The organism is Streptomyces sp. NPDC016309 (assembly GCF_043077235.1).
In the GTDB taxonomy this organism is placed as follows: Bacteria; Actinomycetota; Actinomycetes; order Streptomycetales; family Streptomycetaceae; genus Streptomyces.
Window position 1 is genome coordinate 1 of sequence record NZ_JBIBSG010000016.1, and the last position, 55,989, is coordinate 55,989.

Genomic DNA, 55,989 nt, shown 5'->3' on the forward strand with positions numbered 1-55,989 from the left:
TCGCCAACAAGTCCGCCAAGAACCGCTTCGACGTCGAGAAGGACTTCGCCCAGGACGCCACCTGGAAGATCGTCACCCCCCTCGCGCGCTGACCGAGCGGGAGGCGGCCACCCGCGTACACGCGCGCCGGCCGCCTCCCGCCGGGCCCTCTCCCTTCAGACCTGAGAAGAACGGAAGCACCCCATGTCCCGGATCGTCCGATCCGCCCTGGCCGTAGCGGCCGGTGTCGCCGCGCTCGCCGGCGGCGTGACCGTGGCCGTCGCCGACGAGGCGCGCCCCCAGCCGACCCCCGCCGCCACCACCGTCTCCACGGCCACCGTGAACGCCGGTGATGCCAGGGCCGCCGCCACCGCGGCCTCGACGCCCTCGGCCGTGCAGCTCAGGGCCGTCCACAGCGACAAGTGCCTCACGACGCCCGACGCCAGCCTCCGCAACGGCGTCAACAGCGTCCAGTCGACCTGCGTCGCGGACGCCGAGAACCAGCGCATCGACATGGTTCCCACCGGCGCCGGCACCTTCGAACTGCGCTTCGGGCACAGCGGCAAGTGCCTGGACGTGGAAGCCGCCGGCACCACGACCGGCACGGTCGTCCAGCAGTGGTGGTGCGTGGGCAAGCCGAACCAGCACTGGCGCCTGGTGATGGTCGACATCACCAACGAGCTGTACGAGCTGCGGCCCGCCCACACGCCGGCCGGCACGAACCGCTGCCTGGACATCGCCTCCGCGAGCAAGGACGACGGCGCGGTCGCGCGGCTGTGGGCCTGCAACGGCACGCCCGCCCAGCAGTGGCGCATCCACCCCGTCACGGCCGCCTGAGCCCCCGTACCCGCGAGAGAAACGGATCCCCACATGTCTCGGATCATCCGGGCCGTCCTGACCGCGGGCGCGGCCGTCGCCGTCCTCGCCGGTACGGCCACCGCCGTCCAGGCGGACGGTGACCCCGGCACGCCGACCGCCTCCGGCACCGCCGCCGAGGCGGCGCGCGAGGCCGCGGCCGTCGCCGCCGCCGCGAAGGCGGAGGCCGCCGCCCGCTTCAAGATGGCGCAGCAGGTCGTCACCCTCACCGCCGCCCACAGCGGCAAGTGCCTCGAGATCGAGGGCGGCAAGACCACGGACGGCATCAACGCCCAGCAGTACGCCTGCAACAGCACGGACTCACAGAAGTGGACCGCCGTCGCCGCGCGCGGCGGCACCTTCGAGATGCGCAACGTCAAGAGCGGCAAGTGCCTTGAGGTCCAGGGCAAGAGCGACAAGTCCGGCGCGGCCGTCCAGCAGTTCACCTGCGGCCAGGGGGACCACCAGCGCTGGCAGATCCTGCTCGTCGACCCCGTGCGCAAGCTGTACGAACTCCAGCCCGCGCACGCGGACGGGATGTGCGTCGACGTGCCCGGCCAGAAGCAGGACAACGGCATCGACGCCCAGCTCTACACCTGCAACCGCACCGACGCCCAGCTTTGGCAGGTCGGGCCGGTCGCGTGAACCGGCCGGACGGCGCGCCCGCGTGCGCCCGTCGAACGCCGCGAAGGGGCGGGAACGTACATACGGCCCCGCCCCGGCGGCCGTTGCACCGTACGTCACTTCCGAGGGTGCGGCAGGCGATCTCCGGCACCGCCGATGACCACGGCCGCCCGGGTCCGGACAGCGGACAGCGGGCCGCGGTGGCCGAGGCGGCGGCGTTCCGCGCGTCCATGGACGACCGTGCCCAGGACGGCGAGAGCCGCGCCCAGGACTGACCGTGCGGGTCCGGCCGGCCCGTGACCGGGGCCGGAGCCGGGGAGCAGGCCAGGACACCCCCTGGCCGGCCGGACGGCGCGCGGACCAACGACCACCCGCCCGTGACCGGGGCGGGATTTTCTCGATCATTCGTCTAGGGGGTTTCCCGTGTGGGGAAGAGCCCGGCCCAGGGCCGGAGGGTCACGCGCGCGCGTGGCCGCGCACGTACGGAAGGCCGTGTCCGCGGCGATCGCCGTGGCGGTGCTGGGCACCGTCACCGGCGAGGCCGCGGCAGCGACCTCCGTACGCGAGGAGAACGCGTCGCTGACGCGGACGCTGGAATCGATGGACCGGCTCGCTGCGGCACCGGCACCGAAGCCCGGTGGCACGGCGCCCGCCGCCACGTCCGAGCTGGACCGGATCAGCGACGAGCGGGACCGTCAACTGGTCGAGGACTTCGCGGAGTTCGACGAGGAGGAGGAGGTCCGCGAGGCCGCCAAGGCGGCGCTGGCCAGCACCGACCCGAACGCCATCCGCGAGTTCCTGGAGTACGGCGAGGCCGAGGCTCGCAAGCGCGCCCAGGACAAGCGGGACGCGGCCGACGTCGCCAACCGCGGCCGGATCGAGGCGCTGCGCGGCACCGGCGGCCCGTTCTTCAACGCCGAGGTCGAGCGCGTCCTGAAGGGCACGGCGCGGGACCGCGCCGACTTCCTCGCCTTCGGCGCGGACATCGCCCGCCAGCGGGACAAGGCGACGGAGCAGAACGAGAAGGAACGCGCGGCGGAGAACCGCAAGCGGGTCGAGATGCTCGCCGCGGTCGGCGGCCCCGAGGTGAAGCGGACCGCGCAGGCCGCCCTCGCCACGGGCGACGACAAGGTCATCGCCGAGTACCTGGAGAAGGGCTACCTGGTCGCCTCGCAGAAGGACGCGGACGACCGGGCCGCCCACGAGCAGGCCCAGAAGGAGGCGGCCGAGGCGGCGGAGCGGCTGCGTGAGCTGGCCCGGAAGGCGGCCGTGGCCGCCGAGGCCCGCACCAAGCTGATCGCGGCGCACGGTGACGCGGTCAAGGCTCTGAAGACGGCGTCCAACGCGATGAACGCCGCGGCCACCCAGTCCCGTGAGGCCGACCGGATGCTCGCCGCCGACAAGGCCGGCAAGCGTCTGTCCGACTACGCCCAGGTGAAGGCGGAGGTCGCCCGTCAGGTCGGGATCGCCGAGGGCGCCGCCAAGGCGGCCCAGGTCGCCGCGGCCCAGGCCAAGGTGCAGGCCGACGTCCTGGTGGAGACCGGTCTGGAGCACGGCGTCCAGTGGTCCGAGGTGGCCACGGGCATCGCCGGCGCGGCGGACGCCGCCGCGAAGGCCGCCGCCACCGCGAAGCACGCGGTGGACGCCACCGCCGCCGACGCGGCCGGGCTGAACTCCAAGAACGCAGCCGAGCTGCACGCCCAGCAGGCCGCCAAGTGGCGGGCCAACGCCGAGGAGCACGCCAAGACGGCGGCCCGGCTCGCCGAGGCGGCCGCCAAGCAGGCCAAGATCGCCGCGGACGCGGCGGCCAAGGCCCGCCAGGCCAGGATCGCGGCCGAACAGGCCGAGAAGCAGGCCTGGGAGCACGCCAGGAAGACCCGGGACGCGCGGATCGAGGCCGAGCGTCAGGCCAAGATCGCCGCCGAGCAGCGGGCGATCGCCGAGCGCGAGCGCGACCTCGCCGCCGCCGCGAGGGCGCGGGCCGAGAAGGAGCGGGACATCGCCGCGGCGGCACGCGCGCGTGCCGAGGCCGAAGCCCGTACCGCCTCGGCCAAGCGGGCCGACGCGCAGGCCGCGGCGGCCGTGGCCGCCGAGAAGCGGGCCACCGCACAGGCCCAGGAGGGCATCGCCGCCAAGGCCGACGAGCTGGCGCGGGGCGAGGAGTCCAAGGCCCGTACCGCCCGTAACAAGGCGGTGGAGGCCGAACGCGCCCACAAGGCGGAGGACGCCCGGGCCCGGGCGAGCGAGGCGCTGGCCGCCAAGGCCAAGGGCACCGAGCACGCCGAGACCGCACGCGCGGCGGCGACCGAGGCCCGTTCCGCGGCCGACGCCGCCGGCACGGCGGCCGGCACCGCCCGTGGCGCGGCCGACCAGGCCTCCGCGGCGGCGGTACGGTCCCGCTCGGCGGCCATCGAGGCGGCGGGCGCCGCCGCGCGGGCACGGGCGGCGGCCGCCGAGGCCACCGCGCACGCCGCGCGCGCCAACGCCGCCGCCAACAAGGCCGAAGCGGCCGCCTTCGCGGCGAACGCGGCGGCCGACAAGGCGGAGGCCGAGGCGGCCCTGACCCACGCGGCCGCCCAGCGCGCCAACCAGAAGGCCGCCGAGGCCACCGCGCAGGAGGCCCGCGCCGGTATCGCCGCCCACGAGGCGTCCCGGCTCGCCGGCCTGGCCGCCCTCCACGCCAACAACGCCCTCCAGGCGGCCAACCGCACCAAGGAAGAGGCCGAGGGTGCCACGCGGGAGGCGGCCATGGCCCGCCTCCAGGCCACGATCGCGGTGCAGGCCGCCACGTCGGCCCGCACCACCGCCGCCGGCATCGCCGACCCGGCCGACACCGCCATCACCCTCACCGCGCCGTTCACCGGCACGGACGTGGACGCCGACTTCGCCACCGAGGTGGCCAAGGCCGCCCAGGCCCTGGGCCAGGCGGAAGTCACCAAGGCCGAAGCGAGGGCGGCGGAAGCACTCAAGGCGGCCGAGGCCGCCGAGGCAGCCGCCAAGAAGGCCAACGCCCAGGTCGCACCCGCCTTCAAGGCAGCCGCGGCCGCTGCCCGTTCCTCCGCGGACGCGGCACGTTCCTCGGTCGCGGCGATGAAGTCCGCCGCCCAGGCCGCCGACGACGGCGCCAAGGCACGAGCCGCCGCGGCCCGCGCCAACGAGGCCGACGCCCAGGCCCAGGCGGACGCCAAACTCGCCCGCACGGCCGCCAACCAGGCCTTCGCCGACGCGGCCGCCGCACGCAACGCCGCCACGCAGGCCGAGGCCGAAGCAGCCCGCGCCCGAGGCGCCGCCGCCGAGGCCGAGAACCACGCGGCGGCCGCCAACAGCGCCGCCGACCTCGCCGAGAAGGAGGCCGCCGTCGCCCAGGGCGCGGCCGCCCAGGCGGAGAAGGACGCCGCCGACGCCAACACCTTCGCCGAGTCCGCCGAGAAGCACGCCACCTCCGCCGAGACCGCGGCCAAGAACGCCGGCACCTACGCCAAGGAGGCCGACGAGGCCGCGAAGAGGGCCGAGGAGTACCAGCGCGAACTGGAGCGCAAGGAGCGCGAGGAGGCCGCGAAGGGCAAGGAGAAGGGTGACCCCTACTCCCTGGACGCGGCCGAGCGCAAGGCGCTGGAGGCGGCGGGCATCAGCCCGGCCGAGTACGAGGCGGCCCGGGCCCTGGCCCAGCAGGACCTCCTCGACTACCTGATGGAGAACGGCGCCGAGCTCCTCGTCGAGATCGCCGCCGACAAGATCAAGGAGTGCTGGGACGACCCGGACATCCCGACCTGCCTGTGGGCGATCGTCGAGAACCTGCCGTGGACGAAGGCGGCCTCCATCGTCAGCAAGCTCCCGAAGATCGGCAAGGCGATCTGGGGCATCAAGGAGTTCCTCGACAAGTCGGCCAAGGCCAAGAAGCTGGTCGACAAGGGCGAGGAGATCATCGAGGACGTATGGAAGAAGCTCCCGGCCTGTGTGACCGACCGGAAGAAGAGCGGCTCGGCGGCGAGGAGTGCGTCGGCGAAGACGTTCGGCTCGCAGCGCGCCCTGGCGGCCGCGTCCGGCGGGGGCGGCAAGGAGGCGGGCGACATCGGTTTGGCTCGTGAGGAGTTCATCGCCAAGCTCATCGGCGGGAAGGTGGCCAAGGACGACAAGGGCCAGGACATCAAGATCGTCATGCCCAACGTCGGCTCCAGCGGTCTCGACGTCATCGGCCCCGACGGTGAGTACGTGTACGTCGGTGGTGGCGCCAAGGCGGCCAACCCGTCCAAGTTCGGCAAGGCCCTTAAGATCAACAAGTACGCGGCCGACGAAGCGGGCGTGAAGGCGGTCTACTACCTCGCCGACAACACCCCGGAATCGGCCATCAAGCAGGCCAAGAAGGTCTTCGGAGACGAGAATGTCCACATCTTCACGCTGCCGGACTGCTGACCATGAGTGACGGATACATCCGCTGGTACCGCGAGTCGGCGGCCACGCCGGTCCTCGCCGCACAGGCGGAGCTGTTCGAGGCGTACGGTCTGAGCCTGGTGCACCCCGTGAAAGGCGCGGCCGTGGTGCTCGACGTCGAGGGGGACGACGTCCTCCTGCGTCCGGAGGAACTCGGTCGGCTGCTGGGTATGCGGATCGCGTCCCTGACGACGAACTGGTGGCTGTCCGCCGACGTCGACGTGGTCGACCAGTTCGCCTACGAACCGCTCGGCTGCGAGATCCAGACCCTGTGGCTGGACGGGCTCACGACGGAGCAGTCGGACGCGGTGGAGGCGGCCGTCCTGGCCGCGGCCGCCGCGCTTCCGGTGCCCACCCGGGCCGTGGTCGTCGACCGCGAGGGCGCGGGTGACCCCGGCGACTGGGACTCGCCGGTGCTGTACGACGGGGAGAACCTGCCGCCCCTCCCGGACCGCCTGCTGCTGGGCTCCTCGCTCGCCGACCGCTTCCTGTCGGCGTTCCCGGAGCTCCGGGGCCAGGCGGGCGGAGGAGGGCTCACCTCGATCACTCCCGTCGGCTCCCGCTGACCCGACCCGAAGAAGGCCCCGCCGGACCACGTCCGGCGGGGCCTTCCCCTTGGGAGGACCGGCACACCACCGGGGCACCGCGGGTGAGGCCACCCCTTCGGCGCCGGTGACGCGAAGGCTCGCCGTGATGCCGACCTCGCCACCCGCCATACCACCGTCCACCCTGGCATGCCGGACTTCCGCACTGCCGCCGGCAGGATCACCCCCGAACCGAGCGAGGAATGAGACCCCTGCTGTTCTGTGACGGTGGGCGGCTTCAGTGGCGGGACGCCTCGATCAGGCGTCGAAGGGCGGTCCGGGCGGGTGGGCCCCAGGTGGCTTTGCCGCCGGGGCGGCCGTGGACGCCGGCGTCTCCGATGAGGATGCAGGCGAGGGCTTTGAGCACCGCCCAGCCGCGGGCGCGGCGCAGGGTCGCCGGGTCCGGGGCCGGCTGGTAGGCGTCATGGAAGCGGTCGGCGGCACCGTCCGGCAGCAGCGTCCAAGCGGCGGCGAGGTCGCAGGCCGGATCGCCGGCACAGAGGTCGCCGAAGTCGATCACGCCGCAGAAAGTGCCGTCCTCGGTGAGGACGTTGGCCGGATGCAGGTCGCCGTGGAGCCACAGCGCCGGCCCCGTCCAGTCGGGCGCAGCGGCGGCGTCTTCCCAGATGGCGCGGACGGCGTCCGGGTCGGGAATCAGCCCCGAACCGGTGGCCGAGGCCAGCGCCTGCGCGAACCCCTCGGCATGGTCGCTCAGCGGCCCTCCACGGTCGCGACCTGTCGGCGCCCCCTCGGGGGCAGGCCGGTGAAGAGCGGTCAGGAAGGCGGCCAAGGTCTCTGCCGCCTCAGCGGCGCGCGTGGCGGGGGCGCGGTCGGCGGGCGTTCCCGGCACCCAGGTGGTGACGATCCAAGGCCGCGGATACCGCTCGGAGGGTTCGCTGAGGCGCTGCGGGACGGGGACCGGCAGGGGAAGACACGGGGCGAGAGCGGGAAGCCACTCGTGCTCCTTGCGCAGCAGCGCGTCCGCGGACTGCGTCGCCCAGGGCAGCCGGACAGCGAGGTCGTCGCCGAGCCGCCACAGCTGGTTGTCCCAGCCCCGCGCACCGAGCCTTACAGGGTGATCGGCCAGGTCGGGGTGCTGGTCGCGGAGCAGATCCCGGACCAACTCCGCGGTGATCTCGATCTCGGTGTGGGTCATGCGGAGCAACGGTAGCCGGGCGGCCCCGGCAAACCTCCCACCGTCGCTGAACGCCCCAGATCGGCAGCCGGCTCACTCGGCCCGGTTCTCAACGCAGTGGTGCTCGCGGACCGCCAACGCCCTCAAGAACTCCCGCCCCCCGTGACCGTCGCAGCGATCCGCCACCGGCTTCGGGGAGTAGATCCATTGTCCCCGCGCGGGGACGTGCCTGTCACCGTTCTCCGGAATGATCTTTCCGCCTGATTTACGCCTTTAGGCTTGCCGGTATCGGGCACAACACACCGATCTGAAAAAGGAGTTGAGAGTGGCGCACGACGTTGCCGCGCTGGCCGTGGAACTCGCGGAGATGGCCGCGGCGGATCACCGGTCAGCAGTCCGCGCGAACAGCGACGACCCCGCCGAACAGTTGGCCTGGCGGCGGCTGACCGCACGGCACGGTGACCGGCTCGGCGAGATCATGGACGAGTACGGCTGGCCGACGGAGGAACTGGTCGGCGAGGAGGCCGCGCGCGCAGCGTGGCTGATCGCCCAGCACGCCGACCGGCAGCTCGACATTCAGCGACGCGCCCTGAAGCTGATGCAGCAGGCGGTGTCGGCAGGCTCGGCCGGCCCGCGCGAGCTGGCCTTCTTGCGCGACCGCACGCTGGTGAATGAGGGCCGCAAGCAGATCTACGGCACTCAGATCGCCGGCGTGAAGGACGGGGCACCGGTTCCCTGGCCCTGTGAAGAGCCGCAGCGCATGGACGAACTCCGTGCGGAAGTCGGCATCGAGCCCTTCGACGAATACGTCGCCAAGTTCGCGAAGGCCTGACCACCACCGGAGGTGCCGGGGCGGCCACGCGCAGGAGCTCGGCGAGCCGGGCACCTTGAGTGCCGGCGCCCCGCCGGATTCCTCATGACCTGGGCCCTCTACCAGCGGTGCCGCACGAGAGCGCCGGTTCGGCGTCGGGGCCGAGCTCTCGCGGTGGGTATCCGCGGCGGGGACGCCAGGGGCGGGGAGGCACTTCATGAGCAGCCGGCTCCCCTGCCGGCTCACCGGATGGAACCCCGCCTTCGCCCAGGCTCGGACGGCGTGACTGTTGGACGCTTCCGGGTCGACGGTCACCCGCGTCCAGCCCAGCACTGTCTGAAGGTGCCGGACAAGGGCGCGGGCGGCGTCGGGGCCGAGGCCGCTGCCTTGAGCCTGTGGCAGGAGGACCATGTCGATGCCGCCCTGGTCCGGGCCCGCGGGTACGTACTGCACATAGCCGACCGGGATGGCCTGGGTGAGGATCAGGAAGGACTCCACGCGTGGGCGGCGCCTTCCCGTGTACTTCGCGGCGACTTCCTCGCGGGTGAGAGGCTGCCCGCCCCAGTTCCGTACGAATTCGGGATCGGCGAACCAGCAGGCCAGCAGAGGCAGATGTGCTTCGGTCGCCGGGATGAGACAGGTCAAATTGCCTGCTATGACCCCGCCATCCGGCTTTCCGCGCATTGCCGTGCCTCTCCCGGTGGTGTGCTCTTCCGGGTTCATCGTCCCGGGAAGAGGGTGGCTGGGTGGCCTGGCAGCGGTACGACTCCGCGCCGTACCGGATCAGGGCGCACCGGAAGGGCATCCCGGCCGCCTCCCGCCGGACACGCTCGCAAGGCGCTTCTCGCCCGGGTCGGTGCCCACCCTGCGGATACCTCTGACGTGGACGGTGTGCCCGGCCCGGGGCACACGGCCGACCGACGGCGGCGCGGTCGCGCCCCCGGCCCCACCCCGATGAGGTACGTCACAATGCCTTCCGGCGTGGCGACCCCCCTGGTAGAGGTGGCTGGGACCAGTGACTTCCCGTGTGAAGGTGCTCCGCGCATGAACGACAGCCCCGGCCACGACCCTGTGGCCTTCTCGCTCGACCTCACCCTGGAGGAGTCCCGCCGACGCGCCGCGGTGGTGACCGCCCTCGGTGACGACTGGGACCCCATGGCCGTGCTCCGCTCGGAGGAGCAGGCGCACCGCCTGCTCTACTCGGGTCTGGACGCGGAGCAGGAGCGGACGTACGCCATGCTGGTGGAGGCCGGCGTGCTGCCCGGACGGGACACGGGCGATGCGGCTTCCCATTGACCCGCAGGCGGACCGGGCCCGGCGGGCGTGGGTCCCGTGCCCGGGATGCGACGACGCCCGGGACTGCGTGACCTGTGCGCAACGGCGCAACTGCTCGGACCACTGGCGTTACCTCATAGCGAACGAGGGCGCGCGGGTGCACCTCCAGTGCCCCGGCTGCACCCATACCTGGACGCTGGACACGCGCCCCGGCAGGCGGGGCCTGACCGCCTGAACCCGCGGACGCGCGGGTTCAGGCGAAGGCGGGCACGGGCCGCTGGTCGGCGAGGCACCGATGAGGCCGGGCCCGGCGGGCGAGCACCGGTCAGCAGATCCGCGGGAGCTGCTCCCCGAGCGGCATGTCCACCACCCGCGTCCCGCCCAGGCCCGTCCGGGCCACGACCATCCCCGGGTGCTCGGCCACCGCCTCACCGACGACCGCCGACTCGGCGCCCAGAGGGTGCGCCCGCATCGCGGCGAGGACCGCGTCGGCGTGGTCCCGCGGCACGAACGCCACCAGCTTGCCCTCATTGGCCACGTACATCGGGTCGAGGCCCAGGACCGCGCAGGCGCTGGCCACCGGCGCGGGGACCGGGACGGCACGCTCCTGGACGACGACCCCGGTGCCCGAGGCCGCCGCGATCTCGTTGAGCGACGCGGCCAGACCCCCTCGGGTCGGGTCGCGCAGCACATGGAGATCCGGTGTGACGGCGAGCATCGCCTCGACCAGGCCGCCGAGCGCCGCGCAGTCGCTCTCGATGTCGACCTCGAACCGCAGATTCTCCCGCTCGCTCAGGATGGCCACACCGTGGAGCCCGATCGCCCCGCTGACGATCACCACGTCACCGGGCACGACCCGCTCCGGACGCAGGTCGACCCCGGGCGGGACCAGTCCGATGCCCGAGGTGTTGATGTAGACGCCGTCGCCGTGACCGGCCTCCACCACCTTGGTGTCGCCCGTCACCACCCGCACACCGGCAGTACGGGCGGCGGCGCCCATAGCCTCGGCCACCCGGCCCACGGTGGCGATCTCGACGCCCTCCTCCAGGATGACGCCGCACGACAGGTAGGCGGCCCGGGCCCCGCTCATCGCCAGGTCGTTGACCGTGCCGTTGACGGCGAGGTCACCGATGCTGCCACCGGGGAAGAACAAGGGCCGCACCACGAACGAGTCGGTGGAGAACGCGAGCCGCGCCCCGCCGAGCTCGACGGTGGCCGAGTCGGTCAGCCCGCCGGGCGCCGGGCCCGCCAGGGCGGGGAGGAAGACCTGCTCCACCAGCTCGGCGGACAGCACGCCGCCTCCGCCGTGGCCCATCACCACCCGCGGCCGGTCCCGCAGCGGGGCGGGACAGGTCCAGGACAGGACGTCCGGCCCTGTGTACGTGTCAGACAACGGGGCTGCCCTCCAGGGTCTGGGCGGTGGTCGCCGGGGCCGTGACCGGCACCGGGCGGGCCGGCAGGTCGAGCCGCCGGTACAGGTAGTAGGCGGCGCACGCGCCCTCGCTGGAGACCATGGTGGCCCCGAGCGGGGTGCGCGGCGTGCACGTGGTGCCGAACGCCTCGCACTCGTGCGGCTTCAGCAGTCCTTGCAGCACCTCTCCGCTGCGGCACTCGGCCGGCTCACGGGTGGCGATGTCACCCACCTGGAAGCGGTGCTCGGCGTCGTGGTCCCGGTAGCGCGCGGACAGCCGCCACCCACTGGCGGGGATGACGCCGATGCCGCGCCAGGCCCGGTCGGTCACCTCGAAGACGTCGTCCAGCATCGCGCGCGCGGCAGGGTTGCCCTCCGGTCGGACGGCACGCTCGTAGGCGTTCTCCACCGTGTGCTCGCCCCGCTCGAGCTGGCGCACGGTGCGCCGTACGCCTTCGAGGATGTCGAGCGGCTCGAAACCGGTGACCACGATGGGCACCCCGAACCGTTCCGCGAGCCCGGGGTACTCCTCCGTCCCCATCACGCTGCACACGTGCCCGGCCGCGAGAAAGCCCTGGACACGGCAGTCCGGTGACTGCATGATCGCCTCGATCGCGGGCGGGACCCGGACGTGCGACACCAGCAGGCTGAAGTTGCCGATGCCGCGCTTGCGGGCCTGGTGGACGGCCATCGCGTTGGGCGGCGCGGTCGTCTCGAAGCCGATGCCGAAGAAGACGACCTCCCGGTCCGGGTTCTCCTCCGCGATCCGCAGCGCGTCCAGCGGCGAGTACACCACCCGGACGTCGCCGCCCTCCCCGCGTACCTGGAACAGGTCACGGCCGGTACCGGGCACCCGCAGCATGTCGCCGAAGGAGCAGAAGATCACGTCGGGACGCGAGGCGATCTCCAGGGCCTTGTCGATCACCTCCAGCGGGGTCACGCACACCGGACAGCCGGGCCCGTGGATCAACTCCACCTCGTCGGGCAGGAGTTGGTCGATGCCGTGGCGGATGATGGTGTGCGTCTGGCCGCCGCACACCTCCATCAGCGCCCAGGGCCTGGTCACGGTGGCCCTGATCTCGTCGAGCAGCCGTGCCGCGAGCTCAGGATTCTGGAACTCGTCGATGTACTTCACCGCAGCACCTCCCCGGCCGTGGCGGCGCCGTCCGGCCCGTGTCCGTTCCCGCCCGCCTCCGCGGCGGCCTGCTCCCACGGGTCGCCGAACTCCTCCTGGAGCAAACCGAGGTTCTCGAACAGCTCCAGCGTCCGGCGGGCCGACTCCTCGTCCAGCCGTTGCAGGGCGAAACCGACGTGGACGATCGCGTACTCGCCGACCTGAAGGTCCGGCAGGTACTCCAGGCACACCTCCTTGACCACACCGCCGAAGTCGACGCTGGCCATGCGGGTGCCGTTCCGTTCCTCGACCCCCAGTACCTTCCCTGGTACCGCCAGGCACATATGTGTCTCCTCACTCTCGCGCCACGGAATCCGTGGCCGATTCCGTGGCCGACTCCGTGGCCGTGGCCGTCGATTCCGCTCGGGCCGTGGCGCGGGCGGCCACCACGAGCTGACCGAGGGCCAGCCCCCCGTCGTTGGGCGGGACACGGCGGTGACGCAGTACGGTGAAACCGTCCGCCCGCAGCCCGCGTGCGCAGGCCGACGACAGCAGCGTGTTGGAGAAGACCCCACCGGTCAGCGCGGCCGTCTCCAGTCCGGTCGCCTCGCGGGCCAGCACGCAGACCGTCCGCACCATCCGGGCCACGGCCGCGTGGAACCGTGCCGCGACGACCGGGGCGGGAACACCCCGCCGTACGTCCTCGACGACCGCGGCCAGCAACGGCGCCGGATCGGCGGTCACCGGAGACGCACCGGCCGGGCCCCGCCCGGTCAGACGGAAGACGTAGCGCGGATCCTCGTCGCAGGCCCCGGCGGCGACCGCGGCAGCCTCCAGCTCGATCGCGGCCCGGGCCTCGTACTCGGCGTGATGGCAGACGCCCGCAAGGGACGAGACGGCGTCGAAGAGCCGCCCCATGCTGGACGTGGGCACGCAGTTCAGCCCCCGCTCCAACTGCCGGCCCAGCACCGCCCGTTCCTCCGGCGGGCAGGCGGCGACGCACGGCAGGTCCGCGTCCGGCGCGATGCCCGCCGCCCACAGGTGCGCCAGCGCCATGCGGTAGGGCCGCCGGACGGCCGCGTCACCCCCGGGCAGCGGTACGTAGGCCAAGTGCGCGAACCGTAGGTAACCCTCGTAGCCCGCGAGCAGGAGCTCCCCGCCCCACACCGCCCCGTCGTCCCCATGGCCCGTGCCGTCGAACGCGACCCCGATCACCCGGTCGCCCTCGGCCACGCCGTGCTCGGCCATGACGGCGGCGACATGCGCGTGATGGTGCTGGACCCGCGCCACCGGGCGCCCCGCGGCGTGCCGCCGTGCCCACGCGCCCGAGCGGTACCCGGGGTGCGTGTCGGTGACGAGCAGCTCGGGGCGTACGCCCGTGATGGACTCCAGTTGCCGTTCGGCGCGGCCGAACGCGCGCTGGGTGGCGAGGTCGTCCATGTCCCCGACGTGGGCGGACAGCCATGCCCTGTCGCCCTCGGCGAGGCAGAAGACGTTCTTCAGATCACCGCCGACCGCGAGGGCGGGAACCACCGGTACCGGCAGCGTCAGCGGCAGCGGGGCGTAACCCCGGGAACGGCGCAGCACCAGCGGCTCACCGTCGCAGACGCGCACCACCGAGTCGTCGCACGGTACGTGGACGGGCCGGTCGTGCGTGAGCCAGGCGTCGGCCAGACCGGCCAGCCGGTCGAGGGCCTCGTCGTCGTCGGTGACGATGGGTTCGCCGGAGAGGTTGCCACTGGTCATCACCAGCAGCCGGGGCCCGCCCGCGCCTAGGTCGTGTCCGCAATGTCTCGCCTGGCCCGCGGTGTCCTGCACGCGCGCTCGCGGCGTTGTCGTCGGTCGCCGATGCTCCGCATCGACTCCCTCCTCCGCCTTGCGATCGCACGCACCGGACACCGCGGCCCCCGCCCCCCGGGCGGACGCCGATACTTTCCGGACACTCCCGAGCAGCAGATGGTGCAACGGCGTGTAGGGCAGCATCACCCCGAGGTCGGGACTGCCGGGCGCGACCGCGTCGGCCGGCGCGAGTGCCCCCGGTGCGTCCGTGGCGCCGGTGCGCCGCCGCAACAGCACGACGGGGCGGACACGGCCGGTGAGCAACTCCCGCTCGGCGGGGCCGATGTGCACGAGGTGCGCCACATCGGCCACGTCCCGGGCCATCACCGCGAAGGGCTTGCCACCGCGTGCCTTGCGGCGGCGCAGCTCACCGACCGCCCGGCCGTCGGTGGCATCACACGCGAGGTGGTACCCGCCGATGCCCTTGACGGCGACGATCGCCCCCGCGGCGAGCAGCGCGCGCGCCCCGTCGACGGGGTCCTCGCCCTCCGGCCGCACGTGCGCGGCGGCCGTGACGAGCCGCAGGCGCGGGCCGCACGCGGGGCACGCCACGGGCTGCGCGTGGAAACGCCGGTCGGCGGGATCGTGGTACTCGCGATCACAGGCGGGGCACAGCGGGAAACCCGCCATCGTGGTGTGCTCGCGGTCGTAGGGCAGGCCGGTGACGATGGTGAACCGCGGCCCGCAGTGCGTACAGGTGATGAAGGGGTGGCGGTGGCGGCGGTCGGCGGGATCGGCGAGCTCGGCCAGGCAGTCGTCACAGGTGGCGGTGTCGGGGGCGACCAGCGTGCGCACGGGTCCCGACGTGCGGGAGGGGACGATGGCGAAACCGGTGCCCCCGGTGGGGGGCAGGTCGGTGGTGTCCACGGCCTCCACGACGGCCAGCGGCGGGGCCTCGGGCGCGATGCGCGCGCAGAACCGGTCGACGAGCGCCGCCTCGCCCTCGACCTCCACGACCACGCCCTCGCCGGTGTTGGTCACATGGCCGGCGAGCCGCAGCTCCGAGGCCAGGGCGTACAGATACGGCCGGAACCCGACCCCCTGCACCACCCCGCGCACGACGGCCCGGACGCGCCGCACCGGCGGAGCCACCACCTGCCGCGGCGCGGCCGCCTCGGGCGTCGCGTTCACGCCCCGGCCTGTGCCATCACCGGGGCGTGCACCTTCGCCCCCTCGGCCGCCGCCAGCGCCCGCTCCACCAGCAGACCGGCGCCCCGGGCACTCCGTACGGAGCTGAGGACGATCTCCACACCGGGGTTGACCTGCTGCACGTTGGCCCGGAAGGCGGCCTCGTCGAACTCGGCGGGACCGGCGAGATCGGCCTTGGTGACGATCACCAGGTGCGCGAGGCCGAACGCGGTGGGGTACTTCAGCGGCTTGTCCTCGCCCTCGGTCACCGAGGCGAGGACGACCCGCAGCGTCTCTCCGAGGTCGTACGACGCCGGGCACACGAGGTTGCCGACGTTCTCCACGAACAGCAGACGGGTGTCCTCGGGCAGCCAGTTGTGCAGGTGCCCCGCGAGCATGTCCGCCTCCAGATGGCACAGCCCGTCCGTGAGGACCTGCTTGACCGGCACGCCGGAACGGCCCAGGCGCACCGCGTCGTTCTCCGTCGCGAGGTCCGCCGTCAGCGCGGCGGCCGGGACGCCGCGTTCCCGGGCGATCGTCAGCTCCCGCTCCAGCAGGGCCGTCTTGCCGCTGCCGGGACTGGACAGGAGGTTCACCACGGTCGTGCCCCTGGCCGTCAGTTCACTGCGCAGGACGCCGGCCGCCATCGTGTTCTTGGCGAGCACCGCCTGCTGGAGGTCGACCACACGGCACATCGTCAGCTCTCCTCGAGGATGGTTGCGGGGGTTGCGCCGGGGGAGCCGGGAGCGGGGGTGCCCGCGGCCCAGCGCACTTCGGTGATGCGCAGTTCGCGGCCCGCCACCAGCTCGGTGGCGGCCGCGCGGCAGTGGGGGCAGAGCATGTCCGGGGGCATCCCGGTGTCCCAGGTCCGCCCGCACGGAGCGCATCGCGCGCTGCCGGGGACGGAACGGGTGACGAGCTCGGCACCCTCCAGGACGGTCCCGGCGCAGGCGAGTCCGAAGCAGAAGCGGAGCGAGTCGGAGACCACTCCGGCCAGCTCGCCGATCTCGAGGTGCACATGCTGGACGCCCCGCGCGCCGCGGGACCGTGCCGCCTGCTCGACCTGGTCCACCACGGACAGGGCGACGGACATCTCGTGCATGGGTCTCCGTCCGGGCCCGGGGATGTCGCTCCGGCCCCATTACACGGCCGTGACCCGGCGGCGCGCCGACCGGCGCGCCGGGGTCACACGGCTGCGTGGGCCGTTCGGCCCAGCCGGGTCCGCCGGGCCGGCGACGGGCGCCGGCCGGTGGGTCACATCCGGCGGATGCGAAGGTAGCGCCGGACGTCGGGCAGGACGTTCACGACGATGGCCGCGAGCGCGGCGGCGGTGGCGGTGGCGGCGGCCGCACCGCCGATGAGGCGCTTGTTCATGGTGCTCTCCGTGAAGGTCGGTGTGGGGGTGTCGCGCGGGCGGGTCGGTCTCCGGCGACGGCTTCGCCGCGGAGCGGTTCGGTGACCGGTTCCGTGACCAGTTCGGTCACCAGGCGTACCGCCTCCGGGAGGGCGGCGGCCACGGGCGGGCTGAGCCCGATGCCCTCCTCGACGGTGGCGGGCTCGCAGCCCACGACCAGGGTGCGTCCCGGTGGGGTGGCACCGGTACCCGCGCACAGGCTGTCCAGCAGCGCCAGTACGGCGTCGGGGGACATGCGGTGGCCGTCGAGGGGGACGCCTTCGGCCGGCTGCCGGGAGCCCGGCTCGGCGGCGTCGATCACGTACAGCGTCCCCGGCTCACCGCCCCGCGCCGTCGCGTCCAGGAGGACGAGGGTGTCGTACCCGTCGAGCAACTGGTACGCCAGGTGGACGCCGCGGATGCCGATGTCGGCGACCTCCACACCGGCGGGCAGATCCTGACGGGCCAGCACGCGTGCCGCCTCGACGCCGAAGCCGTCGTCGCCGAGGAAGATGTTCCCCGCCCCGGCGACCAGCGTGCGCGGACGGGGCCGGGTGGGGGCCATCACGTGTCCTCCGCGACATCGACCTCGTCGGGCTGGAAGTAGAGGAAGCGGCCCTGCTCACGGCGGATGTCGGCGCCCGGGTCGTCGTCGACGGTGACCGCGATGTGCACGCCGCCGTCCACGTCGTGCAGGACCGCTTCCACCAGGGCGAGCCGGCCGCTGAGGAACAGGTCCTGGGCGTCGCTGTGGCGCAGCCGGGGACGCAGCACGACGCGGCTGCCGGCCCGTACCGGCCGTCCGCCGACGAGGACGTGGTCGGTGGCCGGGTCCACGGACGCGTCCGCGCCCGGGTCCCACCAGGGGGTGTCCGGCCGCGTGACCCCGCTCTGCCCGAAGGGGTCGGACGGTACGGAGACGTTCGCCGCGACGGCCGGCGCGGTCACCTCACGGAGGCCGCGCACGGCGCCGTGCAGGCGCTCCAGGACCTCCGGTGGCATGGAGTCGGCCAGCTCGATGACGGCCGCCGCCCGCACGTCCGTACCCCGGGCCTCGCGCTTCTCCTCGTCGGTCAGGGCGGCGGTGCGCAGCGCCAGGATCTCGTCGATCTCCGTCGCGTCGTACAGCGCGCCGGGGCTCTCGGGCGCGATCGCCGGGTGGTCCTCCAGAATGATCGGCGAGGAGAGCACCAGGTCGCCGCCGCCCGGCTCGCCGGCCAGCACCGGCCAGGTGTGCAGGTTGCGGCACGCGGCGGTGGCTCCCCGCGCCCACTCCGGCGGGTCCGTCATCGACAGGAAACGCCCCGAGTCCAGGCACAGCAGCGTATGACTGGCGACCAGGGACCGGGGCAGCGCCGCGTCGCGGTCCGCGTCGCCGTCCGGCGTCCAGTCGCTGGTGTTCTCCACGACCAGGCTCAGGCGGTGCGTGCGGTACGGGCCTTCCAGCTCGCTCGTCGACATCCGCAGCGCACCGGTGACCTCCTCGCGACGGCGCACGAGCCGGCCCACCACCTGCCCGGTGGAGTCCGGGACCGGTTCGGTCTCCTCGGACGCCGGGCGGGTGAACGGGATGACGATGCCCTCGCCCACCAGGCCGTCCACCGGAACGGTGAGCCGGACGACCTGCTCATGACCCTCGTCCCACGGGACGATCACCTGGTCGTCCAGGCGCAGTTCGCCCACCGTCTCGAAGGTGCCGTCCGGGCGCACCCGTTGCACGGTGCGCCGTTGCGTGTGCAGGAAGCGGACCTCGACGGCGAGCGTGGCTCCCCGTCGGGGTTCCATGAGCAGTTCGGTGTGCTGGAAGTCGTGTTCGTCGGCCCGCGCCGTCCAGGCCGGTGGCACGAGCACCCCGAACTGCCAGCGCAGGCGGTTCTTGGCGGCCGACGCGCGGTACGGGTAGAGCACGTACCCCTCGAAGAGCACGGCGTCGGCGACCTGGCGTGCCACGGCCAGCCGTGCCTCGGTCCCCGGGGAGAACGTGGTCGTGGTCGTGATCGTCGTCATGGTGTCCTCTCCCCGGCCGCGTCGAGGAGCGCCTCGACGGTCGCCTCCCAGGAGGGCAGGGCGCGCCGCGACCGGTGGGCGAGCAGCGCGTCCATGGTGTCCCGGGGCAGCCGGATCCAGCCGGAACCCGGGAAGTGCTGGTCGACCATCTCCCGCCAGGTCTTCACCGGCATGCGGAAAGCGGCCTCCTTGTCCCAGGGGACGGGCTCGACGCGGAAGCCGCCGGCGCCGGTGAAGGCGGTGCCGGAGAACAGCATCAGCAGCGGCACCTCCCCTTCCTCCAGGGCGTGGAAGTAACGGGTGGAGGCGATGTCCATGTCGTAGGTGCACGGCACCACCAGGTCGGTCTCGACCTCCCCGGTGAAGCCGGGAACCATCACCGAGACCTGGGCGAACTGCACCGGGTTCAGACTGCTGCCCCAGCGCGACCGCTCACCGAACAGGTCCGTCAGCCGCGTGGCCTCGGCGTCGCCGTAGCCGCGCCGGACGGGCTCGATGCGGATCTGGCAGCGCAGGGCCAGCGCGTGGACGCGGGCCCGCTCGGACGCGGTGACGCGCAGCCGGAACACCAGGGTGGGGCCCGCCGCGTACGGGTCGGCGCGCACCCCGGTGCAGGTGAAGGTGAAGTCGGTCATGACCCGCTCCCTCGGACGTCACGGGCACGGTCGCGTACGTGGGCGAAGAAGGCGTCCAGGTCGGCACGGGCCTCCGCGCCACCGTCGAAGCCCTGCCACCGCAGGCGCATGCGGCCCACCAGCTCGTAACAGATGTCGACGGGCACCAGGAAGCACTCCACCGAGCCCTCGTGGCGGCGCAGCAGCAGCGCCTCCACGTCGGGTTCGAGGAGTCCCGCCAGCGGCGAACCGGCCAGGACGGCCTGCCAGGAGGCCGGGTCCAGCTCGCTCTCGGTCGCCCCGGCCGGGCTCGGGTAGAGCGCGACGAGCCGGTCGAGCGCCGAGTTGCGGAAGAAGAACGCGACGCCGACGGGGATGCGCAGGTGATCCCAGGACTGCTCGTCGATGCCGTGCCCCGGGTCGCTCAGGTAGCGGCCGGGGACCGCGCGGAAGCGGCCCCCCGCCCCGCCGGAGCCGTCCAGCAACTGGGCGCAGGGGGCACAGACACAGGCCAGCGCCCGCTTCTCGGTGTCGACGAGGTGCCGGTGACGCTCGCCGGTCAGAGGCACGGCGCACAGCTCGCACCGCTCCTCACGGGGCGGGGGCGGGCCCACGAAACGCCGCAGCCCCCGCGATCCGGGCCCCCGCCCCGCCCGCGCCGCGCCGACCGGGTGCGTGCCCCGGAGGGCCGCGGTGTCTGCGTCGGGTGGGCTCGCGGGGGCCGCGGTGCTTGCGGCGGGTGGGCCCGGGTGGGGTGCCGTGCTGGCGTCGGGTGGGCCCGGGTGGGGTGCCGTGTCCGGCCGGTGCGGGCTCTTGCGGGCCGTCCCGGCTCCGGGCGCGCTCACGGGGCCGTGGCCGGTGAGCGGCCGCCGCCGACGGCGTGTGGCGGGCCGGCGCCGATCTGGAGGAGCGCGGGCTCCCGGGCGGCCTCCTGGAGTTCCACCGCCGTCACTTCGGGCGCGAAGCACGCGACGGTGTCCCGCGCCGCCTGCTCGATGCCCTCCCGGGTGCCGGCGCAACCGCAGCCCGCCGACCCGGTGAGCCGCAGGCGCAGCACGCCGGTCGCGGCGTCGAAGCCGACGGTCTCGACCGGGTGGGGGAGGCCGTCGAGGGCGCGGTCGATGCGGCGGCGCACGTCGTCCGGGTGCAGCCCGTGCAGGACCAGCAGACCCGCGACGAGTTCGTCGCCGAGGAGGGCGGCGAGGGTGTCGCGGGCCGTGGCGTCGGGGTGACGTCCGACCAGCTCGACCGCGCGGGCGAGCCCGGCCCCGTAGAACTCCATGAGGACCCGTACGAGTTCCTCGGCGGCCTCGCACGCCGCGCGGTCGCCGGAGTCCGCCAGCCGGTCGAGGACCTCCTCGACCAGCCGGCCGGCCGTCTCCGCGTTCATCGCGCCGGACGCGGGCGGCGCGGCGGACACCGAGGGCGCGGCGCCCACGCCGGGGGCGCCGCTCATCCGGCCAGGCCGCTCAGGCCGGTGGGGACGTGCATGGACTTCACGGTCCTGCCGTCACCGACGTACATGTGCACACCGCAGGGCAGACACGGGTCGAAGCTGCGCACGGCACGCATGATGTCGATGCCCTTGAAGTTCTCCGGCGGGTTCTCCTCGAAGATGGGCGTGTTCTGCACGGCGTCCTCGTACGGTCCGGGCGTTCCGTAGGTGTCGCGGGTGGAGGCGTTCCACGGGGTCGGCGGGTACGGGTGGTAGTTGGCGATCTTGCCGTCCCGGATGACCATGTGGTGCGACAGGACCCCGCGTACCGCCTCGGTGAAACCGACACCGATGGACTCGTCCGGCACCTCGAACTTCTCCCAGGTCTGGGTGCGCCCGGCGCGCACCTCCGCGAGGCCCATCTCGGCGGAGTGCAGCGCGACGGCAGCGGCGTATGCCTGGAAGTAGGTGCGGGCGCGGTTGCGCTCCAGGGCGTTGCTCCAGCGGGGGATCTTCCACTCGAAGGTGGTCTCCGGCTTGGTGAGCGTACGGGGCAGGTTGATGACGACGCTGTGGCCGGTGGCCTTGACGTACCCGATGTCGACGAGTCCGGACAGCGCGGTCGACCACAGGCGGGCGAGGGGGCCGCCGCCCGTGTCCAGCGGCAGGTAGTCCTTGCCGTCGAACCAGCGCGGGGACATCACCCAGCTGTACTTGTCGTTGAAGTCCCGCTTCTGCGGGGCGGGGATGGTGTGCTGGTTCCACGGGTGCCGCGGGTCGACCGGGTTGCCGAGCGGGTCGTGGGTGACGAACTGCTCCTGACCGGCCCAGTCCTCGTAGTAGGAGCTGCCGAGCAGGATCCGGATGCCGAGGTTGATCTCGGTGAGGTCGTTGGTGACCAGCTTGCCGTCCACGATCACCCCGGGGGTGACGAGCATCCGCCGGCCCCAGTCCGTCATGTTGGCGTAGCTGAAGTCGCAGTACTCGGGGTCGTTGAACGCCCCCCAGCAGCCGAGCAGCACGCGCCGGCGGCCGACCTCCTCGTAGCCGGGCAGCGCCTCGTAGAAGAAGTCGAACAGGTCGTCGTGCAGGGGCACGACGCGCTTCATGAACTCCACGTACCGCATCAGCCGGGACATGTAGTCCGTGAAGAGCTGTACGGACCCGATGGTGCCGACGCCGCCCGGGTACAGGGTGGAGGGGTGCACATGGCGGCCCTCCATCAGGCAGAACATCTCCCGCGTGTACCGGCTGACCTGGAGCGCCTCGCGGTAGAACTCGCCCTCCAGGGGGTTGAGCGAGCGCATGATGTCGGCGATCGTGCGGTAGCCGTGGTCGGCGGCGTGCGGTGCCTCGGTGCGCTCGGCGAGTTCGAGCACTCCCGGGTTGGTCTCGCGGACCATCTTCTCGCAGTAGTCGACCCCGACCAGGTTCTCCTGGAAGATGTTGTGGTCGAACATGAACTCCGCGGACTCGCCGCAGTTGATGATCCACTCGGCGAGGTGGGGCGGCTTCACCCCGTACGCCATGTTCTGCGCGTACACCGAGCAGGTGGCGTGGTTGTCACCGCAGATGCCGCAGATGCGGCTGGTGATGAAGTGCGCGTCGCGCGGGTCCTTGCCCCGCATGAAGACGCTGTAGCCGCGGAAGACCGACGAGGTGCTGTAGCACTCGGCGACCCGCTTCTGCTTGAAGTCGATTTTCGTGTGGATGCCGAGGCTGCCCACGATCCGCGTGATCGGGTCCCACGCCATCTCCACCAGGCCGGTGCCGTCACCGGACGTCGTCGAGGTCGCCATTGTGTCTGTGATGCCCTTCGGTCAGCGCTGTGAGCGGGGGAGGGGGCCGGGAAGTGAGCCGGGGAGGGAGCGGGGGCGTGGAGCGGATGCCGTGCCGGGCGCGATCACCACGGAGGCCGGTAGCCGGTGGTGATCTCCCGGCCCGTGTGCCGCCACTTGGGCTCCTTGTCCACGGTCCGGGCGGTGATCGTCCGGAGGCGGCGGATCACCGCGCCGTAGGCTCCGCTGGCGGTGCTGGAGAACTTTCCGCCAGGAGGTTCGTCCATGAACGGCATGAACTTGTCGGGGAAGCCGGGCATGGTGCACGCGATGCAGATGCCGCCCACGTTCGGACAGCCGCCGATGCCGGCCATCCAGCCACGCTTGGGCACGTTGCACTTGACGACGGGGCCCCAGCAGCCCAGCTTCACCAGGCACTTGGGCGAGTCGTACTCCATCGCGAACTGGCCCTGCTCGTAGTAGCCGGCCCGGTCGCAGCCCTCGTGGACCGTGGCTCCGAACAGCCAGGTGGGGCGCAGCTTGTCGTCGAGCGGGATCATCGGTGCCGACCCCGCCGCCTGGTAGAGCAGGTAGGTCAGGGTCTCGGCGAAGTTGTCCGGCTGGATGGGGCAGCCCGGTACGCAGACGATGGGGATGCCCGCCTTCGACTTCCAGTCCCAGCCCAGGTAGTCGGGCACGCCCATGGCGCCCGTGGGGTTTCCGGCCATGGCGTGGATGCCGCCGTAGGTGGCACAGGTGCCGATCGCCACCACGGCGAGAGCCTTGGGGGCCAGGCGGTCGATCCACTCGCTGGTGGTGATGGGCTGGCCGGTGTCCGGGTTGTCACCGAATCCGCACCAGTAACCCTCCTGCTTGATCGCCTCGTTCGGGATGGACCCCTCGATCACCAGGACGAACGGGTCGATCTCGCCCCGCTCACCCTTGAAGAACCACTCGATGAACGTGTCCGCCCCGTTCACCGGCCCGCACTCGAAGTCGATCAGCGGCCAGTGCACGGCGATCTTGGGCAGGCCGGGCAGTGCTCCGAGGGCGATCTCCTCGATGCTGGGCTGCATGGCGGCCGTGAGGGCGACCGAGTCACCGTCGCAGCTCAGCCCGGCGTTGATCCAGAGGATGTGGATCGGTTTCTCCTCGGCATCGGGCGCTCCGGAAGTGCCCGACTGTTCGACCGTGGTCGGCGACGCTGTGTTCATCGAAGCCCTCCTTGGGGAGGCAAACGGCAAAACCGCTCGAGTAAGCCTTTACCGGGCTAAGAGTCCGCCAGCGGTGCGCTCCTCGCACCCGCGGCGGTCCGTTCGGCGGCGCCCGGCTCCTTGCGGACGAAGGCCCTGCGCAGCGCGTGGTAGGGGGCGGCGGGGTTCTGGAAGATGTCCCGCATGCGTGCCAATTCCCGCTTCCGGATGTCCGCCAATGGGGTGACGGCCTCCCGGTGCTCGCTCTCCTCCTTCTTCGCGGCGAGGAGCGTCTGGGCGCGTGCGGAGGCGGCGAGGTGGGAGGCCAGCCCGGTGACCTCCGCGGTGAAGCGCGAAGGGGCGCACTCGACCACGCGGTCGATCAGACCGATGTCCTGGGCGCGGGCGGCGGTGACCGGGAGCGCCTCCTGGGTGAGCTGTTCGGCCATGGCGGCGCCCACCCGGCGGGGCAGGCTGTAGGTCCAGTACTCCGAGCCGAACAGCCCCATACGCCGGTAGTGCGGGTTGAGCACCGACCCCGAGCGGCACCACACCTCGTCGGCGGCCAGGGCGAGCATGACGCCCCCGGCGGCGGCGTTGCCGCCGATCGCGCTGACGACGAGGCGGTCGGTGGTGGTGAGGATCGCCTCGACGAGGTCGTCCATGGCATTGATGTTGGCCCACGACTCGGCCGCCGGATCGGCCGCGGCCTCGATGACGCCCAGGTGGATGCCGTTGGAGAAGAAGTCCCGGCCGCCGCCCAGGACCAGCACGGTGGTGGGCCGGGCGCACGCCGCCCGGTAGGCGTCCAGCAGACGCCGGCAGTGCCCGGTGGACATCGCGCCGCCCGGGAACGAGAACGACAGGACGCCCACCGGGCCGTCCTCCCGGTACCGGATGTCCGACCAGGTGCTGTCGTGGTCGGCGGGCGGGAGTGCGGGGGAGGGCAGCTCGGGCAGGTCCGGCAGTCCCGGGCAGTCCCTCAGGGCGAGGGTGGCGGGCAGCTTGCAGGCGCGCGGTGCACCGGGGCCGGTGCGCGCCCGCAGCTCGGGAATCCACACCGCCCCGTCGGCGGTGGCCCGGCAGATCGCGCCCGCCCGGGTCGCCAGCAGCTCGCCGGGGCGACCGCGCAGCCCGTGCTCGGGGTGGCCGCCGTGGAGGAACCACTCGCCGCCGAGGAGGTCGTCCAGGACACCTGGCTGGGAGTCGGCGGCACGCAGGGTGCGCAGCACCGTGTCGGTGGTGTCGTCGGTCCATGCGATACGCCGGTCCGCCTGGCGCATCGGGGGCCTGGTGCGCGCGCCCGCCGCCTTGGGGAGGGTGCTCTGGTCGAGAGGAACGTACTGGCCGGAGGCGAAGCGTCCGACCGCCAGGAGCACCGCTTCGACGGCCGCGTCGGCGAGTTCGTTGCGGTACAGATCGCTCTTGCCCACCGGCGGGGCGGCGAACGTCGCGGTCGCCCACACGGGCCCGGCGTCCATCTCCTCCTCCGCCTGGAGCACGGTGACGCCCCACTCGCCGGCGCCCTCGCGGACGGCCCAGTCCAGGGAGGACGGCCCCCGGTCGCCCACGGGCCCCGGGTGCACGATCAGGCACGTCCGGGCCGTCCACACGTCACGCGGTACTACCGCCTTCAGCATGGGCGCCACCACCAGCTCGGGCACGTGCCGGTCGACGGCGGCCCGTACGTCACCGCTGTTCGGTGTCACCTCGACGGCGACGGTGTGCCCCCGCTCGCGCAGCTCGGCGTGCAGGCGCTGGGTGAGACTGTTGTAGGCGCTGGCGACGAGCAGGATGCGCATGGCGACCCCTCCCAGGGTGCGGCGGTCGGTGGTGACGCGAACCGGCTGCCTGAGATGCTCCGCCACGGGCTCGACCGGACGTCGACACGAATCCCGTGCATCACTCGTACGGGTCGCGGGTTCGTGCCACATGGTCGGCATGGGCGCCCCGTGACCGGCCGTCCCTCCGAATGCGGTCGATATGCCGTTTTTGTGGAGGAGTGGAAGAATCCTTACTGCCCTGGCACGGGAGACGTGCCTCCACCGCAGCGGACAGGCAGGTCGGCGCATGCCCAAGGAACAGAAGCCATCGAAGCCGTCACGCGACCAGGGGCCGAGCCGGCACCAGGGGACCGAGCACCACGGCTGGTCCCCCGATGTCGACGAGACCCGACAGCAGGAGAACCCCAGCGCTCGTCGCTCCTTCCACGCGGAGGACGCCCCGCCACCCGGCGCGGGCCGTAAGAGGTCCAAGGAGGAGCGCGCCTCGGTGCCCGGCGACAAGGCCGAGAGCGGCACCGCGCGGGGTGAGGAGTACGGGGAGAAGACGGAGAAGGGCATGCGGGACACCGGCCGCAAGGGCCGCTCCGGACGCCCCTCCGGTACGAAGGACGACACCGCGTTCACCGGTGTCGACCCCAACGACACCGAGAGCGGCCCCCGCCCGGGCTGACGCTCCGTCGCGCCGGGTACCCCGGAGCCGGCCGGCCCGCACAGGCAGGAAGCCTCCTCGTCAGAGGGAAGCGATGTTCCTCACAGTCTTCGAGTCGGGCGCGTGCCAGTTGTAGAGTGAAGGACGCCCTTGACCTGCACAAAGCAGGCAGGGAGCCGTCTTTCAGGAGTTCAACATGCTGCGCACCATGTTCAAGTCCAAGATCCACCGCGCCACCGTCACCCAGGCGGACCTCCACTACGTCGGGTCCGTCACCGTCGACGCCGAGCTGATGGAGGCGGCCGACCTGCTGCCGGGCGAGCTCGTGCACATCGTCGACATCGACAACGGGGCGCGTCTGGAGACGTACGTCATCGAGGGCGAGCGGGGGTCCGGTGTCATCGGGATCAACGGCGCCGCCGCGCACCTCGTGCACCCCGGTGACCTGGTGATCCTGATCAGCTACGCCCAGGTCGACGACGCCGAGGCGCGGGCGCTGGTGCCGCGGGTGGTGCACGTGGACGGGGCGAACAGGATCGTGCAGCTCGGGTCGGACGCCTCGGAGCCGGTTCCCGGGAGCGGCACCGCGCGGAGCCCGCAGGCCGTTCCGGCTGCGCGCGGCTGACGCGCGGGCGTTCCGGCGGCGCGCTGCTGATACGCGGGCGAGGGGCCGGCGCGGGTCGCGTTCACCCTGGTGCCGGGGCGGGTGGTCCTGATGAGTGATCCCGTCGGGCGGGGGAACGCGCAGCGGGAGAACCTGGAAGGTGCACGGTCGAACCGTCGAGGGAGCCCGTCATGACCAGCCCGAACCCGTACCCGCCCGACCCCGTACCGCCCGCGCCGACACCGCCGCCCGGCCCGCCGGACCCGGTGCCGCCGACGCCCGTGCCCCAGCCCGGCCCGCCCGGCCCCGAACCGGGCCCCGCCCCCGGGCCGGTGCCTCCGGCGCCGCCGCACCCCGGGCCCCCGCCGCCCGGACCGGCCCCGGACCCGGTGCCCAAGCCGCCCGGTCCCGACCCGGTGCCCGGCCCGGAACCGGAGCCCGGCCCCGCGAGCTGACCCCGCCGACCCGCACGGGCGCCGCCCCGGCGGCCCCGCACCGGGGCCGCCGGGGTCGCTCCGCCGAGGCGCGAGGCCTCAGCCCCCCGCCACCTCCCTGCGGTCGGCGTCGCCCCAGAGGGTGTGGAACGAGCCGTCCCGGTCGGTCCGCCGGTACGTGTGGGCGCCGAAGAAGTCCCGCTGGCCCTGGATCAGGGCGGCGGGCAGCCTCGGCGCCCGGAGCGCGTCGTAGTAGGCGAGCGCCGCCGAGAACCCCGGCGTCGGCACGCCCCGCCGCGCCGCCGTCGCCACCACCTCGCGCCAGTCGTCCTGGGCCTCCCCGACCTCCTCCGCGAAGCCCCTGTCGGCCAGCAGGCTCACCATCCCGGGCCGGGCGGCGAACGCGCCCCGGATCCGGTCCAGGAACGCCGCCCGGATGATGCACCCGGCCCGCCACAGCGACGCCACCGCCGCCAGGTCCACCTCCCACCCGTACGTCTCGCTGCCCGCCCGCACCTGGTGGAAGCCCTGCGTGTAGGAGACGACCTTCGAGGCGTACAGCGCCTGTTCCACCCGCGCGGCGAAGCGCTCCGCCTCCGCCACGTCCAGCGGTTCCGCCGCCGGGCCGGGCAGGCCCCGTGACGCCTCCCGCAGCTCCGCGTGCCCGGACAGCGAACGGGCGAACACCGCCTCCGCGATGCCCGGCACCGGCACTCCCAGGTCCAGCGCGATCTGCACCGTCCAGCGTCCCGTTCCCTTCTGCTCGGCACGGTCGGCCACGACGTCGACGAACGGCCGGCCGGTCGCCGCGTCCGCGTGCGCGAGGACCTCCGCCGTGATCTCCATCAGGTACGATTCCAGCCGTCCCGCGTTCCAGCCGCGGAAGACGTCGGCGATCTTCGCGGGCGCGTACCCCGCCACCTCGCGCAGCAACTGGTACGCCTCCGCGATCAGCTGCATGTCGGCGTACTCGATGCCGTTGTGCACCATCTTGACGAAGTGCCCGGCACCGTCCGGGCCGACGTGCGCCACGCACGGAGTGCCGTCCGGGGCCCGGGCGGCGATCCGTTCCAGCAGCGGACCCAGCGACGCGTACGACTCGGCCGGCCCGCCCGGCATGATGCTCGGCCCGTGCAGCGCGCCCTCCTCACCGCCCGAGATGCCCGCCCCGACGAAGTGGATGCCCCGCTCGCGCAGCGCGCTCTCCCGGCGCCGGGTGTCGGCGAAGTGCGCGTTCCCGCCGTCGATGATGACGTCCCCCGGCTCCAGCAGCGGCGCGAACTCCTCGATCACCGCGTCCGTCGGCCCGCCCGCCTTCACCATGACGACCAGCCGCCGCGGCCGTTCCAGCGCCGCGACGAACTCCTCGGCGCTCCTCGCGGCCACGAAGGAGCCCTCGTCCCCGAACTCGGCCACCAGCGCCTCCGTCCGCGCGGGCGTCCGGTTGTGCACGGCGACGGTGAGGCCGTTGCGGGCGAGGTTCCGCGCGAGGTTGCGGCCCATGACCGCGAGCCCGGTGACGCCGATCTGGGCAGTGCCACTCATGTGCGTACTCCTGGTTTCCGGCGCGGACTTTCGTGCCCGCGTACGCCTGCATACGTGCCGTGCGAGCTGGACGTTCACCGGCCGGCCCCCAACGCCCGGCGCCGAACGGGCATTTGACGAAACACGCGCCCCCTTGTCACCGCCTGTCAGGTACCTCTAGCTTGGGCCGCTGCTGACGTGTGCAAGGGGGGGACCGACCCATGGCCGTACGCGGACGACACCGCCGGTACCAGCCGAGTCGCATCAACCGGGCATCGCTCACCGTCACGGCGAGCGGCGCCGGAATGGCGCTGCCCCTGATAGGAGCGGGCGCCGCCCACGCGGCCTCGGTGGACGTCTGGGAGAAGGTCGCGGCCTGCGAGTCGACCAACAACTGGAAGGTCAACACCGGCAACGGCTATTACGGCGGGCTCCAGTTCACCCAGTCGACCTGGGAGGCGTACGGCGGTACGCGCTACGCGCCGCGCGCCGACCTCGCGACCAAGGACCAGCAGATCGCCATCGCCGAGAAGGTGCTCAAGGGGCAGGGTCCGCGCGCCTGGCCCGCCTGCTCGGTCAAGGCGGGCCTCACCCGCGGCGGCGACGCGCCCGACATCGCGCCCCGCGGCGGCGGACCGGCGGCCGAAAGGTCACGGGCCGGGACCGAGCCCCGGGCGACCAGGACACCGCCCGCCACGCCCACCACCGTCCCCGGCAAGCGCGAGAGCTACACCGTGGCCCGCGGCGACTCGCTGTCCGGCATCGCCGAGGCGAAGAGGGTCAGGGGCGGCTGGCAGCGGCTGTACGAGGACAACCGCACGGTCATCGGCGGCGACCCCGACATCATCATGCCCGGGCAGAGACTCACGCTGCGCACCACCGCCCCCCGGCCCGGCACCACCAGACCCGTGCCCGCCAAGCCGCCGACCGCGGCCCCGAAGCCGCCGACCGCGAGACCGGCCGCTCCCCGGCCCGCGCCCGCGAAACCCGCCACCGCCAAGCCCGCGCCCAAGCCCGCCACCGCCAAGCCCGCGACCGCGAGGCCGGCCGCGCCCAGGCCCCGGACCGCCGGCTTCAGCGCCCCCGTCGACGCGGGGCCCAGCACCGCCTACCGCAAGGCCGGATCCTCCTGGTCCAGCGGCTACCACACCGGCGTGGACTTCCCGGTCCCGACCGGCACCGCCGTGAAGGCCGTGGCGTCCGGCCGGGTCGTCTCGGCCGGCTGGGGCGGAGCGTACGGGTACCAGGTCGTCATCCGCCACGAGGACGGCAAGTACAGCCAGTACGCCCACCTCTCCGCGCTCACCGTCCGCGAGGGGCAGCGGGTCACCGGCGGCCAGCGGATCGCCCGGTCAGGGTCGACCGGCAACAGCACCGGGCCGCACCTCCACTTCGAGGTGCGCACGGGGCCGGGGTACGGCTCCGACATCGACCCGCTCGCCTACCTGCGAGCCGGCGGCGTCCGGCTGTGACGGCGGCGGCACGGCGCTGAGCAGGACCAGCCCGCCCGCCGCCACCACACCGCACCCCAGCGCGAGGACGGTGCCGGTCACCCCGTACCGGAACTGCTCGCCGAGCAGGGTGACGCCGACGGCGGCGGCCGCCACCGGGTTGACGACGGTCACGGTCGCCAGGGGCGCCGCCAGTCCGGCGCCCCGGTAGGCCGCCTGGGACAGCAGCAGCCCGGCGGCCGCCAGCGCGGCGACCGCCACCAGATCCGGCCACCGGTCCGGCCACCGCGCCGGCGGCACCCCGGCCGCGAGGTCCGCCGCGACCGCCTTGGTGAACACCGACCCGATCCCGAACGCCCCGCCGGCCGCCGCCGCCAGCAGCACGCCGCGCACCACCGGGCGGCGCACGCCCCGGGCCGTCAGCGCCAGCGCCGCCACCGCCCCGGTCACCGCCACCACCAGCACCGGCCGGTCGCCACCGTCCAGCGGCCGGCCGCCGCCGCTCCCGGCCAGCGCCAGCAGCCCCGCGAGCCCGCCCGTCGCCATGACCGCGCCGCGCCACGCGGCGGCCCCGGCCCGCCGCCCGGCCAGGAGCGCGGCCAGCGGCAGGGCGAACACGACCGTCGACGCCCCCAGCGGCTGCACCAGGCTCAGCGGGCCGTACGCCAGGGCCACCACGTGCAGCGCGGCACCCCCGCCGTTCAGCGCGACGGCCGCCCACCAGGTGGCGGAGGACGCCGCGGGCACGGCGGCCGCGGCGACGCGCTCCTGCGCGATCGCCCCGGCCGCGTACGCGACCGCCGAGGCCAGCGACAGCAGGACGGACAGCGCGAGGGAGGTCATGGGGCAACGATGTCGGGCGGCACCGTCCCGCGTCGTCGTCCCTGGGCACCCTCTCGCTCCTACTGCCGTCGTAGTACGGGAGTACAAGGCCGCCCCCGCCCCCGGCGGACGGCCGTTTGGCGGGCGGGCCCCCCGCTGACGTAAAGTTCTGCTTTTGAAAAGTAAACGTGGCATACGAGTGATCGAGGAACGGCAGCGGCCATGACGGTGACTGAAGAGAACCAGGCGTACGGGCCGGGAATCGACCCCGAGCGCCTGGCCGTCTGCCTGAGCGTCCTCGAGGAGCTCGACACGATCGACGTCGACCACCCGGACGCCATCGCCGTCCGCCGGGCCACCGCCGGCGTCTACCGCACGGTGAAGCAGCGCCGCCGCCAGGAGCGCCGGGCCGCGAAGACCGCCCACGACAAGGCGGTCACCGAGGCCACCGCGACCGGTTCGGCCGAGCGGATCGACGACGAGACGCAGGGCCTGCTGCCGTCCTCCTCCGTCGTCGGCGAGATCGCGGGCGTGCTCCAGCGCCCCCGTTCCTGCTACATCTGCAAGACCCGGTACGTCGAGGTCGACGCCTTCTACCACCAGCTCTGCCAGAAGTGCGCCGCCGAGAACCGGGCCCGGCGCGACGCCCGCACCGACCTGACGGGCCGGCGCGCCCTGCTCACCGGCGGCCGCGCCAAGATCGGCATGTACATCGCGCTGCGGCTGCTGCGTGACGGTGCCCACACCACCATCACCACCCGCTTCCCCAACGACGCGATCCGCCGCTTCAAGGCGATGCCGGACAGCGACGAGTGGATCCACCGCCTGAAGATCGTGGGCATCGACCTCCGCGACCCGGCGCAGGTGGTCGCCCTCGCCGACTCGGTGGCCGCCGAGGGCCCCCTGGACATCCTGATCAACAACGCGGCCCAGACCGTACGCCGCTCCCCGCAGGCGTACAGCGAGCTGGTCGCCGCCGAGTCCGCCCCGCTGCCCGCGGGCGAGCTGCCGCCCGCCCAGGTCATCGGCACCTTCGGCAGCGGCGCCGTGGAGACCATGGCCGCGCTGCCCTCGCCCCGGAGCGGGGACGGGCTGACCGCGCAGGACGTCACCGAGCTCGCCCTGGTGAGCGGCTCGGCGTCGCTCGAGCGCATCGCCGCCGGCACCGCGATCGACGCGGGCGGCCTGGTGCCGGACCTGCACGACACCAACAGCTGGATCCAGACCGTTTCCGAGGTCGATCCGGTCGAACTTCTCGAAGTCCAGCTCTGCAACTCCACGGCCCCGTTCATCCTCATCAGCCGGCTCCGCCGGTCGATGGCCGCCTCCTCCGCGCGGCGCACGTACGTGGTGAACGTGTCCGCCATGGAGGGCGTCTTCAGCCGCGGCTACAAGGGCGCCGGCCACCCGCACACCAACATGGCCAAGGCCGCCCTGAACATGCTCACGCGCACCAGCGCCCAGGAGATGTTCGAGAGCGACCGCATCCTGATGACCGCGGTCGACACCGGGTGGATCACCGACGAGCGGCCGCACCCGGACAAGATGCGGCTCGCCGAGGCGGGTTTCCACGCCCCGCTGGACCTCGTCGACGGCGCGGCCCGGGTGTACGACCCGATCGTGCGCGGCGAGATGGGCGAGGACCTGTACGGCTGCTTCCTGAAGGACTACGCGCCCGCCAAGTGGTGAAGGCCACAGGGTCCGGCGCGCCGTGTCCGGAAGCGGGCAGCGTGTCCGGATCCTGTCCATGTGACGCGTTCCATCGAGCGGAAGCACGCTCATTTGGTTAACCTGAGGCGAACGGCCCGCCGCCAGGGATCCACGAAACCCCCTCAGGCGGGCCTCGGGGACAGGCCTGCACCAAGGCCGCGTTTCCGCCCGAGTACCGGCGCCACCGCGACCGAACGGCAGTACATGTCCTCATAGGTTCGCGACACGAAGGAGTGCGCGGTGACACCAGAACTCATGAAGCAGGAGCAGCGGCCGACGGAACGCGGAGACAGGTCCGCCGGCCCCGACACCCTCGGAAGCCTCGAAGTGTGGGCCCGTTCGGCCCCGATCCGGCTGGCCGGTTACGAGGAGGACCTCGCCGAGCCGCACATCCTGCCCGGCATCGACTGACGGCCGGGGGCCGCGCCGCGTGATGCGCGCGCCGGTTCCCACCGTGCACCCCGTGCCCCCCGCCCCCACAGGGCGGGGGGCACGCGTGCGTGCTCCCCGCCGTACCGGGCCGCACCGGGGTCAAGACAGCCGGGTGGGCGGCAGGAAGTCCCGCACGTACGTCCGGTGCCACCAGGCGCCCGTCTCCCGCAGTTCCCGCCAGGTCGTGAACCGGTAGCGGTACAGCCGGGCCCGGATCCGTACGGGAGGGGCGTCCGGGAAGGGGTTGTGGCGCAGCAGCCGCAGCGTGTCGCGGTCCCCTTCGAGCAGCCGCTCCACGAAGGGCCCGAACCAGCCGTACGCGTACGCGGGGGAGAGCGCCGCGAACCACATCATCCAGTCCAGGCGCAGGTGGTACGGGGCGAACTGGCGCGGCAGCCGTCGTACCCCGCCCGGTTTGCCCTTGAACTCGTACTCGCGCCACACGGTGCCGGGGTGGACGGTCGGCTCGTCGGTGCCCTCGATCACGATCTCGTGCCGGATCCTGCCCACCGTCCCGAAGGCCCCGTAGGTGTTGACCAGGTGCAGCGGGTCGAAGGAGCGGTTCATGGCCTGGCGGCGGGACAGCAGGTTGCGCACCGGTCGCCGGCTGAGGAACAGCACCAGGGCGGTGACGCCGATGACCAGGATCCCGTACCAGAGCGGGGGGCGGGGGAGCGCGGGCGCGTCCGTCACCAGGGACCCGTCCACGGCCGACAGGGCGAGCACGATCGTGATCCAGTTCAGCCAGGAGAAGTTGCCCGACAGCACCAGCCACAACTGGGTCAGGACGATCAGGCCGGCCGCCGCGCTCGCGACCGGCTGGGGGGTGAAGAGCAGCACCGGGACGACGAGCTGCGTGACGTGGTTGGCCGCCGTCTCCACCTTGTGCAGGGGCTTGGGGAGGTGGTGGAAGAACCAGCTCAGCGGCCCCGGCATCGGCTGGGTCTCGTGGTGGTAGTACAGGCAGGTCAGGTCGCGCCAGCAGGCGTCGCCGCGCAGCTTGATCAGGCCGGCCCCGAACTCCACCCGGAACAGCAGCCACCGCAGCAGGAACAGCACCAGCACCGGTGGGGCCGTGTCCTCGTTGCCGAGGAAGACGGCGAGGAAGCCCGTCTCCAGGAGCAGTGACTCCCAGCCGAAGCCGTACCAGGTCTGCCCCACGTTGACGATCGACAGGTACAGCCCCCACAGCACCGCCCACATCAGCATGGCGACCGCGAGCGGCACGGCGTCCCCCGCCCCGGCGATGAGCGCGGCCGACAGCGCCGCGCCCGCCCAGGCGCAGAGCGCGAAGAACCGGTCGGAGTAGTGCAGGTGGAAGACGCTGGGCGCCGCCCGGGGCGGGACGCGGCGCAGGTACGCGGGCACCGGGAGCATGCCCCGCGCGCCGATCAGCGCCCGGAACTGGAGGGCGGCGCAGAGGAAGGCGACCAGATAGACCCCGGCGAGCGCCCGCTGGAAGACCAGCCGGCTCAGCCAGTAGTCGGACGAGGTGAACCAGAACCACTCCATCGGTTCCAGTATCGGCCGGTGCCCACCCCGTGGCGATCTTTCGCGGCGCCTCGGGTCGCGGCGCCTCCGGTTGCGGGCCGGCCCGGCATCCGGCAGACAGGAACCACTGGAGAGGGAGGATCGCGTGCGTTCACCGATACGTCGTCGCCGCCCGCACGCCGCGCCCGCGGCGCCCGCGGTCGTGCCCGTCGCTGTGCCCGCCACCGTGCCCGCCGTCATGCTGCTGGCCGCCGTGCTGCTGCTCACGGGCTGCGGTGGCTCCGGGGGCGGCGGCGGGGGCGCGGCGACCGGCACCCGGGTGGTGGCGGACGCGCGGGACGTACGCCTCCAGCCGGCCGGCGACCGCGGGCCGCACCCCTTCACCGCGTCGACGGCGCGCCGCCCCCCGCGTGGTGCCTCGGCCCCGCATGCCCGCCGGGCGGCGGACGGCGGCGGCCCGCGTGCCGTGACCGGCTCCACGCCCGGCCTCTACGGCGGCGTCCCCTCCGCCCCAAGCTGCGACGTCGAGCGTCAGGTCCGCCTGCTGACCGAGGACGACACCAAGGTCCACGCCTTCGCACAGGCGGCCGGCATCGGGCCGGCGCGTACCGCTTCCTGGCTGCGCGGCCTGACCCCCGTGGTGCTGAGCGCCGACACCCGTGTCACCGCCCACGGCTACCGCGACGGCTCCGCCCTCCCCTTCCCGTCCGTCCTCCAGGCCGGCACCGCCGTGCTGGTGGACCAGTACGGGGCGCCGCGCGTCCGCTGTGCGTCGGGGGCCCCGCTGCGGTCGCCGGTCCTCGCCCGCGAGGCCGCCGGGGCGCCCGGGTCCGCCGCGGCCGCCGTCGGCAGGGGCAGGGTCTGGGCCGGCTACGACCCCGGGCGGGTCGTGATGATCAGCCCCACCGAGCAGGTGGTCCACAGCCTGCTCATCGTGAACCTTCTGGACCACACCTGGCTCGAACGCCTCACCGGCACCGGCGGGAACCGGGACCGGAAGCCCGAGGCGCCGCCGCCCTACGCCCCCGGTGAGCGCGACTTCCCGGCGCTCCCCGCGCCGACGGAGCCCCGGCAGCCCGTTCCCGTCGCACCGGCCGACTGCCCGACCTCGACCGACGGCGGCCGCACGGTCCCGCACGGCTGCCCCACGCCGCCGCCCCCGCCGCCACCGCCGGTCGTGCCGGACGCCCCGGACGGCCGGGACGCCCCGAACGGTCCAGGCGGCCCCGGCGGCTCCGGTGGCGAGCCGCCCGCACCCGACGCGCCCGGCATGCCCGACGCACCCGGTGCCCCGGACGCACCCGGTGCCCCCGACGCGCCCGGCGTACCCGACGGTCCCGGCGTACCGGACGGGGGAGGAGACCCCGGAGAGCAGCCCTCCGGCCCCGGCGGGCCGCCCGACGCGCCCATCGAGGTGCCGGCCGACGTGCCCGCCGAGCCGGAGCTCTACGAGGGCTGATGACTCCCCGACCGGTCGAAAAACCCGACAAATGATGGCAGAGTGGCTCCATGGTTGATCCGGCAGCGGATGCCCTGTCGCTCCCCGAGGACTGGCCCGCCCACCCGGATCAGAGCCTGGCCCTCAACCGGATGGGCAGCTTCGACTGGGACCTCGACACAGGGCTCATGCACATGGACGGCACCGCCCTCGCCGTGTTCCAGGTGGATGCCACGGAGTACGACGGGCGGCCCGAGAGCCTCGCCCCCCGGGTGCCGCCCAGCGAGTCCGTCCGCCTCGACGGGATGGTAGCGCAGGCGCTCAAGAGCGGCGGCACGCACTACGGCACCTACTTCCGCATCCGCACCCGCGACGGCGGTCTGCGCTGGACGCACACCCAGGGGTTCATCCGGCGCGACGAGACGGGCCGCCCGCGCCGCATCATCGGCATCGTCCGCGACGCCACCCAGGAACTCGCCGAATCCACCGCGCGCCGCGAGGTGGACGAGGAGCGCCGCCGCCAGACCAGCGTCGTCGAATCGACCACCGCCGCCCTGGCCCACGCCCGCACCGTCCAGGACGTCATCGACGTGCTCAAGGACTCGCACGGGCTGGAACACCTCGGCGCCACCAGTCTGGTGATGGGGCTGCTGGAGGCGGGCCGCATCCACCTGGTCGCCGACGGCCCCGAAGGATCCTTCGTCCCCGGCACCCGCTACACCCGGGTGGACGAGCAGTACCCGATGAGTGAGGTGGTCCGCACCCTCGCGCCCCGCTTCATCGAGTCGCCCGAGGACTTCGCCGCCTCCTATCCCATCCTGTGGCCGAACATCAGCGGGCTGGGCATCACCTCCGCCGCCTACCTGCCGCTGATCGCCCAGGCCCGGCCCATCGGCGCCCTCGGCCTGCTCTACAACGACAAGAACGGCTTCTCGCCCGAGGACCGCAACGTCCTCGTCGCCCTCGGCAGCAGCATCGCCCAGAGCCTCCAGCGCGCCATGCTCTTCGAGCAGGAGCACGACCTCGCCGAGGGGCTCCAGCAGGCCATGCTCCCGCGCCGGATCCCCGACATCCCCGGCGCGCAGATCGCCGTCCGCTACCGCGCCGCCCGCCTCGGCCGGGACATCGGCGGCGACTGGTACGACATCATCCCGCTGCCCGGCGGGCGGGTCGGCGCCGTCATCGGGGACGTCCAGGGACACGACACCCACGCCGCCGCCGTGATGGGCCAGCTCCGCATCGTCCTCCGGGCGTACGCGGCGGAGGGGCACACGCCCGCCACCGTGATGGCGCGGGCCTCCTCCTTCCTGCATGAACTCGACACCGACCGGTTCGCCACCTGCACGTACCTGGAGGCCGACCTGGCGACGGGCGTCGTGCAGGTCGTACGGGCCGGCCACGTCGACCCGCTGCTGCGGGACACCGACGGGAGCTGCCGCCGGCTGCCCGTGCCGGGCGGGATGCCGCTCGGCCTGTCGGCGGAGTTCGGGCGGCTCGACTACCCCGTCGCCATCCTGGAACTGGACCCGGGACAGGCCCTGGTGCTGTACACCGACGGACTGGTCGAGCAGCCGGGCGCCGACCTGGACGAGGGCATGCAGTGGCTCGCCGCCCTCGTGCACGACGGGCCGGACGACCTCCAGGAGCTCGCCGACCTCATGTGCGACGTGGTCGACGAGCGTGGCGGGGACGACGACGTCGCCGTCCTGCTGCTGCGCCGCAGGGGCGGCTACACCCCGCAGGCCGGCGGACGGCTCCAGCAGCACGTGGCCCAGAGCGACCCCGAGGCACTCACCGCGGCCCGCCACATGATCAGGGCGGCGGTACGGGCCTGGGGCGCGGAGGAGCGGGCCGACGAGATCGAGCTGGTCGCGGACGAACTCATCACAAATGCCTTGCTCCACACCGACGGGGGCGCGATCGTCACCCTCCGGATGCTCGCCGGGCACGAGCGCCGCCTCAGGGCCGAGGTCGAGGACCGGTCCAGTGCCCTGCCGCGCCGCCGCGAGGCCGGCCTCTCGGGCGTCTCCGGCCGGGGCCTGCTGCTCGTCGACCGGCTGGCCGACGTGTGGGGCGTGGAATCGCGCGGCAGCGGCAAGTGCGTCTGGTGCGAGTTCACGGTCCCGGACCGGCCCGAAACCCGGACGACACGGGATGTTGACGGTGAGTGAGGTGTTCGTCCTTGACCGTGACCGACCGGAGGCGATTGACTGACGGCCTTCCCGGAGCCCTCAGGCACGTCCCGACGGCCCTCCGCGCCACCCGGCACTCCACGACATGGGGACCCCTTGAGCAGTGAGCCGCTGGCACCCCTCGACCTGGCCTTCTGGCACCTGGAGACGGCGGGGCACCCCATGCACCTGGGCGCCCTCGCCCGCTTCGACCCCGGCCCGGACGGTCCCGACGGGCCGGGCACCGTGCTGGACCTGCTCGCCGAGCGCGCCGCCGCCGTCCCCCGGCTCAGGATGCGCGTCCGTGACGTCCTGCTGCCCGTCGGGGGCGCCGTCTGGAGCGCCGACAAGACCTTCGACGTACGCCGGCACGTCCGGCACCTCCCCCTGCCGGACGGCGACGACCCCGGCGGCTTCACCGACCGGGCCACCCGGCTCGCCGGGGAGCTGATGGAACGTCCCCTCGAACGAGGACTGCCGCCCTGGGAGATGTACCTGCTGACCGGCGCCCCGGGCGGGCCCTTCGCCGTGCTCGTCAAGCTGCACCACGCGCTCGCCGACGGGATGCGGGCGGTCGCCATCGGCGCCGGGATCTTCGACCAGATCGCCGGCGCCCGGCCGCCCCGCCGCCGCCCCCGGCCCGTGCCGCCCCGCTCCTGGCTGCCCGGCCCGCTGACCGTCGCGGGCGCCGCACGCGGCCGCGTCGAGGAACTCGGCCGCGCCCTGGGCGTCGGCGCCTCCGTCGTACGGGCCGGCCGCCTCGACCCCCGCGGCACGCCCGCGCTCACCGCCGGCCCCAGCGGGACCCGGCGCCTGGCCACCGTCGACCTGGACCTGGCGGAGGTGCGCCGGGTCCGCCGCGCCGTGGGCGGCACCGCCAACGACGTCCTGCTCGCCGTGACCGCCGGGGCCCTGCGCCAGTGGATGGCGCAGCGGGGCGAGCCGCTGCCCACCGCCGACCCGCGCGCCCTCGTGCCGGTCTCCCGGCGGCGCCCCGGCGGCGCGCACGGCCCCGGCAACACCTTCTCCGCCTACCTCCTGGACCTCCCGGTCGCCGACCCCGACCCGCTGGGCAGGCTCGGCTCCGTACGCCGCGGCATGGACCGCAACAAGGCGGCCGGGCCGACCCGCGGGGCCGGGGCGGTCGCCGTCCTCGCCGACCAGCTCCCGCCGCTCGCCCACCGGTTCGGGGCGCCGCTGGCCTCGGGCGCGGCGCGGATGCTCTTCGACGTCCTCGTCACCAACGTGCCGCTGCCCCGCTCCACCCTCTCCCTCGGCGGCCACCCGCTGCGCTCCCTGCACCCCATGGCCCCGCTCGCCCGCGGCCACGCGCTGGCCGTGGCGATGTCCCCCTACGGCGGCCGCGTCCACACCGGGATCGTCGCCGACGGCAGGGCCGTGCCCGACGCTGACCGGCTCGCCGCCGCCATGGCCGACGAACTCACCGCGCTCGTCAAGGCCACCGACGGGCCGGAGCGACCGGACTACTGACCCGCCGGGCCCGGCCGGGGCGGCGCGCCGGGCCGCGCTGCGGCAGGCTGGAACCATGCCCGAACTGCCCGAGGTCGAAGCCCTCCGCGAGTTCCTCGACGGGAACCTGGTGGGCAAGGAGATCGCCCGCGCCCTCCCCGTCGCCATCAGCGTGCTCAAGACGTACGACCCGCCGCTGTCGGCGCTCGACGGCACCACCGTCACCGGCGTCGGCCGGTACGGCAAGTTCCTCGGCATCGAAGCGGGCGGGCTCCACCTCCTGATCCACCTGGCCCGGGCCGGCTGGCTCCAGTGGCGGGACGTCCTGCCGTCCGGACCGCCCCGGCCCGGCAAGGGCCCGCTCGCGCTGCGCGTCGCCCTCACCGGCGGCGACGGGTTCGACCTCACCGAGGCGGGCACCACCAAGCGCCTCGCCGTCCACCTCGTCCACGACCCGGCCGACGTCCCGGGCGTCGCCCGCCTCGGCCCCGACCCGCTCGCGCCCGGCTTCGACCGCGACGCCTTCGCCGCCCTGCTCGCCGACGAACGGCGCCAGGTCAAGGGCGCGCTGCGCGACCAGGGCCTGATCGCCGGCATCGGCAACGCGTACAGCGACGAGATCCTGCACGCCGCCCGGATGTCCCCCTTCAAACCCGTGCGCAATCTCAGCGACGAGGAGATCACCACGCTGTACGAGGCGATGCGCACCACACTGGGCGAGGCGGTGGAGCGGTCGCACGGGGTCGCGGCGGGCCGGCTCAAGGCCGAGAAGAAGAGCGGGCTGCGCGTCCACGGCCGCACCGGTGAGCCGTGCCCGGTCTGCGGTGACACGATCCGGGAGGTGTCCTTCAGCGACTCGTCGCTCCAGTACTGCCCGACGTGCCAGACCGGCGGCAAACCGCTCGCCGACCGCCGCCTGTCGCGCCTGCTGAAGTGACGCCGGTCCGACCAGTGGACCCGACCGGAGGGTCCGGACCGGCAGGCCCGGACCGGGCCGCGTGAGCCCGGGGGCCCCCGCGTCCGCCTCCCGCCCCCGCGTCCGCCGCCGTCACCCGTCCCGCGCCCACCGCCCTCAGGGCCGTACCGACACCAGCCGCTCACCGCCCGCGGTCCGCACCTCCAGCCGCTCGATCTCACCGAGCCGCAGCGCGATACCGCCCTCCATCAGCGGCTTCTCGCCGTCGTCCGTCGCCCACGTCATCACCGGCCACGCCGTACCGTCCCTCCCCACCACGACCAGCTCGCACACATGGGGCCCCCGCACCCCGGCCACCCGCAGCGCGACCTCCGTGCCCCACTCACGCTCCCGCAGCGCGACCGACGCCGACGCCCCGGTCGCCGTGTCCGTCGCCGCCGCCCGCCGCACCCCCGGTTCGTCCCCGCCGGGCCCCGAACCGGCCAGCACCACGGCGCCCGGCACCGCGACCGCCAGCGCCGCCGCCACCCCCACGACCCGCGACCGCCACCGCCGCCCCGGCGGGCGGCGCGAACGACGGGCCCGCCTGCGCCCCGCCGGCGCCGCCGCCCCGCGCACCGGCCCCGGCGGACGCAGCGGCTCCCGCTCCGCGAGCTGCGCCAGCGCCGACGTGGCGAAGACGAAGTCCGGCAGGCAGGCCGCGCAGTCCGGGCACCGGGCCAGATGCTCCTCGCAGCTGAGGGCGTCCGCCGGTTCCAGCACGCCCAGCGCATAGGCGGCGACATCGTGATGCCGCTCCCGCAGACTCATGGGCGTGCCTCATTCCCGCGTACGCGTCCGTGTGCCGAATGCTCCCGGGACGCCGTGCCGACGCCCCGCCGAAGCCCTACGCCGAGGAGTACGCATCCGAGCCGTTTCTCGCTCAATCGACCCACCCCTACACTCCGCACCATGGTGCGCGTACTGGCCGTCGACGACGAGAAGCCCGCTCTGGAGGAACTGCTCTACCTCCTCCGCTCCGACCCGCGGGTGCGCAGCGCCGAAGGGGCCACCGACGCGACCGAGGCGCTCCGCCGCATCGGCCGCGCCCTGGAGGCGGGCCCCGACGGCGAGGACGCCATCGACGTCGTCTTCCTCGACATCCACATGGCCGGCCTCACCGGCCTCGACATCGCCCGGCTGATAGCCGGGTTCGCCAGGCCGCCGCTGGTCGTGTTCGTCACCGCCCACGAGGGCTTCGCCCTCCAGGCGTTCGACCTCAAGGCCGTCGACTACCTCCTCAAGCCCGTCCGCAAGGAACGCCTCGCCGAGGCGGTGCGGCGCGTCCGCGACCTCGCCGAACCCGCCGTCGCGGCCGGCGCGCCCGAGCAGATCCCCGTCGAACTGGGCGGCGTCACCCGCTTCGTGGCCGTCGACGACATCGCGTACGTCGAGGCGCGGGGCGACTACGCGCGGCTGCACACCGACGGAGGCAGCCACCTGGTGCGCATCCCGCTGTCCACACTGGAGGAGCGCTGGGCCGGGCACGGCTTCGTCCGTATCCACCGCAGCCACCTAGTCGCCCTGCGCCGCATCGACGAACTGCGCCTGGACGCCGGCACGACCACCGTCCGGGTGGGCAGCGCCGAGCTCGCCGTCAGCCGCCGGCACGCCCGGCAGCTACGGGACCTGCTGATGCGCCAGCCGCGCGGCTGACCCCGGCCCGGGACGGCGGCGGAACAGGGGTCTACCTTCGGTAATGGCTTCTGCGTAGACTCCACCCTCCCAGCCAGCCGCACCCGCCAGCCCACCCCGGACGCCGATGCCCGCAGAGCACGAACCCGCGCGCCGCCCGCGCCGTGAGACCGTCACCGGTGTGCCGCGCTCCGCCCGCCGCCCGCCCGGCCACGCGCCCGCCCGGTCCGAGATCAGCGAGCAGACCACCCTCGGCCACACCTACGTACGGTCCCTGATGCGCAGCCAGCTCCGTGCCGCCCTCTCCGCGCTCGCCGCCCTGGCGCTCCTCATCGGCTCGCTGCCCCTGTTGTTCACCCTCCCCGCCGCCCTGGGCCGCGGCACCGCCCAGCCGTTCGTGTGGGCCGCCCTGGGCGTCGGCGCCCACCCGGTCATGTGGCTCGTCGCCCGCTGGTACGTCCGCCGGGCCGAGCGCAACGAACGCGACTTCACCGGACTCGTGGAAGGCCGCTGAGCCCGTATGGAGCGGCCGTGAACCAGACCTACGCGGTGGCCGCGGTCACCGCCGTCGTTCTCGCCACCGTGCTCGTCGGCGCGCTCGGGCTGCGGGTCTCCCGCACCACCTCCGACTTCCTGGTCGCGTCCCGCACCGTGGGCCCCCGCCTCAACGCCGCGGCCATCAGCGGCGAGTACCTGTCCGCCGCCTCCTTCCTCGGCATCGCCGGACTCGTCCTCCTCCAGGGCCCCGACATGCTCTGGTACCCGGTCGGCTACACCGCCGGGTACCTGGTGCTGCTGGTCCTGGTCGCCGCCCCGCTGCGCCGCTCCGGCGCCTACACGCTCCCCGACTTCGCCGAGGCCCGCCTGGAGTCGCCCGAGGCCCGCCGGCTGGCCAGCCTCCTCGTCGTCGGCATCGGCTGGCTGTACCTGCTGCCGCAGCTCCAGGGCGCCGGCCTGACCCTGGAAATCCTGACCGGCGCGCCCGGCTGGGTCGGCGGACTCGTCGTCGCCGTCGTGGTGACGGGCGCGGTCGCGGCGGGCGGGATGCGCAGCATCACCTTCGTCCAGGCCTTCCAGTACTGGCTGAAGCTCACCGCGCTGCTCGTGCCCGCGCTGTTCCTGGTCACCGCCTGGTGGGGCGACGACGCCCCGCGCGCCCGGTTCGACGCGCCCGCGGTCCTCCGGGAGCACACCGCCGTCACCGTCGACGACACGGTACGCGTCGAGGTGGACGCCCCGCTGACCCTGACCGTCTCCGGGCGCGTCGACTCCACCGTGTACGACGGGGACCGCGTCACCCTCGACGAGGGCGCCCACCGGGTCGAGGCCGGCACCACGCTGCGCTTCCCGGCCGGGGCGGCCGTCCCCGAGCGGGCACCCACCGGCGGCGAACTCCCCCCGGCCCCGGGCCGCTGGTCGCAGCCGCTGGCCGGCGGACACGACGGCCACCAGCTCTACGCCACCTACGGGCTGATCCTCGCCACCTTCCTCGGCACCATGGGGCTGCCGCACGTCGCCGTCCGCTTCTACACCAGCCCCGACGGCCGCACCGCCCGCCGCACCACCCTGGTCGTCCTCGGCCTGGTGGGCGCCTTCTACCTGCTGCCTCCGGTGTACGGGGCGCTCGGCCGGATCTACGCGCCCGAACTCACCCTCACCGGCGCGGCGGACGCCGCCGTGCTCGTCCTGCCCGACCGGGTCCTGGGCGGTCCGGCCGGCGAGCTGCTGGGCGCGCTGCTGGCGGGCGGGGCGTTCGCCGCCTTCCTGTCGACCGCGTCGGGGCTGACCATGTCGGTCGCGGGGGTGCTCGGCCAGGACGTGCTGCCCTCGCGCGGGGTGCGGCACTTCCGGCTGGCGACCCTGCTCGCCATGGCCGTGCCGCTGGCCGCGAGCCTGGTGGCGACGAACGTGCCGGTCGCCGACGCCGTGGGGCTGGCGTTCGCCGTGTCGGCGTCCTCCTTCTGCCCGCTGCTGGTGCTCGGCATCTGGTGGCGGCGGCTCACCCCGCCCGGCGCCATGGCCGGACTCCTGGCGGGCGGCGGGGCCGCGCTCACCGCCGTGCTGGCGACCCGCGCGGGGCTCGCCCCGGAGGGCTGGCCGCACACCCTGATGGCCTGGCCGGCGGTCTGGTCGGTGCCGCTCGGGTTCCTCACCATGGTGGCCGTCTCCCTGGCCACGCCCCGGCGGGTACCGGCCGGGACCCCGGCCATCCTGGCCCGGCTCCACCTGCCCGAGGACCTGGCCGGGCGCCCCGGGCCCGGGCAGCCGGAAGGGGCCGGCCGGTGAGCGGGGCCACGGGCGTCGCCCTCGCGGCCCTCGCCGCGGCCGGGGCCGTCCTCCTCGCCGCCGGGTTCGCGCTCGGGCGCCTCAGCGCCCGCCGGGCCGGCAAGGACGTCCTGGACCTCGGCACCCCCGTCGAGCGGGCCACCTTCCACACCCTGCACACCGCGTCGCTCGCCGCCCCGCCGCTGCGCGCCGGGCTCACCGAGGACACCGCCCGCAAGGCCGCCCGCCGGCTGCGCCCCCTGCTCGGCACGGAGGCGCTGTGCCTGACCGACCGCACGGCGGTGCTCGCGTGGGACGGTCCCGGCGGCGACCACCACCGGGGTCAGGTGATGGAGCGGGTGGCCGAGGTGCTCGGCTCGGGGCGGGGCCAGAGCGTGCGCGCCGAGTGCGGCGTGCCGGACTGCCCGCTGCGCTGGGCGGTGATCGCGCCGCTGACCGGCGAGGAAGGGGTGCTCGGGGCGCTGGTGGCGTACGGCTCGCGCGAGTCGGCGGTGCTGGCCCGGGCGGCGACGGAGGTGGCCCGCTGGGTCTCCGTACAACTGGAGCTGGCCGAGCTGGACCGCTCCCGCACCCGGGCGATCGAGGCCGAGATCCGGGCCCTGCGCGCCCAGATCTCACCGCACTTCATCTTCAACTCGCTGGCCGCCATCGCCTCGTTCGTCCGCACCGACCCGGAGCGGGCGCGCGAACTGCTGCTGGAGTTCGCCGACTTCACCCGCTACTCGTTCCGGCGGCACGGCGAGTTCACCCAGCTCGCCGACGAACTGCGCTCCATCGAGCAGTACCTGGCGCTCGCGGGGGCCAGGTTCGGCGACCGGCTCCAGGTGACCCTCCAGGTGGCGCCCGAGGTGCTGCCGGTGACGCTGCCGTTCCTCTGCCTCCAGCCGCTGGTGGAGAACGCCGTCAAGCACGGCCTGGAGGACTCGCGCACCACCTGCCGGGTGACCATCGCCGCCCGGGACGCGGGCGCCGAGGCGGTCGTCACCGTCGAGGACGACGGCGTGGGCATGGACCCGGACGTGCTGCGCGCCGTCCTGGCGGGGGAGCGGCCGGGCTCGTCCGGCATCGGTCTGTGCAACGTCGACGAACGGCTGCGCCAGGTGTACGGGGACGCGTACGGGCTCGTCGCCGAGACGGCTGTCGGCGCGGGCATGAAGGTCACGGTGCGTGTCCCCAAGTACCGCGCGGGTGTCCACCGCGATCCCCCGGTGTCCGTTCAGGAATGAAAGGTCCCGGTTTGGGGACGCGGGTGCGTGGCGGTGAACGTGACCAGGAGGCAGCCATGCGCATACACGATCACTACGAACTGGACTTCGGGCGGGAGGACGTCGTGCTGGTGCACCGCACCGAGCGGACCGGCGCCGGCGGGCACCCCGTCTACTCGGACGACACCGGCATCGTCCTGGCCGAGATCAGCGACCGGGGCGAGGTCCGGATGCTCGCCAGCGGTGGTCAGCAGGACCTGCCGGCCAGGGTCCGGGCGCGTCCCGTACAGCCGCACTGAACGCACTCCGTCCAGCCGCACCGAACCCCCGGCCGCGCGGAGCGGCGGAAGGACCCGTCCCGGGGAGCGGCCGTACGGGTCTCAGTACAGCCGCAGTGCCAGGTGCCCGAGCGGGAGGCCGAGGCGCCACGAGGGGAGCCACACCGCCTCCGACTCGTCGACCGTGAAGCCCGCGGCCGGCCCGGCCGACAGTGCCCCCAGGTCGGTGGCGAGCAGGTGGGTGCCCTCCAGGTGGCGCCAGGTCTCGCGGGCGAGGGCGAGGCCCTCGTCGTCGTCGCCGACGCGCTCCCGCCGGGCCGCCAGCCGCTCCCGTACCCAGTCCTCCCAGGGGTGGCCGTGCGCGGTACGGGTCAGCCACTCGTCCAGCCGGTCCTCGGCGCCCGCCCCCGGGTCGCCGTCGGTGCCATCGCCCAGGTAGACGGTGAGCGCGAGCGTCCGGCGGCCCGCCTGGTACTCCAGCGAGCCGGGTTCGACCAGGCCGCCGGCTCTCAGCAGTTCATCGGCGATGTACTCGGCACACAGCCAGGCCATCGGGACGGCCAGCCCGCCGCCCCCGCCGGTGCCGTTCGTGCTCTCGGGCCGCAACGTTCCCACCTTCTCCCGGACGTCCTGCGTGTGCGTGTGGTCCTCGACGACGAGCCTCTACCGTCAGGCACGGCCCGGGGCCGCTCTTTGCTCAACTCGGCGGTGTGGTTTCGCCTACATTTCGTCCGGGGCCGTGACACGCGGGTGGTGGCGTGTCCGAGGGTGAGGGTGGGGCGGGAGGGATCAGGCCGGAACCGATCCGGAGAGGGTCCGGCTGTACCCGGGGAGGCACCTGCCGAGCGCCCTGAGCGCGTAGTGCGACCGCGACTTGACCGTCCCGGCCGGTATGCCGAGGTCCGCGGCGGCCTCCTTCACGCTGAGCCCGTCGAAGTAGATCCGCACCAGCACCGCCCGGTGCTCGGGGCTCAGTTCCCGTACCGCCGCCCGGACGTCCAGCGCGGCGACGGCGGACTCGGTGACGTCCGACGGGTCGGGGGTGCCGGCGAGCACCCCGTCCCCGATCTCGGTGGGCCGGGCCATCCGGGACCGCCGGGCGTCGATCGCGAGGCGCCGGGCGACCGTGAAGAGCCAGGGACGCATCGACGCGTACGGGGCCTCGAAGGCCTCGGGGTGCTGCCAGGCGCGCAGCAGCGTCTCCTGGAGCAGGTCCTCGGCGCGCTGCCGGTCGCCGTAGGTGAGGCCGAGCAGGAAGGTCAGCAGCGCGGGCCCGTGGTCCCGCTGGAGTTCCGCCAAGGCCCGCTCGTCGGTGGTCGCCGTCGTCATCGTCACACCCTTCCGCGCCGTACTCACGCCCTCGAGGCGTATCCGAGCGCATCCCGGCCCGGAGGGACAGGCGCCGCACCGGGACGTGCGACGAGCGGTCGCACCGAGCGGCGAACGGTGCGGCGAACGGTCACCCGGAGCGGTCGGTCCTCTATCACTGCGTTTGTATGATTTTGTGTATTTAAGGATTGTCTGACCGGTTTTTCCCGTAGGGATCCAGGGAGCGGCCCACCCCCTTCCACGCCCCCGAAGCCCCACGGAGCCCCGCTGATGACCACCTCACCCATGCGACGGACCACGGTGGCGGTGGCCACCCTCCTCCTCTCCGCCGCCGCGGGCTGCGCGGGCGCGCGGCCCGAGCCGTCCGGAGCCGCCCCGGCGGACCGGCCGCGGCAGGCCACCCCCCGTTCCGCCGCCTCGTCGGCGGGCGGCGCCGCGGCCGCCCCGGAGCGCGGCTTCACCCTCGTGGCCAGCGGCGACGTCCTGCCGCACGCCTCGATCATCCGGCAGGCCCAGGCGGACGCGGGCGGCACCGGCTACGACTTCCGCCCCATGCTGTCCGGGGCGAAGCCCGTCGTGTCCGCCGCCGACCTGGCGATCTGTCACATGGAGACGGTGTACGGCAAGGAGGGCGGCCCCTACACCGGCTACCCGTCCTTCAAGTCGCCGCCCGAGGTCGCCACCGCCCTCGCCGCCACCGGCTACGACTCCTGCTCCACCGCCTCCAACCACACGCTGGACGACGGCGCCGCCGGCCTCGGCCGCACCCTGGACGCCCTCGACGCGGCGGGCGTGCGCCACGCCGGCTCCGCCCGCACCGCCGCCGAGTCCACCCGGCCCACCCTGCTGAAGGCGCGGGGCGCCACGGTCGCCCATCTGGCCTACACCTACGGCACCAACGGCATCCCGCTGCCCCAGGGCCGCCCCTGGGCGGTCAACCTCATCGACGAGAACAAGATCCTCGCCGACGCCCGGGCGGCCCGCGGCGCCGGTGCCGACGTCGTCGTGGTCAGCCTGCACTGGGGCAGCGAGTGGCAGACCGAGCCCGACCGGCAGCAGCTCGACCTCGGCCGGAGCCTCACCGGCTCCGCCACCGGCGGCCGCCCCGACATCGACCTGATCCTCGGCACCCACGCCCACGTCCCGCAGGCGTACGAGAAGGTCAACGGCACCTGGATCATCTACGGCATGGGCGACCAGATCGCCGGCGACATGATCAACCACAGCGGTTCCTTCGACCCGCGCGGCAACCAGGGCACCATCGGCCGCTTCACCTTCACGCCGCCCGCCCGGCCCGGCGGCAGATGGGCCGTGGCCAAGGCGGAGTTCCTCCCGCAGTGGTTCAACACCGGTACGGGACGCGTGGTCAACCTCAACGCCGCGATCAAGAACGGCGAGAACCTCACCGAGGTGCGCGACCGCATCCAGCGGGTCGTCCTCGGCCGGGGTGCGGCCGGGGACGGCCTGCTCATGGGGGAGTGACCGCCGGGGTGGCGGCGCCCTCCGTCAGGGCGCGGAGGGCCCGTCCGTCCCCGCCCGGTCGCGGGCCTCCGCCCTGGCGAGATTCGACTTGCGGTACGAGTAGCCGAAGTAGACCACCAGCCCGACCAGGAACCACACCGCGAACCGGACCCAGGTCTGCCACTGGAGGAACGTGATCAGCCAGATGGAGAAGACCACGCCGATCGCCGGCACCACCGGCATCCCCGGTGTGCGGAACGTCCGCGGCAGCTCGGGCCGCTTGTAGCGGAGCACGATCACCGCGACGCACACCACGACGAACGCCAGCAGGATGCCGATGTTGGTCAGCTCGGCCGCCTCGCCGATCGGCAGGAACCCCGCGATGAGCGCCGACGCGGCGCCGACGATCCAGGTCACCCGGGTCGGCACGTGCCGCGTCGGGTGCGTCTTGGCGAACCAGTGCGGCAGCAGGCCGTCCCGGGACATGGAGAACCAGACGCGGGTGACACCCAGCATGAACGTGAACATCACCGTGAGGATGCCGATGATCGCGCCCACCGCGATGACGTCCGCCAGCGCGCCCAGCCCCACCGACTTGAACGCGGTGGAGAAGCCGCTCTCCGGGTCGATCTCCGTGTAGTTCTGCATCCCGGTGAGGACCAGGCAGGCCAGCACGTAGAGCACCATCGAGATGGCCAGCGAGTACAGGATCGCCTTGGGCATGTGCCGCTGGGCGTCCTTGGACTCCTCGGCCGCCGTCGACATCGCGTCGTAGCCGAACACGGCGAAGAACACCGTCGCGGCACCGGTGAACGCGCCGCTGATCCCGAAGGGGAAGAAGGGCGTGTAGTTGTCGGTGGTGATGTGGAAGAAGCCGACCACGATCACCAGCAGCACCACCAGCACCTTCAGTACCACGACGACCGTCTCGAAGCGGGCCGCGTTCTTGATGCCGAGCGTCAGCAGGTAGGCGATCAGCAGGCACAGCAGCGCCGCGAACAGGTCCACCGTGTGGCCCTCGCCCGTTCCCGGAGCGCCGAGCATCCAGGCGGGCAGTTCGGCCCCCACCTCGCCGAGCAGGAAGTTGAAGTAGCCGGAGATGCCGATGGCGACGACCGCGACGATGGCGGTGTACTCCAGCAGCAGGTCCCAGCCGATGAACCATCCCACGAGCTCGCCGAGCACGGCGTAGCCGTAGGTGTACGCCGATCCCGCCTTGGGGATCAGCCCCGCGAACTCGGCGTAGCTGAACGCGGCGGCCGCGCTGGCCACCCCCGCGATCAGGAACGAGATCAGTACGGCGGGCCCCGCCGTACCGTTGGCGACCGTCCCGGCGAGGGTGAAGATGCCCGCGCCGATGATGCCGCCGACGCCGATGGCGGTGAGCTGCCACAGTCCCAGCGTCCTGGTGAGCCGCTCCTCCTCGGGGCCCTCGTCGATCAGTGCGATGGGTTTGCGGCGCAGAATTCCCTGCCCCGCGCGGATTCGGGCCACGAGCGTCACCTCTTTGCAGACGGCATCGGCTGACGGCGGATCATGATGGCCCACCGGCGGTCCCGGGGGAAGACGACACACACCGCCGCCGGCGGCCGGTCGAGGACCGCCCGTCCGCTGGTCCCATCGGGTGCAATCGCCCGCCCGGCCGGTGTGGGTCAGGGGCGCGGCACATCCGCCATGCGAGTCATAAGTCATGAAAAACGATCAACTGCCCACGGGGCGGCGGATGGTGCTGCGCATCGCCGCCGCGCTCGGGGCCACCACGACCTTCGGGCTCTTCGCCCTGGAACGCGCGGGCACACCGCCATCGGCCGCCCCTCCCGCACCGCCCACCGTCCCCCCGCCGCCCGTACGGTCCGGCGCCGCCGGCGCCGCCGGGGCCCAGGGGGGCGCCCGGCCGGCCGGCCCGCGCCTGGCGGCCTCCTCGTACCGGCTCCAGCCGATGACCGCCCACACCCCGCCCCGATACCGGCGCGCCCTGCCGCCGGTACGGCAGCGGCCCTTCCTCCGGGTCTCCGGCGCCGGCCGGACGATGGTCCTCTCCTTCGACGACGGACCCGACCCCCGCTACACCCCGGCCGTCCTCCGGATCCTGCGCGAGCACGGCGTACGCGCCATGTTCTTCGTCTGCGGCGAGATGGCGGCCGCCCGCCCCGACCTCCTCCGGGAGATGGCCGACGACGGCCACGTGGTGGGCAACCACTCCTGGTCCCACCCGCTGATCCCCCGCCTCAAGCCCTCCCGCATCCGCGACGAACTGGGCCGCACCAGCGACCTCGTCGCGCGGACCGTCGGCTCCCCGCCCCTGTGGTACCGCGCCCCCTACGGCGCCTGGAACCGGCACTCGTTCGAGATCGGCGCCGAACTGGGCATGGAACCGCTCGCCTGGACCGTGGACTCCCTGGACTGGAAGGAACCCGGAGCCCCCCTGATCGTGCGCCGCGTGCTGGACGGCGCCGCACCCGGTGTCGTCGTCCTCTCCCACGACTCGGGCGGCGACCGCTCCCAGAGCGTCACCGCCCTGCGCGCCTACCTGCCGGAACTGCTGGCCGCCGGCTACCACCTCACCGTGCCGCGCCGGTGACGCGCCGCACGGGAACCGCCGGGCGGGCCGGGCCGGGGCCCGCTCAGCGTGTGGCCACCATCCGGGCGAACACCACCACGTTGCCGTCGTACCCGTGGGCCTTGGAGTAGCCGCCGCCGCAGGTGATCACCCGCAGCTCCGGGTGCCCGGTGTCGCCGTACACCCGCACACCGGGGAAGTCCTCCTTGGAGAAGACCTCGATGCCGTACACCTCGAAGACGGCCACCCGCCCGTCGTAGCGCGTCACCTCCACCCGGCTGCCCTTCTTGAGCGAGCCCAGACCGTAGAAGACCGCCGGGCCCGCCTCGTTGTCGACGTGACCGACGATCACCGACGTACCGCGCTGCCCCGGGGAGATGCCGTTCTGGTACCAGCCCGCCATGTTCGGGTCCTGGGCGGGCGGCGCGTCGATCCAGCCGTCGCGGTCCAGCCCGACGTCCATCACCGGTGCGTCCACGTCGATCGACTCGATCCGGATCCGCGACGCCGGTGCGTACGCCAGCGGCAGCAGCCCGACGGGCGCGACGGGCGCGGCGCCGGCGCGGCGGCCCTCCGAGACGGCGGCGGGAGCCGGCTGGGGCGGGCCGGGCCGGTCGTCGACGCCGTTCCGCATCATCGCGAGACCGGTGAGCATCACGAGAGCCAGCGCTCCCCACGGCGAGCGGTTCCTCAGCGCGAAGCCACTGCGGTCCAGGCCCCTGCCCATGCTTCTCCCTTCGCGGCGTAGTACGCACGCTAAGCGCGCCGGACCGCACCGGCGATCAGGAGAGGGGCGAACGGGTGGCGCCCGCCAGGGGTGATGACCCATCCGAGTCATCGTCGCGCGGAACCTCCCGAGCCGTCTCTGACGGTCCGTGACCTGGGACTCCGTCAGGTACGGGGGTGCGACGACGGCGTGTCGGCTCACCGGGGTGGACGAGTGCCGAAATGCGGTAATACGAACGGCTTGTGAAGGTTCGTCGTGGAAGGCGTACTCGTCGAATCTCCCGGAGCGCCGCTCCGGGGCGTCTTCCACTGGAGGTTCAACGATGCGTGCTTCACGCGCCCTCGCGGTGGCCGCCACCGCCGGCGCGGCCATCGGGCTCTTCGCCCCCGTGGCCGTCGCCAACAACGGTCCCACCAACGTCACCGTCTCCCCGAGCCGCGTCCACCAGGGCGGACAGCTCGCCGTCAGCGCCATGGGGTGCGGCCACGGCGGCACGGTCACGTCCAACGCCTTCCCCAAGACGGCCCTGACCGTCAACGCGTCCGGCCACTCGGCCGCCACCCCCCGGATCTACGACCACGCCACGCCGGGGCAGTACAACCTGGCGGTCAAGTGCAGCGACAACCCGATGGTGGTCACCCGGACCTTCACCGTCACCCGCGGCCACGGCGCACGCGGCGGCCTCGGGGGCTCCATGGCCCCGACCTCCACCGAGATGGCCGTCGGCGGCGCCCTGGTCGCCACGGCGGCCGTCGGCGGCGGCCTCTTCATCGCCCGCCGTCGCCGTATGAGCGGCGGAACGGTCTGACCGGCCGAACCTCCCGGTCGGCCGCACACGCCCGTCGCCCCGAGTCCTGGTCGGTCAGGACTCGGGGCGACGGGCGTGCGGGGGGCCGGACCGTCAGTGGCGCCGGCTCTCGGCCCGGCGGCGCAGCAGGTAGACCACCCCGGTGGCGGCGGCCACCACCAGACCCGTCCCGGCCGCGAGCTCCCCGGTGTCGAGGCCGCCGATGCTGCCGCCCTGGCCGCCGCGTACGCCCTGGCTGGGCGCCGCGGTCGTCACCGTCCGGGTGGCGGTCACCGTGGGCACGGCGGTGGAGCTGGTGGTCGGGGTGACGGTGGCACGCAAGATGGTGAGGTCGACGGTGCCCGGGGTGCCCCCCGCGCACGTGAAGGACACCGTGTAGACCGCGCCCTGCCGGGCGTCCCGGTCGACGGTGGCCGTCACCGAGCGGCCGGCCGGGATGGTGACCGTGTCGAAGACGCCCGAGGAGGCCATCGCGGTACCGGAGCAGCCGGGGGCCGTGAGCACCACCCGGCCCCCCGGCAGGACGGCCGAGGGACCGATCGCGAAGTCACCGGGGGCGAATTTTCCGGAAGCCACCGCCGGAGCGGGGGCGGTCAGGGCGAGAGCGGCCGCTCCGAGCAGAGCGGCGGAGGCGGCACCTATCGCGCGCATCGTCAATCCTCCGGGTCCCGAGGGGCAGCTGCGGAACGGATTTCCACAAAGCGTCTGATATGCACCTCGATGCCGGAAACGCTAGGAGCGCCTTACCACAACCGCGATCGGAGAAGGGCGAATGGGGCACCGAGGTCCCCCGGACGGCGGACGCCGAGCCCCGCCCCCGGTCAGTCCCCCAGGGCCTCGATGTGCGGGAAGAGGTTCAGGAAGGGGTCCGGGGTCGCGGAGATGCCACGGCCGAACGGCGCGTCGAAGGCCCAGATCAGGAACAGCAGGAAGGCGATCAGCGCGCTGAAGAGCCCGGCCAGCAGCAGCTCCCGGAACGTACGCCGGATCTGGAGCGTGAAGATCAGCCCCACCGTGATCAGCGCACCGGTGATCAGGCCGAACCAGACCACACCCGGCATGGTGGCGCCCGCGTTCTCCCCGCGGGAGCTGCGGGCGTCGTCCGCGACCGCCACCTGGTCCACCATCGGCTGGTACGCCTCGCCCTCGTGGGGGTCGGCCGGCCGGTAGTCCGACACGCTGCGGCGCACCCGCTCCAGCAGCGCGGTGCCCTCCTCGGTCAGCTCGCCCCGGTCGGCCATCGACCGCCACTCGGTGTCGACGACGTGCGTGACATAGGCGTCCACGTCGGCACGGATGCGGGCACGGACCCCGGCGGGCCAGACCTCCGCCCGGGCCGACACCTCGTGCAGCGCCTGGGCCTCCTGACGGACGCTCTCCTGCGCGGCGCTGCGCCCCTCCCAGACGCCGGCGATCGCCAGGCCCAGCACGATGGCGTACACCACGCCGATCATCATCGTCATGTACTCGAGGACGTCCGGGGTCTCGGACGGGTCGTCGTCGTCGCCGATCCGGCGGTTGTTGATGACGACGATGGTCAGGACGACCGCGCAGGCGGCGGCCATCGCGATGGACAGGACAAGCCATTCCGACAAGGTGTTCTCCGGGGCGGTCGGTACCGAGGTGGGCGTGCTGGGGGTGTGTCGTCGGTCGGGCCGGGCTCGCGGCGTCCGGCACCCCTAGGGGAGTGTCCGGAAAGCATCGGCGTCCGGCACACCGCGGGCCGGGCGAGACTTTGCGGACACGACCTAGCGGGACGAACGGGGGCGCAGGATCGCCGCGCCGAACACCGCGGGCGCCATGATCAGGAGCATCACGGTGACGGTGGACGGCCCGCTCGTCCGCTCGGCGCGCCGCGCCCGCTGGTAGGCCGGCAGCGGCACCGGGGCGGGCGGGCCCGGGTGGGGCCGCGCCGAGCGGGTGGGCGACGGGGCCGGCGGGGGAGGCGGGGCGGGGGCCCGGGGCGGCGCCGGGAGTGCCGGTTCCGGCGCGGGTGGTACGGCCGCGGGCGGCGGGGCCGGCGCGGGGGGTGGCGGGGGAGCGGGGGGTCGCGGCGGGGCCGGCGGCTCGGCCTCCTCGGGCGGCGGCGTGGGCGCCGGTGGCGGAGGCGGCGGCGGCGGAGGAGCCGGTGGCGGGGGCGGCTGCGGCGGGGGCGGGGGCTTCGGGGTGGGCGACGGGCTCGTCGTGCAGCTCCCGCCGCCCGCGACCGACACCACCGGGGCGCCGGTGCCGGTGTGGGCGACCGCGCAACTGTCGGCCGCCGCGGGCAGGGGGGCGGTCAGCAGCCAGCCGAGCGCGGTGGCCGCCAGGAGACGCGCGACGTGGGTTCCGTACACGCGCAAGAGCATGATCGCTTCCAGTGCCCGGGGGGCCGGAAACCGCCGTAATTCCCCTGATGGTGGGGTTTTCCGGCGACCGCCGTGACCACAGCCGTGCCCACCGGCGGAGAAAATTTCCCGGAGCGTTGAACACCCGCCGCCCCGCCACCCGTACATAGGGCCATGAACGGCGCACCTGGGCGTCGCCAAAGTACCTCAATACAACGGGAGTTGACATGAAGACCTGGCGGAACGCCTCGCTCGCGCTGTCCGCGGCGGCCGTGCTCGCGCTGACGACGGCGTGCGGTCAGGACAAGGGCGACCAGACGCCCGCCGGATCGGTCGGCGCCGCCGCGCCGGCCGGCGCACCCGCCGACAACGGCGCCGGTTACGGCTCCGGCGCGGGCTACGGATCGGGTGCGGGTTCCGGGGGAGGGGCGGCCGCCGCCGCCAAGCCGGCCGGCCAGCTCGCGATCTGGGACAGCAAGGAACTCGGCAAGGTCGTCACCGACAGCGAGGGGCTCACGCTCTACCGCTTCGACAAGGACACCCCCAACCCGCCCAAGTCCAACTGCGAGGGCGACTGCGCGAAGGCCTGGCCGGTGGTGTCCGCCGAGGGCGCCAAGCCCCCGGCCGGTGTCGACGCCTCCCTGATGGGCGAGGTCACCCGCGAGGACGGCACCAAGCAACTCACCATCGACGGCTGGCCGATGTACCGGTACGCCAAGGACAGCAAGCCGGGTGACACCAACGGCCAGGGTGTGGGCGGCACCTGGTTCGCTGCGGCCCCCGACGGCAAGAAGGCGGCCCTGTCGGGCGGCGGCGACGAGGGGGCCGCCGA

The 55,989-nt window shown here is 73.7% G+C and carries 53 protein-coding genes and 1 pseudogene (1 of these 54 only partly in view); 26 read left to right on the top strand and 28 right to left on the bottom strand.

Features of this window, described 5'->3' with window-relative positions:
• The first annotated feature begins 183 nt into the window (after nt 1–183).
• The 5 genes from ACF068_RS29310 to ACF068_RS29330 all read left to right on the top strand — a co-directional run bounded on the left by ACF068_RS29310 (nt 184) and on the right by ACF068_RS29330 (nt 6,455).
• Nucleotides 184–816, top strand: coding sequence for an RICIN domain-containing protein (locus tag ACF068_RS29310; protein WP_392277319.1), 633 nt, complete (start codon nt 184–186; stop codon nt 814–816).
• Between the two features lie 33 nt (nt 817–849).
• The gene (locus ACF068_RS29315) at nt 850–1,479 is read left to right on the top strand and encodes an RICIN domain-containing protein (RefSeq protein WP_392277320.1); all 630 of its coding nucleotides are present in this window, start codon (nt 850–852) and stop codon (nt 1,477–1,479) included.
• 107 nt (nt 1,480–1,586) lie between these two features.
• Nucleotides 1,587–1,733 (top strand): hypothetical protein, encoded by a 147-nt coding sequence (locus tag ACF068_RS29320; protein WP_392277321.1) that lies wholly within the window; start codon nt 1,587–1,589, stop codon nt 1,731–1,733.
• A gap of 193 nt (nt 1,734–1,926) precedes the next feature.
• Nucleotides 1,927–5,871, top strand: a complete 3,945-nt coding sequence (locus ACF068_RS29325; protein WP_392277322.1) for an ALF repeat-containing protein — start codon at nt 1,927–1,929, stop codon at nt 5,869–5,871.
• Between the two features lie 2 nt (nt 5,872–5,873).
• Entirely contained in the window at nt 5,874–6,455 is a 582-nt protein-coding gene (locus ACF068_RS29330) for a hypothetical protein (RefSeq protein WP_392277323.1), read from the top strand.
• 256 nt (nt 6,456–6,711) lie between these two features.
• Here ACF068_RS29330 and ACF068_RS29335 read toward each other — a convergent pair whose 3' ends face one another.
• Nucleotides 6,712–7,629 (bottom strand): aminoglycoside phosphotransferase family protein, encoded by a 918-nt coding sequence (locus ACF068_RS29335; protein ID WP_392277324.1) that lies wholly within the window; start codon nt 7,627–7,629, stop codon nt 6,712–6,714.
• 304 nt (nt 7,630–7,933) lie between these two features.
• On the opposite strand from ACF068_RS29335, the gene ACF068_RS29340 reads away from it, so the two are divergent.
• On the top strand, nt 7,934–8,440 hold the full coding sequence (locus tag ACF068_RS29340; protein ID WP_392277325.1) for a DUF6624 domain-containing protein: 507 nt from the start codon (nt 7,934–7,936) through the stop codon (nt 8,438–8,440).
• 153 nt (nt 8,441–8,593) lie between these two features.
• On the opposite strand, the pseudogene ACF068_RS29345 reads toward ACF068_RS29340, so the two are convergent.
• Nucleotides 8,594–9,103: pseudogene (locus tag ACF068_RS29345) on the bottom strand (GNAT family N-acetyltransferase); the annotation flags it as partial.
• A 360-nt stretch (nt 9,104–9,463) separates the two neighbouring features.
• Here ACF068_RS29345 and ACF068_RS29350 point away from each other — a divergent pair.
• Together ACF068_RS29350 and ACF068_RS29355 are read left to right on the top strand one after the other, a co-directional pair.
• Nucleotides 9,464–9,715: a DUF6400 family protein gene (locus ACF068_RS29350; protein WP_392277326.1), complete on the top strand. Its 252-nt coding sequence runs from the start codon at nt 9,464–9,466 to the stop codon at nt 9,713–9,715.
• On the top strand, nt 9,699–9,929 hold the full coding sequence (locus tag ACF068_RS29355; protein WP_392277327.1) for a hypothetical protein: 231 nt from the start codon (nt 9,699–9,701) through the stop codon (nt 9,927–9,929). The genes ACF068_RS29350 and ACF068_RS29355 overlap by 17 nt, the downstream gene beginning before the upstream one ends.
• Nucleotides 9,930–10,019: 90 nt before the next feature.
• Here the strand turns inward: ACF068_RS29355 and hypE are convergent, their stop codons facing one another.
• The 15 genes from hypE to ACF068_RS29430 all read right to left on the bottom strand — a co-directional run bounded on the left by hypE (nt 10,020) and on the right by ACF068_RS29430 (nt 25,408).
• Nucleotides 10,020–11,009 carry a hydrogenase expression/formation protein HypE gene (gene hypE, locus ACF068_RS29360; RefSeq protein WP_392277423.1) on the bottom strand — a complete coding sequence of 330 codons (990 nt, stop codon included), beginning with the start codon at nt 11,007–11,009 and terminating at the stop codon, nt 10,020–10,022.
• A 70-nt stretch (nt 11,010–11,079) separates the two neighbouring features.
• A complete protein-coding gene (hypD, locus tag ACF068_RS29365; RefSeq protein WP_392277328.1) occupies nt 11,080–12,240 on the bottom strand; it encodes a hydrogenase formation protein HypD in 1,161 nt (386 codons plus the stop codon).
• Nucleotides 12,237–12,563: a HypC/HybG/HupF family hydrogenase formation chaperone gene (locus tag ACF068_RS29370; protein ID WP_392277329.1), complete on the bottom strand. Its 327-nt coding sequence runs from the start codon at nt 12,561–12,563 to the stop codon at nt 12,237–12,239. The genes hypD and ACF068_RS29370 overlap by 4 nt, the downstream gene beginning before the upstream one ends.
• 10 nt (nt 12,564–12,573) lie before the next feature.
• Nucleotides 12,574–15,189 (bottom strand): carbamoyltransferase HypF, encoded by a 2,616-nt coding sequence (locus ACF068_RS29375; RefSeq protein WP_392277330.1) that lies wholly within the window; start codon nt 15,187–15,189, stop codon nt 12,574–12,576.
• Nucleotides 15,186–15,881, bottom strand: a complete 696-nt coding sequence (gene hypB / locus ACF068_RS29380) for a hydrogenase nickel incorporation protein HypB (protein ID WP_392277331.1) — start codon at nt 15,879–15,881, stop codon at nt 15,186–15,188. The genes ACF068_RS29375 and hypB overlap by 4 nt, the downstream gene beginning before the upstream one ends.
• A 2-nt stretch (nt 15,882–15,883) precedes the next feature.
• Complete coding sequence (gene hypA / locus ACF068_RS29385) at nt 15,884–16,288, bottom strand: hydrogenase maturation nickel metallochaperone HypA (protein ID WP_392277332.1); 405 nt, start codon at nt 16,286–16,288, stop codon at nt 15,884–15,886.
• Nucleotides 16,289–16,440: 152 nt separating this feature from the next.
• Entirely contained in the window at nt 16,441–16,560 is a 120-nt protein-coding gene (locus tag ACF068_RS29390) for a DUF6893 family small protein (RefSeq protein WP_392277333.1), read from the bottom strand.
• The gene (locus ACF068_RS29395; RefSeq protein ID WP_392277334.1) at nt 16,557–17,144 is read right to left on the bottom strand and encodes a hydrogenase maturation protease; all 588 of its coding nucleotides are present in this window, start codon (nt 17,142–17,144) and stop codon (nt 16,557–16,559) included. Before ACF068_RS29395 ends, ACF068_RS29390 begins: the two co-directional genes overlap by 4 nt.
• Entirely contained in the window at nt 17,144–18,586 is a 1,443-nt protein-coding gene (locus ACF068_RS29400; protein ID WP_392277335.1) for a hypothetical protein, read from the bottom strand. The genes ACF068_RS29395 and ACF068_RS29400 overlap by 1 nt, the downstream gene beginning before the upstream one ends.
• Entirely contained in the window at nt 18,583–19,221 is a 639-nt protein-coding gene (locus ACF068_RS29405) for a DUF6084 family protein (protein WP_392277336.1), read from the bottom strand. Before ACF068_RS29405 ends, ACF068_RS29400 begins: the two co-directional genes overlap by 4 nt.
• Nucleotides 19,218–19,826, bottom strand: coding sequence for a DUF5947 family protein (locus ACF068_RS29410; protein ID WP_392277424.1), 609 nt, complete (start codon nt 19,824–19,826; stop codon nt 19,218–19,220). Before ACF068_RS29410 ends, ACF068_RS29405 begins: the two co-directional genes overlap by 4 nt.
• Nucleotides 19,827–20,041: 215 nt before the next feature.
• The gene (locus ACF068_RS29415; RefSeq protein ID WP_392277337.1) at nt 20,042–20,656 is read right to left on the bottom strand and encodes a hypothetical protein; all 615 of its coding nucleotides are present in this window, start codon (nt 20,654–20,656) and stop codon (nt 20,042–20,044) included.
• Nucleotides 20,653–22,434: a nickel-dependent hydrogenase large subunit gene (locus ACF068_RS29420; protein WP_392277338.1), complete on the bottom strand. Its 1,782-nt coding sequence runs from the start codon at nt 22,432–22,434 to the stop codon at nt 20,653–20,655. Before ACF068_RS29420 ends, ACF068_RS29415 begins: the two co-directional genes overlap by 4 nt.
• A 104-nt stretch (nt 22,435–22,538) precedes the next feature.
• A complete protein-coding gene (locus ACF068_RS29425; protein WP_392277339.1) occupies nt 22,539–23,627 on the bottom strand; it encodes a hydrogenase expression protein HypE in 1,089 nt (362 codons plus the stop codon).
• Nucleotides 23,628–23,683: 56 nt separating this feature from the next.
• A complete protein-coding gene (locus ACF068_RS29430; protein WP_392277425.1) occupies nt 23,684–25,408 on the bottom strand; it encodes a hydrogenase maturation protein in 1,725 nt (574 codons plus the stop codon).
• A 268-nt stretch (nt 25,409–25,676) separates the two neighbouring features.
• Between ACF068_RS29430 and ACF068_RS29435 the strand changes: the two genes are divergently transcribed.
• Both ACF068_RS29435 and panD read left to right on the top strand, forming a co-directional pair.
• Nucleotides 25,677–26,060 carry a hypothetical protein gene (locus ACF068_RS29435; RefSeq protein WP_392277340.1) on the top strand — a complete coding sequence of 128 codons (384 nt, stop codon included), beginning with the start codon at nt 25,677–25,679 and terminating at the stop codon, nt 26,058–26,060.
• A 175-nt stretch (nt 26,061–26,235) separates the two neighbouring features.
• Nucleotides 26,236–26,664: an aspartate 1-decarboxylase gene (gene panD / locus ACF068_RS29440; protein ID WP_392277341.1), complete on the top strand. Its 429-nt coding sequence runs from the start codon at nt 26,236–26,238 to the stop codon at nt 26,662–26,664.
• A gap of 512 nt (nt 26,665–27,176) precedes the next feature.
• Here the strand turns inward: panD and gndA are convergent.
• Nucleotides 27,177–28,622, bottom strand: a complete 1,446-nt coding sequence (gndA, locus tag ACF068_RS29445; RefSeq protein WP_392277342.1) for an NADP-dependent phosphogluconate dehydrogenase — start codon at nt 28,620–28,622, stop codon at nt 27,177–27,179.
• 200 nt (nt 28,623–28,822) lie between these two features.
• Between gndA and ACF068_RS29450 the strand changes: the two genes are divergently transcribed.
• Nucleotides 28,823–30,073, top strand: a complete 1,251-nt coding sequence (locus ACF068_RS29450) for a transglycosylase family protein (RefSeq protein WP_392277343.1) — start codon at nt 28,823–28,825, stop codon at nt 30,071–30,073.
• Here the strand turns inward: ACF068_RS29450 and ACF068_RS29455 are convergent.
• Nucleotides 29,954–30,895, bottom strand: a complete 942-nt coding sequence (locus ACF068_RS29455; protein WP_392277344.1) for a DMT family transporter — start codon at nt 30,893–30,895, stop codon at nt 29,954–29,956. The genes ACF068_RS29450 and ACF068_RS29455 overlap by 120 nt on opposite strands.
• Nucleotides 30,896–31,096: 201 nt before the next feature.
• Here ACF068_RS29455 and ACF068_RS29460 point away from each other — a divergent pair, with 201 nt between their 5' ends.
• The gene (locus tag ACF068_RS29460; RefSeq protein ID WP_392277345.1) at nt 31,097–32,563 is read left to right on the top strand and encodes an SDR family NAD(P)-dependent oxidoreductase; all 1,467 of its coding nucleotides are present in this window, start codon (nt 31,097–31,099) and stop codon (nt 32,561–32,563) included.
• Nucleotides 32,564–32,824: 261 nt separating this feature from the next.
• Complete coding sequence (locus ACF068_RS29465; protein ID WP_392277346.1) at nt 32,825–32,995, top strand: hypothetical protein; 171 nt, start codon at nt 32,825–32,827, stop codon at nt 32,993–32,995.
• A gap of 120 nt (nt 32,996–33,115) precedes the next feature.
• Here ACF068_RS29465 and ACF068_RS29470 read toward each other — a convergent pair whose 3' ends face one another.
• Nucleotides 33,116–34,528 (bottom strand): lipase maturation factor family protein, encoded by a 1,413-nt coding sequence (locus ACF068_RS29470; protein WP_392277347.1) that lies wholly within the window; start codon nt 34,526–34,528, stop codon nt 33,116–33,118.
• Nucleotides 34,529–34,652: 124 nt separating this feature from the next.
• Here ACF068_RS29470 and ACF068_RS29475 point away from each other — a divergent pair, with 124 nt between their 5' ends.
• The 4 genes from ACF068_RS29475 to ACF068_RS29490 all read left to right on the top strand — a co-directional run bounded on the left by ACF068_RS29475 (nt 34,653) and on the right by ACF068_RS29490 (nt 40,523).
• Nucleotides 34,653–35,966 (top strand): DUF6777 domain-containing protein, encoded by a 1,314-nt coding sequence (locus tag ACF068_RS29475; protein ID WP_392277348.1) that lies wholly within the window; start codon nt 34,653–34,655, stop codon nt 35,964–35,966.
• A 50-nt stretch (nt 35,967–36,016) separates the two neighbouring features.
• On the top strand, nt 36,017–38,116 hold the full coding sequence (locus ACF068_RS29480; RefSeq protein WP_392277349.1) for a SpoIIE family protein phosphatase: 2,100 nt from the start codon (nt 36,017–36,019) through the stop codon (nt 38,114–38,116).
• A 117-nt stretch (nt 38,117–38,233) separates the two neighbouring features.
• On the top strand, nt 38,234–39,607 hold the full coding sequence (locus ACF068_RS29485) for a wax ester/triacylglycerol synthase family O-acyltransferase (RefSeq protein WP_392277350.1): 1,374 nt from the start codon (nt 38,234–38,236) through the stop codon (nt 39,605–39,607).
• 55 nt (nt 39,608–39,662) lie between these two features.
• The gene (locus ACF068_RS29490) at nt 39,663–40,523 is read left to right on the top strand and encodes an Fpg/Nei family DNA glycosylase (RefSeq protein ID WP_392277351.1); all 861 of its coding nucleotides are present in this window, start codon (nt 39,663–39,665) and stop codon (nt 40,521–40,523) included.
• Between the two features lie 135 nt (nt 40,524–40,658).
• On the opposite strand, the gene ACF068_RS29495 is transcribed toward ACF068_RS29490, so the two are convergent.
• Nucleotides 40,659–41,312, bottom strand: a complete 654-nt coding sequence (locus ACF068_RS29495; protein WP_392277352.1) for an anti-sigma factor family protein — start codon at nt 41,310–41,312, stop codon at nt 40,659–40,661.
• A 141-nt stretch (nt 41,313–41,453) separates the two neighbouring features.
• Between ACF068_RS29495 and ACF068_RS29500 the strand changes: the two genes are divergently transcribed.
• The 5 genes from ACF068_RS29500 (at nt 41,454) to ACF068_RS29520 (ending at nt 45,966) form a co-directional block, all read left to right on the top strand.
• Nucleotides 41,454–42,197 carry a LytR/AlgR family response regulator transcription factor gene (locus ACF068_RS29500; RefSeq protein WP_392277353.1) on the top strand — a complete coding sequence of 248 codons (744 nt, stop codon included), beginning with the start codon at nt 41,454–41,456 and terminating at the stop codon, nt 42,195–42,197.
• A gap of 106 nt (nt 42,198–42,303) precedes the next feature.
• Nucleotides 42,304–42,690, top strand: a complete 387-nt coding sequence (locus ACF068_RS29505) for a hypothetical protein (protein ID WP_392277354.1) — start codon at nt 42,304–42,306, stop codon at nt 42,688–42,690.
• A gap of 17 nt (nt 42,691–42,707) precedes the next feature.
• Nucleotides 42,708–44,462 (top strand): cation acetate symporter, encoded by a 1,755-nt coding sequence (locus ACF068_RS29510; protein WP_392277355.1) that lies wholly within the window; start codon nt 42,708–42,710, stop codon nt 44,460–44,462.
• Nucleotides 44,459–45,688 (top strand): sensor histidine kinase, encoded by a 1,230-nt coding sequence (locus ACF068_RS29515; protein ID WP_392277356.1) that lies wholly within the window; start codon nt 44,459–44,461, stop codon nt 45,686–45,688. The genes ACF068_RS29510 and ACF068_RS29515 overlap by 4 nt, the downstream gene beginning before the upstream one ends.
• 56 nt (nt 45,689–45,744) lie before the next feature.
• Nucleotides 45,745–45,966 (top strand): DUF6296 family protein, encoded by a 222-nt coding sequence (locus tag ACF068_RS29520; protein WP_392277357.1) that lies wholly within the window; start codon nt 45,745–45,747, stop codon nt 45,964–45,966.
• A gap of 81 nt (nt 45,967–46,047) precedes the next feature.
• On the opposite strand, the gene ACF068_RS29525 is transcribed toward ACF068_RS29520, so the two are convergent.
• Together ACF068_RS29525 and ACF068_RS29530 are read right to left on the bottom strand one after the other, a co-directional pair.
• Nucleotides 46,048–46,551, bottom strand: coding sequence for a hypothetical protein (locus ACF068_RS29525; protein ID WP_392277358.1), 504 nt, complete (start codon nt 46,549–46,551; stop codon nt 46,048–46,050).
• A gap of 183 nt (nt 46,552–46,734) precedes the next feature.
• Nucleotides 46,735–47,274, bottom strand: a complete 540-nt coding sequence (locus ACF068_RS29530; protein WP_392277359.1) for a sigma-70 family RNA polymerase sigma factor — start codon at nt 47,272–47,274, stop codon at nt 46,735–46,737.
• Nucleotides 47,275–47,544: 270 nt separating this feature from the next.
• On the opposite strand from ACF068_RS29530, the gene ACF068_RS29535 reads away from it, so the two are divergent.
• Nucleotides 47,545–48,756: a CapA family protein gene (locus ACF068_RS29535; protein ID WP_392277360.1), complete on the top strand. Its 1,212-nt coding sequence runs from the start codon at nt 47,545–47,547 to the stop codon at nt 48,754–48,756.
• A 24-nt stretch (nt 48,757–48,780) separates the two neighbouring features.
• Here ACF068_RS29535 and ACF068_RS29540 read toward each other — a convergent pair whose 3' ends face one another.
• Entirely contained in the window at nt 48,781–50,229 is a 1,449-nt protein-coding gene (locus ACF068_RS29540; RefSeq protein ID WP_392277361.1) for an amino acid permease, read from the bottom strand.
• Between the two features lie 196 nt (nt 50,230–50,425).
• Here ACF068_RS29540 and ACF068_RS29545 point away from each other — a divergent pair, with 196 nt between their 5' ends.
• Nucleotides 50,426–51,316, top strand: a complete 891-nt coding sequence (locus ACF068_RS29545; RefSeq protein ID WP_392277362.1) for a polysaccharide deacetylase family protein — start codon at nt 50,426–50,428, stop codon at nt 51,314–51,316.
• 43 nt (nt 51,317–51,359) lie between these two features.
• Here the strand turns inward: ACF068_RS29545 and ACF068_RS29550 are convergent, their stop codons facing one another.
• Nucleotides 51,360–52,022 (bottom strand): class F sortase, encoded by a 663-nt coding sequence (locus ACF068_RS29550; RefSeq protein ID WP_392277363.1) that lies wholly within the window; start codon nt 52,020–52,022, stop codon nt 51,360–51,362.
• 322 nt (nt 52,023–52,344) lie between these two features.
• Between ACF068_RS29550 and ACF068_RS29555 the strand changes: the two genes are divergently transcribed.
• Nucleotides 52,345–52,830, top strand: coding sequence for a hypothetical protein (locus ACF068_RS29555; RefSeq protein ID WP_392277364.1), 486 nt, complete (start codon nt 52,345–52,347; stop codon nt 52,828–52,830).
• Nucleotides 52,831–52,923: 93 nt separating this feature from the next.
• Here ACF068_RS29555 and ACF068_RS29560 read toward each other — a convergent pair whose 3' ends face one another.
• The 3 genes from ACF068_RS29560 to ACF068_RS29570 all read right to left on the bottom strand — a co-directional run bounded on the left by ACF068_RS29560 (nt 52,924) and on the right by ACF068_RS29570 (nt 55,166).
• Nucleotides 52,924–53,481: a hypothetical protein gene (locus ACF068_RS29560; protein WP_392277365.1), complete on the bottom strand. Its 558-nt coding sequence runs from the start codon at nt 53,479–53,481 to the stop codon at nt 52,924–52,926.
• Nucleotides 53,482–53,651: 170 nt separating this feature from the next.
• Nucleotides 53,652–54,425: a hypothetical protein gene (locus ACF068_RS29565; RefSeq protein ID WP_392277366.1), complete on the bottom strand. Its 774-nt coding sequence runs from the start codon at nt 54,423–54,425 to the stop codon at nt 53,652–53,654.
• Nucleotides 54,426–54,578: 153 nt separating this feature from the next.
• Nucleotides 54,579–55,166: a hypothetical protein gene (locus ACF068_RS29570; RefSeq protein ID WP_392277367.1), complete on the bottom strand. Its 588-nt coding sequence runs from the start codon at nt 55,164–55,166 to the stop codon at nt 54,579–54,581.
• Between the two features lie 218 nt (nt 55,167–55,384).
• Between ACF068_RS29570 and ACF068_RS29575 the strand changes: the two genes are divergently transcribed.
• Nucleotides 55,385–55,989 carry the 5' portion of an SCO0930 family lipoprotein gene (locus tag ACF068_RS29575; protein ID WP_392277368.1) on the top strand. 424 nt of this gene lie beyond the right edge of the window, so the window shows 605 of its 1,029 coding nt (coding positions 1–605); its start codon is at nt 55,385–55,387; the stop codon falls past the right edge of the window.

Bases quoted from the DNA above. Each gene is read 5' to 3' on its own strand.
- ACF068_RS29310 (WP_392277319.1), top strand. From the start codon at position 184: ATGTCCCGGATCGTCCGATCCGCCCTGGCCGTAGCGGCCGGTGTCGCC.
- ACF068_RS29315 (WP_392277320.1), top strand. From the start codon at position 850: ATGTCTCGGATCATCCGGGCCGTCCTGACCGCGGGCGCGGCCGTCGCC.
- ACF068_RS29330 (WP_392277323.1), top strand. From the start codon at position 5,874: ATGAGTGACGGATACATCCGCTGGTACCGCGAGTCGGCGGCCACGCCG.
- ACF068_RS29335 (WP_392277324.1), bottom strand. From the start codon at position 7,629: ATGACCCACACCGAGATCGAGATCACCGCGGAGTTGGTCCGGGATCTG.
- ACF068_RS29350 (WP_392277326.1), top strand. From the start codon at position 9,464: ATGAACGACAGCCCCGGCCACGACCCTGTGGCCTTCTCGCTCGACCTC.
- ACF068_RS29355 (WP_392277327.1), top strand. From the start codon at position 9,699: ATGCGGCTTCCCATTGACCCGCAGGCGGACCGGGCCCGGCGGGCGTGG.
- hypE (WP_392277423.1), bottom strand. From the start codon at position 11,009: ATGGGCCACGGCGGAGGCGGCGTGCTGTCCGCCGAGCTGGTGGAGCAG.
- ACF068_RS29370 (WP_392277329.1), bottom strand. From the start codon at position 12,563: ATGTGCCTGGCGGTACCAGGGAAGGTACTGGGGGTCGAGGAACGGAAC.
- hypB (WP_392277331.1), bottom strand. From the start codon at position 15,881: ATGTGCCGTGTGGTCGACCTCCAGCAGGCGGTGCTCGCCAAGAACACG.
- hypA (WP_392277332.1), bottom strand. From the start codon at position 16,288: ATGCACGAGATGTCCGTCGCCCTGTCCGTGGTGGACCAGGTCGAGCAG.
- ACF068_RS29390 (WP_392277333.1), bottom strand. From the start codon at position 16,560: ATGAACAAGCGCCTCATCGGCGGTGCGGCCGCCGCCACCGCCACCGCC.
- ACF068_RS29395 (WP_392277334.1), bottom strand. From the start codon at position 17,144: ATGGCCCCCACCCGGCCCCGTCCGCGCACGCTGGTCGCCGGGGCGGGG.
- ACF068_RS29400 (WP_392277335.1), bottom strand. From the start codon at position 18,586: ATGACGACGATCACGACCACGACCACGTTCTCCCCGGGGACCGAGGCA.
- ACF068_RS29405 (WP_392277336.1), bottom strand. From the start codon at position 19,221: ATGACCGACTTCACCTTCACCTGCACCGGGGTGCGCGCCGACCCGTAC.
- ACF068_RS29415 (WP_392277337.1), bottom strand. From the start codon at position 20,656: ATGAGCGGCGCCCCCGGCGTGGGCGCCGCGCCCTCGGTGTCCGCCGCG.
- ACF068_RS29420 (WP_392277338.1), bottom strand. From the start codon at position 22,434: ATGGCGACCTCGACGACGTCCGGTGACGGCACCGGCCTGGTGGAGATG.
- ACF068_RS29425 (WP_392277339.1), bottom strand. From the start codon at position 23,627: ATGAACACAGCGTCGCCGACCACGGTCGAACAGTCGGGCACTTCCGGA.
- ACF068_RS29430 (WP_392277425.1), bottom strand. From the start codon at position 25,408: ATGCGCATCCTGCTCGTCGCCAGCGCCTACAACAGTCTCACCCAGCGC.
- ACF068_RS29435 (WP_392277340.1), top strand. From the start codon at position 25,677: ATGCCCAAGGAACAGAAGCCATCGAAGCCGTCACGCGACCAGGGGCCG.
- panD (WP_392277341.1), top strand. From the start codon at position 26,236: ATGCTGCGCACCATGTTCAAGTCCAAGATCCACCGCGCCACCGTCACC.
- gndA (WP_392277342.1), bottom strand. From the start codon at position 28,622: ATGAGTGGCACTGCCCAGATCGGCGTCACCGGGCTCGCGGTCATGGGC.
- ACF068_RS29450 (WP_392277343.1), top strand. From the start codon at position 28,823: ATGGCCGTACGCGGACGACACCGCCGGTACCAGCCGAGTCGCATCAAC.
- ACF068_RS29455 (WP_392277344.1), bottom strand. From the start codon at position 30,895: ATGACCTCCCTCGCGCTGTCCGTCCTGCTGTCGCTGGCCTCGGCGGTC.
- ACF068_RS29460 (WP_392277345.1), top strand. From the start codon at position 31,097: ATGACGGTGACTGAAGAGAACCAGGCGTACGGGCCGGGAATCGACCCC.
- ACF068_RS29470 (WP_392277347.1), bottom strand. From the start codon at position 34,528: ATGGAGTGGTTCTGGTTCACCTCGTCCGACTACTGGCTGAGCCGGCTG.
- ACF068_RS29480 (WP_392277349.1), top strand. From the start codon at position 36,017: ATGGTTGATCCGGCAGCGGATGCCCTGTCGCTCCCCGAGGACTGGCCC.
- ACF068_RS29490 (WP_392277351.1), top strand. From the start codon at position 39,663: ATGCCCGAACTGCCCGAGGTCGAAGCCCTCCGCGAGTTCCTCGACGGG.
- ACF068_RS29495 (WP_392277352.1), bottom strand. From the start codon at position 41,312: ATGAGTCTGCGGGAGCGGCATCACGATGTCGCCGCCTATGCGCTGGGC.
- ACF068_RS29500 (WP_392277353.1), top strand. From the start codon at position 41,454: ATGGTGCGCGTACTGGCCGTCGACGACGAGAAGCCCGCTCTGGAGGAA.
- ACF068_RS29505 (WP_392277354.1), top strand. From the start codon at position 42,304: ATGCCCGCAGAGCACGAACCCGCGCGCCGCCCGCGCCGTGAGACCGTC.
- ACF068_RS29520 (WP_392277357.1), top strand. From the start codon at position 45,745: ATGCGCATACACGATCACTACGAACTGGACTTCGGGCGGGAGGACGTC.
- ACF068_RS29530 (WP_392277359.1), bottom strand. From the start codon at position 47,274: ATGACGACGGCGACCACCGACGAGCGGGCCTTGGCGGAACTCCAGCGG.
- ACF068_RS29535 (WP_392277360.1), top strand. From the start codon at position 47,545: ATGACCACCTCACCCATGCGACGGACCACGGTGGCGGTGGCCACCCTC.
- ACF068_RS29545 (WP_392277362.1), top strand. From the start codon at position 50,426: ATGAAAAACGATCAACTGCCCACGGGGCGGCGGATGGTGCTGCGCATC.
- ACF068_RS29550 (WP_392277363.1), bottom strand. From the start codon at position 52,022: ATGGGCAGGGGCCTGGACCGCAGTGGCTTCGCGCTGAGGAACCGCTCG.
- ACF068_RS29555 (WP_392277364.1), top strand. From the start codon at position 52,345: ATGCGTGCTTCACGCGCCCTCGCGGTGGCCGCCACCGCCGGCGCGGCC.
- ACF068_RS29560 (WP_392277365.1), bottom strand. From the start codon at position 53,481: ATGCGCGCGATAGGTGCCGCCTCCGCCGCTCTGCTCGGAGCGGCCGCT.